Genomic DNA, 57,671 nt, shown 5'->3' on the forward strand with positions numbered 1-57,671 from the left:
GCACCGGGTTGAAGAAGTGGATGCCCAGGACCTGGCCGGGGCGGCGGGTCGCGGCGGCGAGCCGGACGACGGGGATGGAGGAGGTGTTGGTGGCCAGGATCGCGTCCGGGTCCTCGACGGTCTTGTCGAGGGCGGCGAACAGCTCCCGTTTGAGCTGCTCGTCCTCCTTGACCGCCTCGATGACCAGTTGGCGGTCCGCGAGGTCGGCGAGATCGCGGGTGAACGACACCCGGGCCAGCGCCGCGTCGCGTTCGGGCGCGGTCAGTTTGCCCTTGGCGACGCCCCGGTCGAGCGATGCGGCCAGCCGTTGCGGCGCGCCCGCCAGCGAGGCCTCGGAGAACACCGCGACCTTCACGTCCAGTCCGGTCTTGGCGCACAGTTCGGCGATGCCGGTGCCCATGATGCCGCTGCCGGCGACGCCGACCCGCTCGATGCCGGCACCGGCCGTGGGTGTGGAGAAGGTCATGCGGGGGTCCCCCAGTTCAGAAGTGTCGCTCCGATCGACATGCCCCCGCCGAAGCCGGCGAGCAGGACCAGGTCGCCCGCCTGGAGGGCGCCGGTGCGGTGGGCCTCGTCCAGGGCGACCGGTACGGAGGCGCTGCCGACGTTGCCGTAGCGGGTCAGTGTGCGGTGGGTGTGCGCGGCGCCCAGTCCGGTGCGCTCGACGACCTCGCCGAGCATCACGCCGTTGGCCTGGTGCGGTACGAAGTGGTCGACGGCCGCGATGTCGACGCCGGCCCTGCGGGTGAGGGCCAGGAGCGCGGGCGGGACGTGCTCGGCGACGAAGTCCCGTACCCCGCGGCCGTCCATCTTGAAGTAGTGGCCACCCTCGGCGACGGTCGCCGCCGAGGCGGGCCGGCGGCTGCCGCCGGCCTCGACGCGGATCAGGTGGTGGGCGTCGCCGCGGCTGGCCAGGTCGGTGGCGATGATCCCGTGCGGGTCGGGGACCGTGCCGACGACCGCGGCGCCGGCGCCGTCGGCGAACAGGATCGCGGTCCTGCGGTCGGTGAAGTCCAGGATCCGCGAGTAGACGTCCGCGCCGATGACCAGGACGCGGGCGTCCGGGTCCACGGTCACCAGGCTGTGGGCCAGCGCCAGGGCGTAGACGAAGCCGCTGCACACGACGTTGACGTCGAAGCAGGCCGCGCCGTAGGCGCCCAGGCCGTGCTGGACCAGGTAGGAGGTGGGCGGCTGCGGGAAGTCGCCGGTGGAGGTGGAGACGATGATGTGGTCGATCTGCCCGGGACTCAGACCGGCCTGGTCCAGGGCGCGTTCGCCGGCCTTGACGGCCAGGTCGGAGGTCGCCTCGTGCTCGGCGGCGTAGCGGCGGGATCTGATCTGCGTCTTGCGTTCGATCCACTCGGCGGTGACGCCGACGCGTTCGGCGACCTCCTCGTTGCCGACCTCGTGCTTGGGCAGGTAGGAGCCGGTGGAGAGTATGCCGATGCCCATGTCAGGACACCCCGGTGTGGTCGGGTGCGCCCGGGCGCAGCGGGTTGAGGCGCTGGACGCCGATCTTCTCGCGCAGGGCGGGGTCGGTGACGCCGAGTCCTTGTTCGGGGGCGAGGCACAGGACGCCGACCTTGCCGGTGTGCCTGTTCTGCTGGACCAGGCGTGCTGCCTCGCCCACGTCCGCCAGCGGGTAGACCTCGGAGAGGATCGGTGCGAGGTGTCCGAGCCGGAAGAGCCGGTTGCACTCGGCCTGTTCCTGGAGGTTCGCGGCGTGACTGCCGATGATCCGCTTGAGGTTCATCCACAGGTAGCGGTTGTCGAAGTGGTGGTCGTAGCCGGTGCTGGAGCCGCAGGTGACGACGGTGCCGCCCTTGCGCACGACGAACACGGAGATCCCGAAGGTGGCCCGGCCGACGTAGTCGAAGACGACGTGCGGGTCCTCGCCGACCTGCCGGCGGATCTCGCGTCCGAGCCGTTTGCCCAGCTCGATGGTGCGCTCGGGGGTGAGCGCGTCGTCGCCGCCCAGGCCGATGTCGTTGCGGTTGATGATCACGTCGCAGCCCAGGCGGCGCAGTGCCTCGGCCTTGTGTTCGGAGCCGACCACGCCGATGGGGGTGCCGCCCGCGTTCTTGACCATCTGCACCGCGAACGCGCCGAGGCCGCCGGTGGCGCCCCAGATGAGGACGATGTCGCCCTGCTTGATCCGGGCTCCGTTGTCGCCGACCAGCATCCGGTAGGAGGTCGCCGCGGTCAGCAGGACGCCGGCCGACTCCTCCCAGGTCAAGTGGGCGGGCTTGGGCAGGAGTTGGCTGGCGCGGACCACGGCGTAGTGGGCGAGGCCGCCGAAGTTGGTCTCGTAGCCCCAGATCTTCTGTCCCTGTCCGAGCATGGCGTCGGCGTGCGTGGCCGGTTCCTGCTCGTCGACCTGGACACAGCTCACGACGACGTGGTCGCCCGGCTTCCAGTGCCGCACCCCGGCCCCGGCGCGTACGACGACGCCGGAGGCGTCCGAGCCGACCTGGTGATGAGGCAGGTCGTGCCGGGCGGCCCAACCTCCTTGGCGGGCGCCGCGCTTGAGGAACTCGAAGGTGGGGACCGGCTCGAACGTCGCCGACCACACGGTGTTGTAGTTGATGGAGCTCGCCATGACGGCGACGACCACCTCGTCCGGCGCGATGTCCGGCATGGGGACCTGCCCGACGTGCAGCGACTTGCGTACGTCGTTGTCCGCGACGCCGTCGAACATGCCGAGGTCCGCGGTCAGGAGGTGCGCCGCCTCGTAGGTCGAGGGGAGTTCGTGCCGCCCGATCTCGTCGGGGCCGGCCCCGGAGAGCAGGGCCTGTGTCAAAGAGTCCATGGATTCCTTCGCCTTCGCCTTCGCCTTCACCGTGCCGAACCGCGTCGGGGACCTCCGGCGTCAGAGGACCGCGCCCTCCTTCGTCCGCCTGCGCAGGCTCGGCCTGCTGGATCGGCCGAGGTCCTTCCACATGTCCGACAGGCCGGTGATGGTGCGTGCCGCGAACAGGCGGCGGATGGACACCTCCTGCTTGAGCTCGGCCCGGATCAGGCCGACCAGCCGGATCGCGCGCAGCGAGTTGCCGCCGAGGTCGAAGAAGTCCTCGTCGATGCCGACCCGGTCCAGCTCCAGCACCTCGGCGAACGCCTTGGCGAGGATCCGTTCGGTGTCGTTGCGCGGTGCGCGGTGGGTGTCCGGTTCGGTGACGGGCTCGGGCAGGGCCGCCCGGTCGAGGCGGCCGGACGCCGTCACCGGCAGATGGTCCAGCACGGTGAACAGGGCCGGGACCACGGACTCGGGGAGCCGTTTCGCGGCGAAGGCGCGCAGCTCGTCGCCGGACACGGCGCGGCCGTCGACCGGGACGACGTAGGCCACCATGCGCTGCTGCCCGGCCGCGTCCGGTTTGACGGCGACGGCCGCGTGGGCGAGGTGGGGGTGCTCGGCCAGTACCTCCTCGACCTCGGCCGGCTCGACGCCGGCACCGCGTATGTCGGCCTGGGCGCCCGCGTCGGCGACGTGCTCGATCCGGCCGTCGGCGCACCACCGCACCCGGTCGCCGGTGCGGTGCATCAGGGTGCCGGGCGGGCCGAAGGGGCAGGGCACGAAGCGCTCCGCGGTCGGTCCGGGGCGTCCGAGGTATCCGCGCGCCGTGCCGGAGCCGGCCACGTACAGCTCGCCGGTGACGCCGGCGGGGACGGGTGCCAGGCCCGGGCCCAGGACGTGGAGGCGGGTGTGGTCGGCGGGGCGGCCGAGGGTGCCCGGCCGGTGTTCCGGCCGGTCCGCGCTCAGGCGGTCGGTGGCGGCGAACCCGGCGGCTTCCGTGGGGCCGTGGCCGGTGACGATCGTCGTGTCGGGGCAGGCCTCGCGGACACGGCGCAGCGCGGCCGCGGGGACGCGGTCGCCGCCGGTGAACACCTCGCGCAGTGCGGCCAGGGAGGCGGGCCGCTGGGCGGCGATCGCCGTGAACCGGCCGGCGGGCAGCCACACCGCGGTGACGCCGTGCTCGGCGTGGGCCCGGGTCAGTGCGTCCGTGTCGAGTTCGCCGGGGGGAGCCACGACCACGCGGCCGCCGCCCAGCAGGGGCGCCCACAGTTCGAGGGCGAGGGCCTCGGAGGTGGCCGGGGTGTGCCACAGCACGGTGCCCCGTGCGGCGCCGTGCCAGGCGCGGTCCAGGACGAGCCGCACCAGGGCGCGGTGGGTGATGCCGACGGCGGTGGCGGCACCGGTCGTCGAGGTGGGGCTCACGGCCACGAGGTTGTCGGGGTGCGGGAGCCCGGTGGTGGCCGGTGCGGCACCGTCGGCGGCGGCCGGGGCCGTGGCTGTGGCGGCCGGGGCGGCGTCTGTGGCCGGTGCCGCCGTGGCCGGGGCGGTGGCCGACGGGGTGGCGGCCGGTTCGGCGGCGGCTGTGGTGGTGAGGTCGGCCAGTACGAGGGCCGGGAGCTCCAGGCCGGTGGAGAGGGCCTGGGCGGTCGCGGCGTCGGTGAGCAGGGCGTGTGCGGCGGCGTCGCCGGCCACGAGTCGGGCCCGTGCCGCGGGCAGCGCCGGGTCCAGGGGCAGGTAGGCTCCGCCGGCCTTCACCACGCCCAGCAGGGCGACGGCCAGGTCCGCCGACCGCTCCAGCGCGACGGCCACGACCGTGTCGGGCCCGACACCGCGTGTGCGCAGCGCGTCGGCCAGACGGCCGGAGCGCTCGTCCAGTTCACGGTAGGAGAGGGTCAGGTCGCCGGACTGGAGGGCGACGGCGTCGGGGGCCGATGCCGCCTGGCGGGCGAAAAGTTGAGGGACCGTCAGGGCGGGAAGCGGTGCGCCGGTGTCGTCAGACCCGGTCAGCACCCGCTCGCGCCCGGCCCCGGTGAGGACGTCGAGGGCGCCGACCCGCTGGTCCCCGTCGGCCGCCACCGCGCGGATGTGCTCGATCAGCTCCTCGCCGATGAACCGCAGTTCCGCCCGGTGGTAGAGGCGTGCGGGGGCGTCGAGGCGAATGTAGAGGTCGCTGTCGGCGCTGCCGTCGCTGTAGACGCCGATGGACAGTTCGTCGAAGGAGCCGGTGGTTCCGCCGAGGTAGCGGGCCGGGTGGTCGCCGAAGCGGAGCTGGTCGACGAACTCGACGACGTTCATGACGGCGCCGAAGCTGCCGCGGTCGCTCAGGGCGGTCCGGCTCGCGCGCTGGATGTCCGAGTAGTGGCAGGCGGTGTGGCCGGAGATCTCGTACGTCTCGTCGCCGATCGCGTCGGCGAGGTCGGTGAACGTGGTGTCCAGCGGGACCTTCACGCGGACGGGGACGACGTTCACGGCGAGGCCGGGGGTGCGGCTCGCGACGCCGACGCGGTTGCCGACGGCGAGGGAGAGCAGGAACTCGGGGCGGTCGCAGCGGTGGCGGAAGAAGACGGCCGCGGCGGTGGTCAGCAGGGTGGAGGTGAACACGCCCATCGCCTTCGCCGCCCGGGTCCAGGCGTCGGCCTCGGCGCGCGGGACCGTCAGGGTGCGGCTGACCATGCCGATGGGCTCGGTCAACTCGCCCCAGCGGTCGGCGTCGCTCATCGGCTCGGACAGCGCGGCGCGGTCGGCGTCGGACAGGGCGACGCGCGGGATCCGGGCGGGGGCGGGCGCGTCGGTGAGGTAGTCGCGCCAGAACGCGGTGTCCTCGGCGAACTCCTGGGAGGCGAGGTAGCCGGCGGCCTCGGAGGCGAACGGTTCGGCGTCCCAGGGGTGCGGCAGGGCGGGGACCTGCTCGCCGCGGGTCAGTGCCGTGTAGACCTCGGCCAGGCGCCGGGAGAGCAGACCGCCGGTGCCGAACCCGTCCGAGACGAGGTGGTGGTAGGCGATCACCACGAGGGAGCGGTCCGGTGCGAGGGTGATGACGCCCGTCCGGAACAGCAGGTCGTGTCCGAGGTCGAACGGCTTGCGGATCAGGTCGGCCAGCGCCTCGCGGGCCGCCCGCTCGGGGTCCGCCTCGGCACACAGGTCGAGGTGGAAGGGCCGCCAGTCCCCCAGTTCGCGCGGCGAAAGGCGCAGTCCCTCGCCGTCGTCGGCGAAGGTGACGCGCAGGACCTCGGCCTCCTCCAGCACGTGCAGGAACGCGGATTCCATGACGGCCGCGTCGAGTTCACCGGCCACGTCCCACATGGTCAGTGCGTGGTTCAGTGTGTCGGCAGACATTTCCTCCGCCAGCCACAGTCCTTTATGCGCGGACGAAGCAGCGAATGCACGCACACGGATCAACCCCTCAGCAAACAGGTCCGGGAATCGGAGGAATTCGCAGATCACCCCACCTTCACGGAAGGTGAATCGGCAGGTCAAGACAACTTGGTACGGGGGCGGGACAAGCCTGTCGGGGGCTTGCGGTGTCCCGCCGGCGGGACATTCCTGCGGGAGTTTCCGGCGGCGGGACTTTCCCCGGGTGACGCGTTTTCGCGCGGGCGCGGCGGCGCCCGCGACGCGGTCGATCGCCCGGCCGCCCGGCCGCCCGCCCGGCGGACGCCGGCCGGGCGGGCGGTCAGCGTGTGCCGGGTGCGGCCAGCGAGGAGACGATGTGCCGGGCGATCAGCCGCGGTGAGGGATGGCGCAGCACCACGTTCGGGCGCAGCTTCAGGCCGGTGGAGGCGGTCAGGCGTTTGCTCAGGTCCGCCGACAGCATCGAGTCGAAGCCGATCTTCGTGAACTCGCCGTCGGGGTCGATGGATTCGGTGGAGGGGTGGCCGAGGACGACGGCGACCCGTTCGAGGACGTGGTCCAGGACGAGGGCCTGGGCGTCGTCGGGGACGAGCGCCACGAGCCGCTGCGGCAGCGGAACTTGCTGGTCGTCGGCCGCCTGAGGCGGTTCTGTCGGGGAAGCTTGTGCGGCCACGGCGGCGGTGGGTGCGGAGCTGAGCCAGTACCGCTGCCGCTGGAAGGCGTAGGTCGGCAGGTCGATCTGCCGGCGGGTGGTGAACAGGGCGGCCCAGTCGACGTCTCCGCCCCGGACGTGGAGCGCGGCCAGCGAGGACAGGACGGCCTCCGTCTCGCCCCGGCCGCGCCGCGAGGAGGACAGCACGAGTGCGTCGTCCAGGTCCTCGGTCATCTCCTGCACGGGGACGGTCAGCACGGGGTGCGGGCTCATCTCGACGAAGACCCGGAAGCCGTCCGCGGCCATCTGGCGCACGGAGGATTCGAAGCGGACCTTCTCGCGCAGGTTGTTGTACCAGTATTCGGCGTCCAGCCGCGCGGTGTCGATGATTTCGCCGTACAGGGTCGAATAGAAAGGCAGTTCCGACGATTTCGGGCTCACGTCGGACAGGGCGCGGATCACCTCGTCCCGTACCCGGGTCACCTGATGCGAATGCGAGGCGTAATCGACCTTGATGCGCTGGGCCTGGCGGCCGTCGGCCTTCATCTTCTCGATGAATTCGTCGAGCGCGTCGGGTTCTCCGGACACCACGACCGCGCGGGGTCCGTTGACCACGGCGATACCGATGCGGTCGCTCCACGGCGTCAGGTGCTGCTGCACCACCGTCTCGGACTCGGCGACGAAGGCCATGCCACCGTGTCCGATCAGTTCCACCAGGGCCTTGCTGCGCAGCGCCACGATCTTGGTGGCGTCCCGCAGGGACAGCGCGCCGCACACGTGGGCGGCGGCGATCTCGCCCTGGCTGTGGCCCACCACCGCGGACGGCTGGACGCCCCAGGACCGCCACAGGGCGGCCATGGACACCATCACCGAGAACAGCGCGGGCTGCACCACGTCCACCCGGTCCAGTCCCGGCGCGTCCGGCACGCCGCGGATGACGTCGAGCAGGGACCAGTCGGTCCACTCGGCCAGGGCGTCGGCGCAGGCGTCCATGCTCCGCGCGAAGACGGGGAAGGCGGCGTACAGTTCGCGGCCCATGCCGGCCCACTGGGAGCCCTGGCCGGGGAACATGAAGGCGACGGAGCCGAGGGCTCCGGCCGTGCCGTCGACCACCGCGGCGGACTCCGTGCCCTGGCTCAACGCGCCCAGTGCGTCCAGGAGTTCGTCCTTGGTGCGGCCCAGCACGACCGCGCGGTGCTCGAAGCGTGAGCGGTTCGCGAGCAGCGACCAGCCGGCTCCGGCGAGGTCCAGGCCGGTGCCGGCGGCGAAGTCGCGCAGTCGGGCCGCCTGCTGGCGCAGGGCCCCCGCGGTCTTGCCGGACACGGTCCACGGGATCAGGCCGCCGACGACGCCCGCGCCGTCGCGCTCGTCGTGCGGGTCGGGCTGTTCCTGGGGCGGGGCCTCCTCCAGGACGATGTGGGCGTTGGTGCCGCTGACGCCGAAGGAGGACACCCCGGCCCGCCGCGGGCCGTCCGTCTTCGTCCACGCGCGTGCCTCGGTCAGGACGCGGACCGCGCCGGCGGACCAGTCCACGTGGCGCGAGGGTTCGGTCACGTGCAGGGTCTTGGGCAGGTGGCCGTGGCGCAGGGCCATCACGGTCTTGATGACGCCGCCGACTCCGGCGGCGGCCTGGGCGTGTCCGAGGTTCGACTTCAGGGAGCCCAGCCACAGCGGCCGGTCCTGGTCGCGGCCCTGGCCGTAGGTGGCCAGCAGTGCGCCGGCCTCGATGGGGTCGCCGAGCACGGTGCCGGTGCCGTGGGCCTCGACGAGGTCGACCTCGGCGGAGGTGACGCCCGCGTTGGCCAGGGCTTTTCGCATCACCTTCTCCTGGGCGCGGCCGTTGGGGGCGGTGAGGCCGTTGCTGGCGCCGTCCTGGTTGACCGCGCTGCCGCGTACGAGGGCCAGCACCGGGTGGTTGTTGCGGCGGGCGTCGGACAGCCGCTCCAGGAGCAGTACGCCCACGCCCTCGGCCCAGCCGGTGCCGTCGGCGCCGTCCGCGAAGGCCTTGCAGCGGCCGTCGGGCGAGAGGGCGGCCTGGCGGGAGAACTCGACGAACATGGCGGGTGTGGCCATCACCAGTGCCCCGCCGGCCAGCGCCAGGGAGCACTCGCCCGAGCGCAGGGACTGCACCGCCATGTGGAGGGCGACCAGCGAGGACGAGCAGGCCGTGTCGACCGACACGGCGGGTCCGGTCAGGCCCAGTTCGTAGGCGACGCGGCCGGAGGCGACGCTCAGGGCGCTGCCGTAGAGCAGGTAGCCCTCCAGGTCCTTCTGGCCGCCCTCCAGGAAGCGCCAGCCGTACTCGGAGGAGCTGACCCCGGAGAAGACGCCGACCTCGGAGCCGCGGACGTCGGCGGGGACGATGCCGGCGCGTTCGAAGGCCTCCCAGGAGGTCTCCAGCAGCAGGCGGTGGTGCGGGTCGACGGCGAGTGCCTCGCGCGGGCTGGTGCCGAAGAAGTCGGCGTCCCAGCCGGCGACGTCGTCCAGGAAGCCGCCCTGGTCGGTGTAGGCGTGGCCGGTGGCGTCGCGGTCCGGGTCGTACACGTCGCGCCATCCGCGGTCCGTGGGAAAGTCGCCGATGACGTCGCGGCCCTCGCGGACCACGTCCCACAGGTCCTCGGGGCTCCGCACGCCTCCCGGGTAGCGGCAGGCCATGGCGACCACGGCGATGGGCTCGCCGCGGCCGGCCTTGAGGGCGTCGTTCTCCTGGCGGAGGCGGTCGCGTTCCTCCAGGAGCGTGCGCAGCGCCCGCTGGACCCGGTCCGCGCCGTCCGCTGTGCCTACGGCGGAATTGGTCATCAGGTCGTCCCTTCGGGGATGCTCCGGCCGTCAGGCCGGAGAGACAATGCCCCTGCGGGGCAGGGCAGGAAAATGCGCATCGCTGCCACGACGATTCGCCGGTCACCAGTCACCGGCCACCGGCCTTCGCTCTTAATGGAATTGCTATGGTGCGAGGTGTGACGCTTCAGGTCAGGCGGGCTTTCAAGTACCGCTTCTACCCGACGGACCGGCAGGCAGCTGAGCTGTCTCGCACGTTTGGTTGCGTCCGCTTCGTGTACAACCGGGCACTGGAGGAGCGCACACGGGCCTGGAACAGCGAACAGCGCCGGATCTCCTACGCACAGTCGTCCGCGGCGCTGACGCAGTGGAAGAAGACCGAGGAGCTGGCTTTCCTGGCCGAAGTTCCCGCTGTCCCACTCCAACAGGCGTTGCGACATCTGCAAACGGCGTTCACCAACTTCTTCGCCAAGCGGACCAGTTACCCGCGCTACAAGTCGCGTAAGAAGTCCCGTGCATCCGCCTCGTACACTCGCGCCGGCTTCACCTGGCGTGACGGGAAGCTGACGCTGGCCAAGATGGCCGGACCTTTGGACATCCGTTGGTCGCGTCCGCTGCCGCCGGGTGCGGAGCCGACGACGGTGACCGTCTCCCGTGACAGCGCGGGCCGCTGGTTCGTCTCCCTGCTGTGCAAGGACACCGTCGCCCCGGCTCCCGCCGCGACGGCGGCTGTCGGTGTCGACGCAGGCATCTCCTTCTTGGTGACCCTGTCCACCGGGGAGAAGATCTGCAACCCCAGACACGAGCAGCGCGACCGCACCAGGCTGGCCCGTAGGCAGCGGGATCTGTCGCGCAAGGTCAAGGGCTCGAACAATCGGGCCAAGGCCCGCGTGAAGGTCGCTCGCGTCCATGCCCGGATCGCCGACCGGCGTCGGGATTTCCTGCACAAGCTGTCGACTCGTCTCGTCCGTGAGAACCAAACGGTCGTGATCGAGGACCTCGCCGTCCGCAACCTGTTGAGAAACGGCCGTCTCGCGCGCGCCATTTCGGATGCGTCGTGGACGGAACTCCGCTCGATGCTGGAGTACAAGTGCGCCTGGTATGGACGTGAACTTGTCCTGGTAAACCGCTGGTTCCCCAGCAGCAAGCTGTGCGGAATCTGTGGCACGGTTCGCGGGAAACTGCCTCTGCACCTCCGTGACTGGACGTGCGACACCTGTGCATCGGTGCATGACCGCGATGTGAACGCGGCACGCAACATTTTGGCCGCCGGGCTGGCGGCGTCTGCCTGTGGAGACGGTGTAAGACCTCAACGGGAATCCTCCCGGACGGGGCGGTCGTCGGTGAAGCAGGAACCCCAGCGGGCGACCGCTGGCATCTTTCGCCTTTAGGTGGAGGACAAGGTCAATTTTCTTCCAGGGCCAGGTCGACCAGTGCTTCGAGGTCCAGGTCGGACAGTGCGTCCGCGTCGGCGGCCGTCTCGTCGGCGGCCGGGGCGGGGGTGTCCGCCGCGGGGGTGGTGGCGCAGGCCAGGACCTGTTCGAGGACGCCCGCGCTGCGCAGGCTGTCGATGGAGACGGTCCGCAGCAGTTCGCGGATCGCGGCGTCGTCGTCGGCCGGGCCCGGCCCGGTGTCGGTTTCGGGCCGCAGCAAGTCGCTGACGTGGTCGCTCAGTTCGCGTGGTGTCGGGTAACTGAAGACGATGGTGGACGGCAGTCGAAGACCGGTGGAGGCGTTGAGGCGGTTGCAGAGTTCGACGGCGATCAGTGAGTCGGATCCCAGGCGGGTGAAGGCCTCGTCGACGTCGACGCTCGCGCCGGAGGGGTGTCCGAAGACGACGGCGACCTGTTCGCGGACCCATTCCAGGACGGTCGCGCGGGCCTGGTCGGCCGGCAGTCCGGCGAGCCGGGCGCTCCACCGGTCGGGGCCGCTGTCGTGGGCGGTGCTCGCCCGGGTGCGGCGCGGGCGGCCGCCTTCGACGAGGTCGCGCAGCAGTGGTGGCACCTGGTCGGTGTCCTTGGCGCGCAGGGCGGACAGGTCCAGGTGGGCGGGGACGAGGGCCGCCGTGCCGGCGGCGCGGGCGGTGTCGAACAGGGCCAGGGCCTGGGGGGTGGGCATGGCGGTGATGCCGGTGCGGCGCAGCCGGGAGAGGTCGGCGGCGTCGAGTTCGCCGGTCATGCCGCTGCTCTGTTCCCACCAGCCCCAGGCCAGGGAGGTGCCGGGCAGGCCGGCGGCCTTGCGCCGGGTGGCGAGGGCGTCCAGGAAGGCGTTGGCGGCGGCGTAGTTGGCCTGTCCGGCGTTGCCGAGGGTGCCGGCGAGGGCGGAGAAGTGGATGAACGCCGACAGGTGGTGGTCGCGGGTGAGTTCGTGGAGGTTGATGGCGCCGCCGGCCTTGGCGGCGAGGACGTGGTCGACGCTGTGCGCGGTCAGTGTTTCGACGGTGCCGTCCGCGAGGACGCCCGCCGCGTGCACGACGGCGGTCAGCGGGTGGCCGCCGGGCAGGGTGTCGAGCAGGTCCGCCACCGCGGCGCGGTCCGCGATGTCGACGGCGGCGACCTGGACGTGGGCTCCGGCGTCCTGGAGTTCGGCGACCAGGTCGGTGACGCCGTCGGCGGTGGGGCCGCTGCGGCTGGCCAGCAGCAGGCTGCGGACGCCGTGTCGGGTGACGAGGTGGCGGGCCAGGAGCGAGCCCACTCCCCCGGTGCCGCCGGTGATCAGGACGGTGCCGCCGCCGAGGCCGTCGCCGACGTCCAGGACGAGTTTGCCGGTGTGGCGGCCCTGGCTCATCTCGCGGAACACGGCGCGGGCGTCGCGGATGTCGCGCAGGCTGAGCGGGGGCAGGTGCAGCCGGCCGTCGGCGAACAGGTCCATGACGGCCCGGAACATCTCCTGGAGGGCGTCGGGTCCCGCCTCGTAGAGGTCGAAGGGCCGGTAGTGGACTCCGGGGTGGTCGGCCGCGACCTGGTGCGGGTCGCGGATGTCGGTCTTGCCCATCTCGACGAAGTGCCCGCCGTCGGGGAGCAGGGTCAGTGAGGCGTCGACGAAGGTGTGGGCGAGGGAGTTGAGGACGATGTCGACGCCGTGGCCGCCGGAGGTGCGGCGGAACTTCTCGGCGAAGTCCAGGTCGCGGGAGGAGGCCAGGTGTGCCTCGTCGATTCCGAGGGCCTTGAGGGCGGGCCACTTGGCGGGGCTGGCGGTGGCGTAGATCTCGGCGCCCGCGTGGCGGGCCAGTTGGACGGCGGCCATGCCGACGCCGCCGGCCGCGGCGTGGATGAGGACGCGCATGCCCTTGTGGAGGTTCGCGACCTGGAAGAGGCCGTGGTAGGCGGTGAGGAAGGCGCAGGGCACGGACGCGGCCTGGGCGTGGCTCCAGCCGTCGGGGACGGGGTGGAGCATGCGGTGGTCGGCGACGGCGGTGCGGCCGAAGGCGCCGCTGAAGATGCCGGTGACCCGGTCGCCGGGGGTGAACGCGGTGACGTCGTCGGCCACTTCGAGGACGGTGCCGGAGCCCTCGCTGCCCAGTCCGGCGTCGATGGCGGTGCGGTCCACGAGGCCGAGCGCGATGGTGACGTCGCGGAAGTTGAGGCCGGCGGCCTGCACGGCGATACGGACCTGACCCGACGTCAGGGGTGCTTCCACCTCGGGGCAGGGGACCCAGGTCAGGTTCTGCAGGGTGCCCTTGACGGGGATGCCCAGGCGGTGGGCTCCGGCCGGCGGCGCCTCGATGCGGTGTTCGGCCGGCTGGGCGACTGCCAGCCGGGGGATCAGCGGCGTGCCCTCGCGCAGGGCCAGTTGGTCCTCGGCCAGGGCGAGCGCGTCCGGCAGGCGGGTCCAGGAGGTGTCCGTGTCGTCGAGGTCGATCAGTTTGAACCGGCCGGGGTGTTCGGTCAGGGCGGAGCGGACCAGGCCCCACACGGACGCGCCGGGCAGGCTCTCGGTCTCGCCGCGGCCGGTGTCGACGGCCAGGCGGGTGAGGACCACCAGGGTGGAGGCGGCGAGGGCGTCCTCGGTTAGGAAGCGCTGGATGTGTTCCAGTACCCGCTTGCCGGCGTCGGCGACGGTGTCGAGCAGGCCGGTGCCGTCGGCGGTGTCGTCCAGGGTCAGGGCGACGTGGCGAGGGGTCTGGCCCGTGAGGACCTCGTCCAGCGACGTGTGGTGCACGGCGTCGTGCTCGGCGGTGAGGCGGGCGGCCAGGGCGCCGGGTGGGCCGAGGACGGCGATGTGCCCCGGGGAGGTGCTGCGCCCCCTCTCCCGGCCCGTCTCCTTGATTGGGCGCCAGCGCACCTCGTAGAGCGGCTGTGGCCGGCCGTGTGCGGAGTGGACCTGTTCGGCGACGGCGGGGCGGAAGGCGAGGGTGGCGACGGTGGCGACCGGGCGGCCGTGTTCGTCGGCGATCGTCAGTGACACGGCGTCCTCGCCGGTCGGGGTGAGGCGGACCCTGACGGTGGGCGGGCAGGGCCCGGTCAGGTCCACGCCGGACCAGGCGAAGGGCATGCGGCCCTGCTCGCCGGTCACCTCGATGACGCCTCCGGCGATGGAGGCGTGCAGGACGGTGTCGATCAGGGCCGGGTGCAGGGCGAAGGCGCCCGCGGCGGTGGGGTCGGTGGTGTCGGGCAGGGTGGCGAGGGCGAAGAGGTCCTCGCCGTGCCGCCAGACCTCCCGCAGTCCTCGAAAGAGCGGGCCGTAGTCGAATCCGGCGTCCGCGAAGGTGTCGTAGAGGCCGCTGATGTCGAGCTGCTCGGCTCCGGCCGGTGGCCGGGTGGTGGGTGCCGGGGCGGGGGCCGGTGGGGTGCCCGCTGCCAGGCTGCCGCTCGCGTGGCGGGTCCAGGCGCCCGGGTCGGGGGTGTCGTCGCCGCTGTGCGCGTACACGTCCAGGGTGCGGCGTCCCTCGTCGTCGGCGGCGCCGAGGACGATGCGGATCCGTACGTCGCCGCTCTCGGGCAGGATCAGGGGGTGGGCCAGGGTGAGTTCCTCGACCCTGGCGCAGCCGGCGTGGGCGCCGGCCGACAGGGCCAGGTCCAGGTAGGCGGTCGCGGGGACGACGGCGGCGCCGAAGACGGTGTGGTCGGCGAGCCAGCCGTGGGTGCGCAGGGACCACAGGTCGGTGAAGACTAGTTCGTCGGTGCCGGGGTGGTCGACCACGGCGCCGAGCAGGGGGTGTTCGGGGGCGGTGAGGCCGGCGGAGGTGACGTCGGCGGTCCGGGTGCCGGCGCGGAAGTCCATCCAGTAGCGCTGTCGCTGGAAGGCGTAGGTCGGCAGGTCCACGCGGCCGCGGCGGGGGCCGAAGAGGGCTTTGAGGTCGGTGTCGGCGCCGCCGACGTGCAGGTGGGCCAGTGCGCCGAGCAGTGCCTGGGCGGCGGTGCGGTCGCGGCGGGAGGCCGACACGACCAGGGTGTCGTGGAGGCCCTCGCCGGCGAGGGCCTCCTTGGTGATGCTCGTGAGCGTCGCCCCGGGGCCCACCTCGACGAAGACGCCCGCGCCGGCGGCGCGGGCGGTCTCGACCGCGTCCCAGAAGCGGACGGGGTCGCGGACGTGGTCGACCCAGTAGCGGGCGGAGGTCAGTTCCTGGAGCGTGGCCTCGCGGCCCAGCCGGGTGGAGACGAGGGGGATCGTCATCTCCCCGCCGGGCAGCTCGCCCAGCGCTGCCGCGAACTCCTCCAGGACCGGGTCCATGAGCGGGGAGTGGAAGGCGTGGGCGACCGGGAGGAGCTTGGCGGAGACGCCGTCGGCGGCGAGCCGGTCGCGCAGGGCGTGGACCTGTTCGCGCAGGCCGGAGAGGACGACGGAGTCGGGGCCGTTGACGGCGGCGACGCCGACGCGGTCGTAGGCGTCCAGCAGGGTGCGCGCATGGGTGTGGGAGGTGCGCACGGCGAGCATGGCGCCGGGTTCGGTGACGGCCTGCATGGTGCGGCCGCGGGCGGCGACGAGCCGGGTCGCGGTGTCCAGGTCGAGGACGCCGGAGACGTGGGCGGCGGCGATCTCGCCGACGGAGTGGCCGATGAGCCGGGCGGGTGCGGGGGCGTAGCGGGTGAGGAGGCGGTAGAGGCTGACCTGGAGGGTGAACAGGGCCGCCTGGGCGATGTCGGTGCGGTCGCGGCCCTCGGGCTCGTCGGCGAGCAGGAGGGGCTTGAGCGGGTGGGGCAGGTGGGCGTCGAAGCGGGCGCAGATCTCGTCGAGGCTCCGCGCGAAGACGGGCTGGGTGTCGTACAACTGCCGTGCCGCTCCGGCCCAGGGAGAGCCCTGGCCGGGGAACAGGTAGACGAGGGAGGCGGGTTCGGCGGGGGCTGTGCCGCGTACGAGGGCGGCGGAGTCCTCGCCCCGGCTCAGCGCGTCGAGCGCGCCCAGCAGTTCGTCCCGGTCGTGGCCGAGGACCACCGCCCGGTGCTCGAAGGCGGTGCGGCCGGCCACCAGCGCGTGGCCGGTGTCCAGGAGGTCCAGGTCCGGGTGGGCGGCGGCGAAGTCGTGCAGGCCCCGGGCCTGTGCGCGCAGTGCCTGTTCCGAGCGTGCGGACAGCGTCCAGGGCACCGGTCCGCCCTGGCAGTAGGGCTGGTGGTCCTCGTCGTCCTCGTCCTCCTCGGGGGGTGCCTGTTCGAGGATGACGTGCGCGTTGGTGCCGCTGACGCCGAACGCGGAGACGCCCGCGCGCCGGGGCCGGCCGTCCGGGGTGGTCCAGTCCCGGGGTTCGGTGAGCAGTTCCACGGCTCCGGCGGACCAGTCGATGTGGGTCGAGGGGCGGTCGACGTGCAGGGTCGGGGGCAGCAGGCCGTGCCGCATCGCCATGATCATCTTGATGATGCCGCCGACGCCGGCGGCGGCCTGGGTGTGGCCGATGTTCGACTTCAGCGATCCCAGCCACAGGGGCTGCCGGCCGTCGCGGTCCTGGCCGTAGGTGGCGAGCAGGGCGCCCGCCTCGATGGGGTCGCCGAGGGTGGTGCCGGTGCCGTGGGCCTCGACCGCGTCGACGTCGCCGCCGCCCAGGCGGGCGTTGGCCAGCGCGGCGCGGATCACGCGCTGCTGGGCGGGGCCGCTGGGCGCGGTCAGGCCGTTGGAGGCGCCGTCCTGGTTGATGGCCGAGCCGCGGATGACCGCCCAGATCGTGCGGCCGTTGCGGCGCGCGTCGGAGAGCCGTTCCAGGACGAGCATGCCGACGCCCTCGGAGAAGCCGGTGCCGTCGGCGGCGTCCGCGAACGCCTTGCAGCGGCCGTCCACCGCGAGGCCCCGCTGTCTGGACATCTCGCGGAACACCTGCGGCGTTCCCATGACGGTGACGCCGCCGGCCAGGGCCAGGGTGCATTCGCCCTGCCGCAGGGACTGCACCGCCTGGTGCACCGCGACCAGCGAGGAGGAGCAGGCGGTGTCGGTGGAGATGGCCGGGCCCTGCAGGCCCAGCGCGTAGGCGACCCGGCCGGAGGCCACGCTGAGCAGGGAGCCGATCTGGGCGTAGCCGGCGATGGCCTCGGGGGTGGTGAAGTGGTTGCCGTAGCCGAAGTAGGCGAGTCCGGCGAACACGCCGGTGTCGCTGCCGCGCAGCGACTCGGGGTCGATGCCGGCGCGTTCGACGCTCTCCCAGGACGCCTCGAGGAGCAGGCGCTGCTGGGGGTCGGCGGACAGTGCCTCGCGCGGGTTGATGCCGAAGAAGTCGGCGTCGAAGTCGCCGGCGTCGTAGAGGAATCCGCCCTTGCGGGTGTAGCAGGTGCCGGGGTGGTCGGGGTCGGGGTGGTAGAGGGTGTCCAGGTCCCAGTCGCGGTCGTCGGGGAAGTCGTCCACGGCGTCCGCGCCCTGTCGTACCAGCTCCCACAGGTCTTCGGGGGAGGTCACCGCGCCCGGGTAGCGGCAGGCGACGCCGACGACGGCGATGGGTTCGCCGGCGGCGTCGTTCAGTTCCTGCAGGCGCTTGCGTGTCTCGATCAGTTCGATCGAGGTGCGCTTGAGGTAGTCGAGCACCTCGGCGTTGTTGTCGTGTGTCATCGCTTTCCCCTAGCCGAGCTCTTTGTCCAGCAGCGCGAGGAGTTCTCCCGCCGAGGCCGCACCGATCTGGTCGGCGATGGCGGCCGGTGACCCGTCGTCGCCCGCCATCGCCCGGACTCGGCCCTGCAGCGTGCCGAGCAGAGTGGAAATCGTGGTCCGGTCCGGCTCCGCGAGGGTGCGGAACGTGTCCTCCAGGCGGGCGCCCAGGTGCTCGATCTGTGTCACCAGGTGATCGGCCGGGGACTGCTCCGGGGTGGCGGGGGCCGGGGTGATGCGCGTGCCCAGGAACTGGGCGACGGCGGTGGGGGTCGGGTGGTCGAAGACGAGGGTGGCGGGCAGTTTCAGGCCGGTGGCCGCCGCGAGTTTGTTCCGCAGTTCCAGCGCGGTGAGCGAGTCGATGCCGAGGGCCTTGAACGTCACCGCGGGGGCGACGCGCCCGGTGTCGGCGTGCCCGAGGACCAGCGCGGTCTGGGTGCGTACCGCGTCCAGCAGGAGGGTCTGCGCCTCCTGTGCCGGCAGGGACCCCAGCCGCTGTCCGAGTGGTACGTCGGTGCTCTCCGGCCGGGTGGAGGCGCCGGGGTCGGCGGTGGTGTGGGCCAGGGTGCGCAGCAGCGGGGAGGCGGTCGGCGCGGTGCCCTCCGCGGGCGGGTTCAGCAGGGCCGGTACGAGGACCGGTTCGTCGAGGGTGAGGGTCGCGTCGAAGAGGGCGAGTCCCTGCCGCGAGGACAGCGGGCGCACGCCGCGGCGCCGCAGGCGCTGGACGTCGGCCTCGCTGATGTCGGCGCTCATGTCGCTGCGTTCGGCCCAAAAGCCCCAGCACAGTGCGCTCGCGGCCAGTCCGCGGGCGCGGCGGGCCTGGGCGAGGCCGTCGAGGAAGGCGTTGGCCGCCGCGTAGTTGGCCTGTCCGGGTGTGCCGAGCACGCCGGCGATCGAGGAGAACAGCACGAACGCGGACAGGTCGAGGTGTTCGGTCAGTTCGTGCAGGTGCCAGGCGCCGCGTGTCTTCGGTGCGAGGACCGCATCGAGGCGGTCCTCGGTCAGGGCCTCGACGACGCCGTCGTCCAGGACGCCCGCGCAGTGGATCACCGCGGTGAGCGGGTGCTCGGGCGGTACGGCGGCGATCAGTTCGGCGACGGCGTCGCGGCGGGAGACGTCGCAGGCCGCGATGTGGACGTGGGCGCCGGCCGCGGTCAGTTCCTCGCGCAGGGCCGCCGCCGCGGGGGCCGCCGGGCCGCGCCTGCTGGTCAGCACCAGCCGGCGCACCCCGTGCCGTTCGACCAGGTGCCGGGCCAGGATCGCGCCGAGGCCGCTGGTGCCGCCGGTGATCAGCACGGTGCCGGAGCCGAGGGCGGGTGCCTTCGGTGCCGTGTCGCGGGGGGCGGGGGCCGTGCGGGCCAGGTGGGGGGTGCCGGCGCGGCCGGCCCGGATCTTGAGCTGGGGCTCGCCGGTGGCGGCGGCCGCCGGGACCAGGGCGAGGGACTCGGGCCGGCCGTCGGTGTCCACGAGCGTGAAGCGCTGCGGGTTCTCGGTCTGCGCGGTGCGGACGAAGCCCCAGATCGCGGCGGCCGCGGGATCGGGGTGGGTGACGTGGTCGTCGAGGAAGGCGTCCCGGGTCACCAGGACCAGGCGGGAGGCGGAGAACCGGTCGTCGGCCAGCCAGTCCTGGACCCAGCGCAGCACCCGGTGCAGGCGCTGTTCGGCGGCGGCGGGGGTGTCCCCGCCGGCGGGCTCGTCCTGGTCGAGACGGGCGATGACGAAGGGAGGTGTCTCCGCACCGGACGCGGCGAGTTCGGCAAGGCCGGAGGGTCCGGCGAGTTCGGCAGGGCCGACGGGGCCGGCAAAGCCAGCGGGTTCGACAGGGCCGGAGGGTCCGGCAGGGCCGGCGAGTTCGGCAAGGCCGCCGAGTTCGGCAAGGCCGCCGAGTTCGGCAAGGCCAGCGGATCCGGCAAGACCAGCGGGTTCGACAGGGCCGGAGGGTCCGGCAAGGCCTGCGAGTTCGGCAGGGTCGCCGAGTTCGGCAAGGCCGGAGGAACCGTCGGAGCCGGTGGAGCCGTCGGGGCCGGTGGGGGCGTCCGGCTGGGTGCCGGGGGCGGTTTCCGGTGCCGTGCGGCGGTCGGCCGGCGGTCCGGAGGGGACGGCGAGGGGGGCCCAGTCCACCTGGAACAGCGCGTCCTGGTGGTCGAAGCTCAGCGCGGTCAGCTCCTCGGCGTCCACCGGGCGCAGGCTCAGCGAGGCGAGGGAGCCGAGCGGGGTCCCGTCGCCGTCCGCGAGGGTCACCGCCAGCGTGTCCGGCCCCGCCGGGGCGAGCTTCACGCGCAGGGCGGCGGGCCGGCCGGCGTCCAGGCGCAGTCCGGTGCAGCGGAAGGGCAGCCCGCCCTCGGGCCCGAAGGCGCCGGTGAAGGGGGGCAGGCCGGCCGGGAGCAGCGCGGCGGTCAGCAGCGCCGGGTGGATGCGGAAGCGGCCCTGCTCCGGGCCGTCGGCCGGGGGCGGTTCGACCTCGGCGAACAGGGTGTCGCCGGCGCGCCACACCGCGCGGACGCCGCGCGCCAGCGGCCCGGGGCCGGCGGCGGCCGAGCCGGTGTGCGCGGCGTCGAAGGGCACGGGGGTCGCGCCCGGGGGCGGCCATGCGGTGAGGCTCTGTGCGGCCGGTGCGGTGCCGGATCCGGCGGTCCCGGTGGCGTTGCGCGTCCAGGTGTCCTCGCCGTCGGCGCGCGAGTGCACGCCGATGGCGCCGGTGTGGTCGACGACGACGCGGATCTCGCGTTCGGCCGTGCGGGAGAGCACCAGCGGGGTGTGCAGGGTCAGTTCGTCGACGCTGTCGTGGCCCGCCCGGTGCGCGGCCCACAGGGCCAGTTCGGCCAGGGCCGCGAAGGGCACCAGGACGGTGCCGTGGACGAGGTGGCCGGCGAGCCAGGGGTGGCGCTCCAGGCCCAGGCGTCCGCTGCCCGCCACTCCCCCGCGCCCGCCGCCGTCGCCGGGCAGGTCGATCACGGCGTCGAGCAGCGGGTGCTCGCAGGTGTTCGCGGCGGTGGTCTCGGCGGGGGTGTTCAGCCAGTAGCGCCGGCGCTGGAAGGCGTACGTGGGCAGCTCGGCCTCCGCGCCGACCGCACCGGGTGTGCCGTGCGGGCTGTCGAAGGCCGTCTGCCAGGAGACCGTGAGGCCGCGGACGAAGGCTTCGGCGGCCGACCGGTAGAGCCGGGCCGGGCCGCCCTCGTCGCGGCGCAGCGAGCCCACCACGAAGCCGGTGGCGCCGGGGGTGGCCTCGAACATCTCCTGGACGGTCATCACGAGCAGCGGGTGCGGGCTGAGTTCGACGACGGCACTGTCGGGTTCCCGCTCGATGAGGCGGCCCATGGCGGTGGCGAACTGCACGGGCCGGCGCAGGTTCCGGTACCAGTAGCCGGTGTCGAGTTCGAGGGGGTCGATGAGGTCGCCGGTGACGGTGGAGTAGATCGCCACCGGTGTGGGCCGGGGGGTGATGGGGCCGAGTTCCTGCTGGAGGCGGCCGTCGAAGCGGTCCATGAGCGGGGAGTGGCCGGGGACGCTGGACTTGATCAGCCGGGCGCGGGCGCCGTCGGCCTGGCAGGCCGCGACCAGTTTCTCGACCGCCTCGCTCTCGCCGGAGACCGTCGTGGAGCCGGGGCCGTTCACGGCGGCGATGCCGATGCGGGACTCCTGTCCGGCGAGGAGTTCCTGCACGCGCTCCTCGGGCAGCAGGATGCCGGCCATGCTGCCCTGGCCGGTGACGGTGGCCAGCAGGCGCGAGCGCAGGGCGACGATCTTGGCGGCGTCGCGCAGGGTCAGGGCGCCGGCGACGTAGGCGGCGGCGATCTCGCCCTGGGAGTGGCCGATGACCACGTCGGGGGTCACTCCCAGGGCGCGCCACACCTGGGCGAGGGCCACCATGACCGCGAAGAGCACCGGCTGGACGACGTCGATGTCCTCCAGGTCCGCCGCGTCGGGTCCGCCGCACACGGTGTCGATCAGCGACCAGTCCACCCACGGCTCCAGTGCCTGGGCGCAGGCGTGCAGTTCGCGGGCGAAGACCGGGGAGGTGTCCATGAGTTCGCGGCCCATCGCGATCCACTGGGCGCCCTGGCCGGGGAAGACGAAGACGGTCTTGCCGACCGGGCCGGCGGCTCCGCCGACGGTGCCGTCGGGTGCGGGCTCCTGTCCCGCGGCGAGGGCGGCGAGGCGGGCCAGGAGTTCGTCCCGGCCGGCGCCGATGACGACCTGGCGGTGGTCGAACAGCGAGCGGGTGCTCACCAGTGCCCGTCCCACGGCCGCGGCCGTCGTGCCGGGGTTCGCGGTGAGGCTGTCGTGCAGGCGTGCCGCCTGCGCGCGCAGTGCCTGCGGTGAGCGCGCCGACAGCACCCAGGGCAGGGTGCGGGGCGTGCCGGTGGCGGGCTGGGGGTCGTCGGCGGCCGGGGCCGGTCCGGTTTCGGCGGGGGCCTGTTCGAGGATCAGGTGGGCGTTGGTGCCGCTGATGCCGAAGGACGACACGCCCGCGCGCCGGGGCCGGTCCTTCGCCGTGGTCCAGTCCCGGGCCCGGGTGAGCAGTTCCACCGCGCCGCTCGTCCAGTCGACGTGGGCCGAGGGGCGGTCGACGTGCAGGGTGCGGGGCAGCACGCCGTGCCGCATCGCCATGATCATCTTGATGGTGCCGCCGACGCCGGCGGCCGCCTGGGTGTGGCCGATGTTCGACTTCAGCGATCCCAGCCACAGGGGTTCCTGGGCGTCGCGGTCCTGGCCGTAGGTGGCCAGCAGGGCTTCCGCCTCCATGGGGTCGCCGAGCCGGGTGCCGGTGCCGTGCGCCTCCACCGCGTCCACGTCGCCGGTCGAGAGCCCGGCGTCGGCGAGGGCGGAGCGGATGACCCGGCGCTGGGCCAGGGTGTTCGGGGCGGTCAGGCCGTTGGAGGCGCCGTCCTGGTTGACGGCCGAGCCGCGGATGACCGCCCAGATCGTACGGCCGTTGCGGCGCGCGTCGGAGAGCCGTTCCAGGACCAGGACGCCCGCGCCCTCGGAGAAGCCGGTGCCGTCGGCCGCGTCGGCGAACGCCTTGCACCGGCCGTCCGCCGACAGGCCGCGCTGCCGGGCGAGTTCCACGAACATGCCCGGGGTCGGCAGGGTCGAGACCCCGCCGGCCAGTGCCAGCGTGCACTCCCCCGAGCGCAGGGACCGTACGGCCTGGTGGACGGCGACCAGCGAGGCGGAGCAGGCGGTGTCGGTGGACACCGCCGGGCCCTGCAGGCCCAGCACGTAGGCCACGCGGCCGGAGGCCACGCTGAGGTAGGTGCCGGTGATCTGGAAGCCCTCGACCTCGCCGGCGGCGCCGCCGCCGATCCTGGGGCCGTAGTCGACGCCGTACAGGCCGGTGAACACGCCGGTGGCCGAACCCCGCAGGGTCACCGGGTCGATGCCCGCCCGTTCCAGGGCCTCCCACGAGGTCTCCAGCATCAGCCGCTGCTGCGGGTCCATCGCCAGCGCCTCGCGCGGGCTGATGCCGAAGAACTCCGCGTCGAAGTCGGCGAGTCCGGGCAGGAAGCCGCCGGTGCGGGTGTACGTCTTGCCGTGCGCCTCGGGGTCGGGGTCGTAGAGGGCCTCCAGGTCCCAGCCGCGGTCCTGGGGGAAGTCGCCCATGGCGTCGACCTCGCCGGAGACGAGGTCCCAGAGCTGTTCGGGGGATGTCACCCCGCCCGGGAAGCGACACCCCACGCCCACCACGGCGATGGGTTCGCGCGCTGACTCCTCCAGCTCGCGCACCCGCTCGCGCAGTTCCTGCGCGTCACCGACCGCACGTCGCAAGTAGGAGCGGAGCTTGTCGACTTCCTCCACCAGGGGCCTCCCTCAACGGTTGATTGGAAGAACGGGTGCGGCTACAGGTATCCGCGGTCGATCAGGGCGTAGAGATCGTCGTCGCTGCGGTCGTCCGGGCCGGTGTCGTGCGCCGGCCCGGCGGCGACCGGCTCCGCGGCCCGGGGGGCCACCGGCTCCGCGGGCCGGGGGGCCGCCGGCTCCCGGAGGGAGAAGAGGTGGTCGGCGAGCGCCTGCGGGGTGGGGTGGCTGAACGCGACGGTGGCCGCGAGCCGCACCCCGGCCGCCGTGTTGAGCCGGTTGCGCAGTTCCACCGCCGTCGAGGAGTCGAAGCCCAGGGCCTTGAACGTCTCGCCCGCCCGCGTCTGGAGATCGGCGGCCGTCAGCTCCACGCCCTTGGCGGCGAGGAGATCGGCCGTGTGCGCGCACACCAGGGCGCGGGCCTGTGCCGGTGAGGCGAGGGCCGCCGGGCGGGCGCCCGGGCCGTCCGCCGGTGCAGGGGCGCCGGTGGCGTCGGGCGCGGTCAGCCAGTGGCGCCGGCGCTGGAAGGGGTAGGCCGGCAGACCGATCCGGGCGGGCGGGCCGGGGGTGAACACCGCCGTCCAGTCCACCGGTACGCCGCGCACGTGCAGTTCGGCCGCCGACGCCAGGACCTTGCCCGCGCTCCCGTCGTGCCGGCTGAGGGTGCCCACCACCGGGGGCGGGGCGGCCAGCGCGTCGGCGGCCTCCTCCATCGCCACCTGGAGCACCGGGTGCGGGCTGATCTCCACGTACACGCCGCCGCGCTCGCGCATCAGGTTCTCGACGACCTCGCCGAAGCGCACCGTGGAGCGCAGGTTGTCGTACCAGTACGAGGCGTCGAGCCCGCGGGTGTCGAGGGGGGCGGCGGTGACGGTGGAGTGGAACTCCACCGCGGTCCGCAGCGGGGTGACGCCGGCGGCCGCTTCGAGGACCTGGTCGCGGATGCGTTCGACGTGGTGGGAGTGGGAGGCGTACCTGACCTTGATGGCGCGGACCCGGACGCCGTCCTGGCCGGCCAGGACGGTGAACTCCTCCAGGGCCGGGAGGTCTCCGGCGATCACCACGGAGGCCGGTCCGTTGACGGCGGCCACCGACAGCCGTCCGGGCCAGCGCTCCAGCCGTTCCTCGACCCAGGCCAGGGGCGCGGCGACCGCGTTGAGGCCGCCCAGGCCGGCCAGCGCGGCCAGCGCCTGGCTGCGCAGGGCGACGATCCGGGCCCCGTCCTCCAGGCAGAGCGCGCCGGCCGCGCAGGCGGCGGCGATCTCGCCCTGGGAGTGCCCCACCACCACGTCGGGGGTCACGCCCAGCGAGCGCCACAGGGCGGCGAGGGAGACCATCATCGCCCACAGTGCGGGCTGGACGACGGCGTCGACGGCGTCCCCGTGCTCCAGTGACGGGGCCGATTCGGCGCCGGTGACCAGGTCCAGCAGGGACCAGTCGAGCCATGGCTCCAGTGCCTTGGCGCAGGCGTCGATGGAGCGGGCGAAGACCTCGGACTCGGCGTAGAGCCGGCGGCCCATGCCCAGCCACTGCGAGCCCTGGCCGGGGAAGACGAAGACGACCGGGCCCGCGGCCGGGCCGGCGGTGCCGCGCACGGTCCGCGCGCCGGCGGTGCCGGCCGCCACCGCCTCCAGGCCGGCCAGCGTCTCGTCGCGGTTCTGGGCCAGGACGACGGCGCGGTGCTCGAAGAGCGAGCGGGTCGTGATCAGGGAGTGCCCGATCCCGGCGGCCGGCAGTGAGGGGTCGGCGCTCAGCAGGTCGCGCAGCCGTGCGGCCTGCTGCTCCAGGGCCTGCTGCGAGCGGGCCGACAGCACGAGGGGGACCGTGTCGGTGACGATCGCCGTCGTCGTCCCGCCGGTGTCGGCGGGGGGCCGGGTCCGGGGCGCGGGGGGCTGTTCGAGGACGATGTGGGCGTTGGTGCCGCCCATCCCGATCGAGGACACCCCGGCCCGGCGCGGCCGGCCGTCCTCGCCCGGCCAGGGCCGCGCGGCGCGCGGCACCTCGAAGGCGTCGTGGAAGGCGGGGACGGCGGGGTTGGGGGTGGTGAAGTCCGGGGTGGGGACCAGGTGGGCGTGTTCCAGGCACAGCACGGTCTTGACGAAGCCGACGATGCCCGCGGCCGGCTCCAGGTGGCCGACGTTGGCCTTCACCGAGCCGACGGCGAGCCGGCGGCTGCGGCCGCTTTCGCGGAACACCTCCCGCAGGCCCGCCAGTTCGGCCGGGTCGCCGAGCCGGGTGCCGGTGCCGTGGGCCTCGACGTAGTCGACGTCCTCGAAGGAGAGGTCCGCGCGGCGCACGGCGGACAGCACGGCCGAGGCCTGCCCGCCGGGGCTGGGGTCCGGCATCCGGGAGGAGGCGCCGCCGCTGTTCACGCCCCAGCCGCGCACCACCGCGCGGACAGGGTCGCCGTCGGCGAGGGCGCGGTCCAGCCGTTTCAGGACGACGAAGGCGCCGCCTTCGCCGCGGATGAAGCCGTTGGCGCGGGCGTCGAAGGGGTGGCAGCGGCCGTCGGGTGAGAGCGCGCCCAGGTTCGCCAGGCCCGCTCCGGCCTCGGGGTCGACGATCAGGTGCACGCCGCCGGCGATCGCCGTGTCGACCGCGCCGCCGCGGATCCGCTCGCAGGTCAGCGCCAGCGACACCAGGGAGGAGGACTGGCCCGAGTCCGCGCACAGGCTCAGGCCGCGCACGTCGAACAGGTGCGAGATCCGGTTGGCGATCAGCGCGCCGCTGGAGCCGAGCGCGGCGTAGCGGTCGTCGCGGTCGCTGCCGGTCAGCTTGCGCAGCAGTTCGTAGCCGGAGGGGGCGGCGCCGACCACGACGTCGACCTCGCGGCCGGCCAGCGCTGCGGCCGGCAGGCGGGCGTCCTCGACGGCCTCCCAGGCGAGTTCCAGGCCCAGGCGCTGCACGGGGTCCATGGCGGCGGCTTCCCCGGGCGGGATGTCGAAGAAGGCGGCGTCGAAGCCGTCGACGGACTCCAGGAACGAGCCGGTGTGCAGGGTGGCGGCGTCCGGGTGGGAGCGGTAGGAGGACCGGGCGTCGGCGGCCCGCGGTGCGGGGAACGTGCCGATGGTCGACCGTCCCTCGCGCAGCAGGTCCCAGAACTCGGCCACGCCGTGCACACCGGGGAAGCGGCACGACATCCCGATCACGGCAATATCGGTGGCTGCGCCACGCATGAGTGTTCCTTCCGGTTCCTTCGGTGTACGGCGGTCACGCGCCGGCGGTCACGCGCGCCGGCAGGGCGCTCACCGCCGCGGGCGGGGCGGGCGCCCGGTGCCGGGGCGGGGTGCTCACCGCCGGGGCGGCGGGGTGCTCAGAGCCAGCGGGTCAGCAGCTTCGACAGTTCGTCGGGGGCGTCCATGAAGTCGTAGTGGCCGCCGCCCAGCACCCGGAACTCGACGGAGTCGGCGTAGTGGCGCCAGCCCTGCAGGTCGGCCAGGGTCACGTCCTGGTCGTCGCGCCAGTGCAGGACGACGACGGGGCAGTCGACCGCGACGGGCGTCTCGCGCCGGTATTCCTTGGCGGCGGCGTGGTCGCGGGCCAGGACCATGAGGCCCAGGTCGAGCATGTCGGGGCGCGGTTCGATGCCCCGGCCGCGGACGAACGCCTCGACCTCGTCGCGCAGTTCGGACTCGGTCATGGTGAGCATCGGGTCGCGGGAGGCGTCGTGCGGGGCGGGCTGGCCGGAGACGAACAGGCAGTCGGGTGTGGGCAGTTGGGCCTCGGCGAGCCTGAGCACGGTCTCGTAGGCGGGCAGGGCGCCCGCGCAGTGCGCGAAGAACGCGAACGGCCGGTCGAGCAGCGGGGTGAGGGGTTCGACCAGGTCGGCGGCGAGGTTCTCGTAGGTGCCGTAGTGGGGGTGGCCGAGCCGGTTCTCGCGGCCGGGGAACTGCACCGGGCAGACCTCGATGTCCTCCAGCGCGGCGGGCCAGGCGCTGAAGGCGGAGGCGCCCGATCCGGAGAAGGGGAAGCAGAAGAGCCGGGCCGGGTGGTCGGCGGGCGGCCGGACGAACCACGGCGACGGGGCGATGGCGGAGCCGGTTGTCATGGCGTCTTTCGTTTCTGCGCGACGATGGGGAGGTGGGTCATCCCGGCGATGAAGTACGACCGCAGGTGCTGCGGTTCACCGGCGAGCTCGATCGGTCCGAACCGCTCCAGCAGTTCCTCGAAGAAGATCCGCAGGGTCAGCCGGGCCAGCGGCGCGCCGATGCAGAAGTGCGGTCCGAACCCGAACGCGACCTGCCGCTTGGCGTTGGGGCGGGTGATGTCGAAGGTGTGCGGGTCGGGGAAGAGGGACGCGTCGCGGTTGGCCGAGCCGATCCACGCGACGACCGCCGCGCGGGCCGGGATCGTGCCCCCGGCGATGTGGACGTCGTCGACGGCGTAGCGCATGAAGTTGCAGGCGGCCGAGGTCCAGCGCAGTCCTTCCTCGACCAGGTTGGGGATCAGCGTCGGGTCCGCCTGCGCCTTGTCGAACTGTTCGGGCCGCTCGATGAGGGCCTGCACGGTGCCCGAGACGGTGTGCGGTGTGGTGACGTTGGCGCCCAGCAGGATGCTGTAGCCGTCGAGGGCGATCTCCTCGTCGCTCAGCGGTGCGCCGCCCGCGCTGACGCTCATGAGGTGGGCGAGCAGGGTGTCGTCCTCGCCGCCGGTGGTGCGGCGCCGCTTGACCCACTCGGTGACGTAGTTGACCAGCTCGTGGTGGGAGATGGCCAGGGTGGCGGCCTCGTGGCCGACCATGAAGTGCGGGTCCGAGGGAGCGGTCACCATCGCGGTGAGCTGGACGAGCTCTTCCCAGTCCGCGGCGGGGATGCCCAGGAGCGGGCCGGTGACCATCGCCGGCAGGAGCAGCGCCCGTTCGGCGAGGTCGAAGGGCTCGCCGTCGAGGGCCGGCCGCAGGAAGCGCTCGATGGTGCCGCGGATCGAGTCCTCCCAGGACTTCACCGCCCGGGCGGTGAGCTTGGAGCCCAGCGGGCGGCGGACCTCGGTGTGCCGGGGCGGGTCGGTGGAGGTCAGCAGCTTGCCCGCCGCGGGGTCGTCGATCCCGACGTGGGTGGGTGTCGTGCCGCGTTCGGAGGTGAACTCGCGGTGGTCGCCGAGCACGCGGCATACGTCCTCGTGGCGGGTCACCGACCAGAACTCCCGCCCGTCGGGCAGGACTTGGTGGTGCAGCGGCGCCTTCGCCCGCATGACGTCCCAGACCGGGTGCGGATCGCCCGAGGTGTACAGGTCCAGGTCGAACAGGTCGAGGGTGTCGAGGTCGACGTCGCGTGCGGGACCGGGCGTCAGCCTCACGTCCTGGTCCTCCCCTGCTCGATCAGTTCGGCGACCCGGGTGGGGGTCTGCGCCAGGTAGAAGTCGCGCACGGAGAGCTGGACGCCGTAGTCCTTGGCCACCTGCTCGATGATTTTGATTCCGGTGAGCGAATTGCCGCCGAGCACGAAGAAGTCGTCCTGCGGGCCGACTTCACGGTCGCCGAAGTGTTTCGCCCACAGTTCCGAGACTTCCCTCACGAGCGCCGCCGGCGCACCGGGAGACGCGGTTTCCTTTTCCGGTGTCCCGTTCTGTCCGCTCTGCTGGTTGATCACCTTCGGCGAAGATTCCATTTCCAGCCTTTTCCTTCCTCTGTCGGACGGGAAGGCCCGTCCATGCCGCTGCCGGAAGGTCGACGCAGCGACCCGACAGACCCGAAAGTGATGGATCGCCTGTGCGACAGGCGTGCCCGAAGTCACCGCGCTGCCACGGTAGATGGCCGGGGAAACGCCGGGCAAGAGATGACCGCGCGGACCGCCGCGACGGGCGGTGCGCCGTCCTGTCGACAGGACGGCGCGGCGCTCTTTTCCGGTGGTGTCCGGAACGTGTGACGGGTGCTGTTCACGGTGTCGCCGGGAGCGTATGCCGGCGGCGGCCAAACCCGGCCGGTTCGGTCAAGTCGGGTTCCGCGCAGCTTCGTTGCCTTGCCCGGCAGGGAAGAATTATGGTGACGATCGGGTGGAAGGCCCAGCGGTTTTTCGGGCGCCTCGGACCATCATGTGCTGGAGGAGATTTCCTTGCTGAAGTCGGAACGGCTTGCGGTACTGCCCATCGATTCGTACGACCTGGGCCCGGAATTGTCCATCGTGGACGGGCACGAGTACGGCGGCGAATACGACACGTTCACCTTCGGGTCCTGGTCGTCCCATGTGCTGGCCAACGGCAGCGGCGCCGATTCCGACGTCGCCTTCCGCCCCCACGAGGGCAGTCTTTCCCTGACCGAACTGGGCAAGAAGCTGCCGACCATCATGTCCCTGGTGACCGGGCATTTCCCGCTGGACCGTCTGCAGTGGGTGCGCGTCTTCGCCCTGCGCGAGGGGATCATCGCCCCGCACGTGGACTTCCTGGAGTGGGCGAAGCCGGGCACGCGGCTGCAGATCCCGCTGCGGACCAGCGAGGAGTCGCTGCACTCCGAGAACGACATCCTGTACCACATCCGCCGCGGCGAGGTGTGGAAGATCCACTCGACCGACCCGCACTCGGCGCGCAGCACCTCCGCCACCGCCCGGCTCTCGCTGTGCCTGGACTTCGCGGACGCCGAGGAGCCCATCGCGATCCGCGGCACCGTCCCCGCCACCGAGCCGATCCGGGTCGTCGAGCGCCCCGAGCCGACCGGGGCGGAGATCGAGGAACTCATCGCCTCCGCCGCCGCCGGTCTCACCGCCGCGACGATGCGGTCGGGGTTCCGTCCGTTCGCCGAGCTGCACTTCGAGCGGCACGCGCACGCCACCGCGGCGTTCGACTGGTACCTGGAGGCCGCGCGGCGCACCGGGGACGAGGACATCGCCGCCAAGGCGCAGGCGTTTCGCACGTACTGCATCGAGAAGCGCGGTGACGGCGAGGCGTTCGACTGGTGAGGACGCCCGCGGCCGGCGGCGGGCCGGGTCCCGGGGCGGGTGCCCCCGGGCCCGGCCCGCCGTCGTGTGTACGCGACGGCAGGGGCTCGGGGGTGCGCCGTCCGGACGGGACGGCGTGCCCCCGAGCCCCTGCCGTGTGCCGGTGGCCGACGGTCCGCCGCGCCGGGCGGCGCACCGTCGGCCGGTGCGGAGCCTCACCCCTTGGTGGTGCCCGCGCGCAGACGCTCGATCATGTGCCGGGTCGTCTCGATGGGGCTCTCCTCGGGCAGGTCCCGGGTGCGCGAGGGCAGGGCCGCGTTGAGCTTGGCGACCGTGTCGTTCCAGTCCTCCTGGCCGGCGAAGGGGATCGTCTCGCCCTCCTGGTAGGTGGGGAAGGGCCGGTAGTTGTTCAGGCCGGCCGCGTCGGTTCCGCGGACCAGCAGCGGGTCGAGGTAGATCCCCTCGCTGTGGATGCGCGTGGTCGTGGCGATGTAGCCGATGTCCAGGCCGCAGCGCCGCTTGGCGGAGGTGTTGGCCTCCGAGTAGTGCAGCAGGTGGGGGTGGTGGATGGAGACGTCGCCCGGCTTGAGCTCGATGTCGACGACACCGGCCTTGTCGATCCACTCCTGCACGATGTCCTCGTCGGAGGCGGAGAAGAGCATGTTGTCGGTGTCCGTGCGCCGCGAGGGCTTGTGCAGCGGCAGTTCGTGGCTGCCGGGGATCATGCGCAGGCAGCCGTTCTCGGTGCTGCTCTCGTCGACGGCGAGCCACACCGTCAGCGCCTCCATGGGGCTCAGCGTCCAGTAGGCGCCGTCCTGGTGCCACAGCACGGGCTGCCCGTTGTAGGGGGGCTTGCAGATGTAGTGGGCGGTGAAGCAGGCGAGGTCGGGGCCGAGGAAGAACTCGGCGATGTCGACCAGGCGGGGGTCGGAGACCAGGCGGGCCCAGAAGGCGTCGTTGCGGATCAGGGGGTGGTGGAAGTGCTCGGGACGCAGGTCCGGGTACTTCCTGGTGAGCCAGTCGACGTGTGCGGCCGCCTCCTTGAGGAGCTCTTGGGGAATGACGTCGCGGATGATGGAGAAGCCCTGTTCGGCGTATTCCTTCGCCGCCTTCTCCAGCACGCCTTCGTCGAGTGTGGTCATGCGTCAACTCCTTCTCGGGTGTCAGGTGCCGCTTGCCGCGTGAAAGAAAGGGGGGTGCGAGAAGCCGTGTCGGCGTATCGTCCGCCGGCTCCGGTGAAATGCGGCGCGGGCCGTGTGCGGGGTGATGGGGAGAATCGACGCGGCATCGCCCGATATGCGGCCGCTCATCGGCCGGACGGCCGGCGGCCCGGCTCACGGCCCGGCCGTTCGCCGGGTGACGCCGGCCGATCGCGGCGGAAATACCCGTGTCTTCTCGCGGTTCGCCCGGCAGTTCCCTACTCTCTCGGCCGCCCAGGAGGGTGTCAACGTCTCAGGGAACTCAAGGCTTTCTCGAAAGCGCGCCCGCTCTTCGGGTATTGCGCACCCGGCGGTCCGGATGCCGATCCGCGCTGTCCCGCTGACGGGACAGGATGCACGAAATCCGCTGTACGGAAAGGGTTCGGCAGCGGGAATCGACTCCTTCTCCAGTGATTTTCTTTCGCCGTTCGAGGGGAGCCACATATGTTCTTGAGCACCCCGACGAGACGGCGTTCAACCGACACCAGCTCAAGGCTGAGTTGTCCGGCGGATGAGGATGACGTGCTATGACTGAAAAAGCAGGCCCGATCCGGCTGAGTGTCACCGATCTGCACGCGTCGGTCGATGATCCCGCGCTCACGTCCATGACGTTGCTCAACGAACTCGCCGGACGGTATCCGCAGGCGGTGTCGTTCTCCGCGGGCCGCCCGTTCGAGGGCTTCTACGACGTCGACGACCTCTCCCGTCACCTGGGCACGTTCCGGGACTATCTGGAGGGCGAGAAGGGCCTTTCCGCGGAGCAGGTGCGGCGCACGTTCTTCCAGTACGGGCGGACCAAGGGGTTCATCCACGAACTCATAGCGCGCCAGCTGGAGGTCGACGAGGGGCTGACGGTCGACCCGGAGAGCATCGTGGTGACCACCGGCTGCCAGGAGGCGATGGTGCTGCTGCTGCGCACCCTGGTCCGTGACACCCGCGATGTCGTCCTGGCCGCCACCCCCAACTACGTCGGGTTCATCGGCGCGGCCCGGGTGGCCGGCGCGCCGGTGCGCTCGGTACGGGAACACGACGGGGGCATCGACCTGGAGGACCTGGAGCGGCAGATACGGGCGGCGCGGCGCGAGGGTCTGCGGCCGCGTGCCTGTTACGTCGTCCCCGACTTCGCCAACCCCAGCGGCGCGAGCATGTCCTTGGCGGACCGTATCGCCCTGCTGGAGCTGGCGGGGCGCGAGGAGATCCTCGTCGTCGAGGACAACCCGTACTCCCTCTTCCGTGCCGGCGGTGCCGCGCTGCCGATGCTCAAGGCCCTGGACGAGCACCACCGGGTGATCCACCTCGGGTCGTTCGCCAAGTCCGCGTTCGCCGGCGCCCGGGTGGGCTACGTCATCGCCGACCAGGCGGTGACGGCGACGGGCGCCGCGCACGAGGAGCCGGTGCTGCTCGCCGACCATCTCGCGAAGGTGAAGAGCATGGTCACGCTCAACACCTCGACCGTCGCGCAGGCGGTGATCGGCGGATACCTGCTGGAGAACGGCTGCAGTCTCAAGCGTGCCACCGCCCGCGAGGCCGCGGTCTACCGCCGCAACCTGGCGGCCCTGCTGGAGTCCCTGCATTCGGTGTTCGCCCCCGGGCCGGGCGCCGGGCGGGACGTCACGTGGAACACGCCCGAGGGCGGCATGTTCGTCGTCCTCACGCTGCCGTTCCGGGCGGACGACGCCATGCTGGAGTACTCGGCCTCCCGGTTCGGTGTGCTGTGGACGCCCATGGACCACTTCTACGGCGGCGCCTCCGGGTTCCGCCAGGCCCGGCTCTCCTTCAGCGTGCTCACCCCCGAGCAGATCGCCCTGGGTGTCGGGCGGCTGGGCGAACTCGTCCAGGACCAGCGCGCCCGCCACGGTGCCGGCGCCGCGCAGGCGCTGGGGGGCGGCCGGCTGCTGGAGCCGCAGGCGGTGTGAGGCGCGACCGACGGGGCGGCCCCCGGAGCGCGGTGCGTTCCGGGGGCCGCCCTGTCGGTCGCCGCATTGTTCAGGCGGTCACAGCCGCACCGGGAGGGCGTTGAGGAGCCGGGCGCCGCCGGGGGTGGCTTCGGTGTAGCGCAACTGGTCGCGGCCGACGGTGACTTCGAGGGTGTCGCGCTGGATGAGCAGGTGGTCGAGGGCGATCTCGGCCTCGAGCTGGGCCAGTGCGGCGCCGGGGCAGTAGTGCGGGCCCGCCCCGTAGGAGAGGTGGCTCTGCCCGCGCTCCAGGACCCGTTCCACGTCGCAGCGCTCGGGGTCGGCGAAGACCCGCGGGTCGTAGTTGGCCGACAGGTAGGAGCCGGTCAGGGCGTCGCCCTTGGAGATCGGGACGCCGGCGAACTCCATGTCCTCGGTGGCGTAGCGGGGTCCGGCGGTCGGGACGGGGTTCGCGATCCGCATCAGTTCGCCGATGGCGTGCGGCAGCGCCTCGGGCCTGGCGCGCAGCAGGGCGAGCTGGTCGGGGTTGTCGAAGAGGGCGAGGACGGCGTTGGGGATGAAGTGGGAGGTGGAGTGGTGGCCGTTGTTGACGACGGTGAGGACCACCGAGACGATCTCCTCCTCGCTGAGCCGGTCGCCGTCGGTGTCCCGCGCCTCCACCAGGGCGGAGACCATGTCCTGTGCGGGCTCGGCCCGGCGGCGCGCGATGAGGTCCTTGACGTGCTCGACCATGGACCGGCCGCTGGCGGCGATGTCGGCGTCGGGGGCGGTGTACTCGTTCATCCACTGGCGTACCTGCGGCTGGTCGGCCTTGTCGATGCCGATGAGCTCGCAGATGACGGTGCCGGTCAGCGGTGAGGAGTAGTCCTCGATGAGGTCGCCGGAGCCCTTGAGGGCGAGGGCGTCGAGGAATTCCGCGGAGATCTCCTCGACGCGGGTCCGCAGGGCCTTCATGCGCCGGACGGTGAACGCCGGTGTCACCAGGCGGCGCTGGCGGGCGTGGTCCTTGCCGTCCTTGAGCATCATGTTGGCGGCGACGTAGGGCACGAACTCGTCGGGCAGGTCGAGGGCGGCGACCATCTGGTCCGCCACGCTGGGTCCCTGGTGGCCGGGCACGTTGCTGTAGTCCACCACCAGGCGCGGGTCGCTCAGCGCCGCCTTGACGTCTTCGTTCCGTGTGATCAGCCAGACCCGCGGGCCGCCGGGGAACCCGATCCGCACGAGCGGGGCCTCTTCCCGCAGGCGCGCGTAGGCGCAGACGGGGTTCTCCGTGAACTCGGGGTTCGTGAGGCTGACGATCGGCTCGGACATGGTTGCCGTCTCCTTGGGATGTCGTCGGACGGGTGGCAAGCCCAGTGGTCGTGCGGGGTGCCGCAGCAACGGCACCGCCGCCCCGGCGAGGCGTGTCCCGCGGGAGCGGCTCGGGCCTGTCCGGCCGTCGCCTCCCCGCCCGGGCGGGCGGTGGGCGACGGCCGGACAGGCCCGTCAGGGGGCGGTGGCCGGGTGGATTCCGGCCGGTGGGTCGGGCGCGCGGATTCCGGCCGGTGGGTCAGGCGCGCTTCTTGAAGGTGGACAGGGCCCACACGTAGCCCAGGACGGCGAAGCCGAGGCACCAGGCGACCGCGGCGATGGCGTCGCCGCCGGAGACGTGGCCGGCCAGCAGTCCGCGCAGGGTCTCGATGATCGGGGTGAAGGGCTGGTACTCGGCGAACTGCTTCACGCCGGCGCCCATGGTGTCCGCGGGCACGAAGGCGCTGCTGAGGAACGGCAGCATGATCAGTGGCACGGTGGCCAGGCCGGCCGACTCGGTGGTCTTGGCGGCCAGGCCCATGGCGACGGTGAGCCAGCTCGCGCCGACGGCGAGCAGGACGAACAGGCCGAGCACGCCGAGCCAGTCCAGGGCGCTCGCGGCGGGGTCGAAGCCCATCGCGAAGGCCACGCCGACGATGGCGGCGCAGGCCACCAGGCAGCGCACGGTGGTGACGACGACGTGGCCGGTGAGCATGGCGCCGCGGGAGACGTCCATGGTCTTGAACCGGTTGATGATGCCCTTGGTCATGTCGTCGTTGACGGCCGTCGCGGTGGCGCCGAGGCCGTAGCTGACGGCCATCACGAGCAGGCCCGGCGTCGCGTAGTCGATGTAGTGCTCGCCGACGCTGAAGGCGCCGCCGAACACCTTGACGAACATCAGCATGATGACGATCGGGAACAGGACCGCGTTGAACACCGTGGTGGGGTTGCGCAGGGTGTGCTTGACGTTGCGGCGCAGCATGATGCCCGAGTCGGTGAACGCCGTCGCGACCGTGCTCATCGCGCGATCGCCTCCTTCTTCTCGCTGGTGTCCTGGGCGTCCTCGGCGTCCTTGGCGGTGTGCTCGGTCAGGGCGAGGAAGACGTCGTCGAGGTCGGGGGTGTGCACGGAGAATTCCTGTGCGTCGAGGGTGTGTTCGTCGAGGCGGTCCAGCAGGGCCCGCAGTGACCGTGAGCGGCCGTCGCTGGGCACCCGCAGGATCAGCTCCTCCTCGTCGCGGGTGGAGTCGGTGAAGATCCGTGCGGCGGCGTCGAGCTGGAAGGCGTCGGTGAACCGCAGCCGTACGTGGGTGCCGGGGATCTGCCGCTTGAGCTCCTCGGCGGTGCCCTGGGCGACCAGGCGGCCCTGGTTGAGGACGGCGATGCGGTCGGCGAGCTGGTCGGCCTCCTCGAGGTACTGGGTGGTGAGGAAGATGGTGGTGCCCTCGGCCACCAGCTCGCGGACGATCCCCCACAGCGTGCGCCGGCTGCGCGGGTCGAGACCCGTCGTCGGCTCGTCGAGGAAGATGATCTGCGGGCTGCCGACCAGGGTCATCGCCAGGTCGAGCTTGCGGCGCATGCCGCCGGAGTAGGACGCCGCGTGCTTGTCGGCCGACTCTCCCAGGTCGAAGCGTTCCAGCAGCCCGTCGACGAGCGGGCCGCTGGAGCGCACGCGCTTGAGGTCCGCCATCAGCTGCAGGTTCTCGCGGCCCGTCAGCAGGTCGTCCACCGCGGCGAACTGGCCGGTCACGCCGATGGCGGCGCGTACCTGCTTGGTCGCGTTCGCCACGTCGTGGCCGGCTACGTACGCGGTGCCGGCGTCGGCGGTGAGCAGCGTCGTGAGGACGTTCACCGTGGTCGTCTTGCCCGCTCCGTTCGGACCGAGCAGGGAGAAGACCGATCCCGCGGCGACTTCGAAGTCGATGCCGTCGAGCACGACCTTGTCGCCGTATGCCTTGCGCAGCCCTGTCACTGCGATAGCGGAACTCTTCATGTCTCCACTGTCGGGCCGGGCATCGGCATCACCCTGTCACAGCCCTGTCATGGCCCTCGAGCCTTCCTCGACACCGTGGGCGGCGGGGCGGGAAAGCGGAATCGGGGGCCGGCCGGAGGCGTCGGGGGCGGGGCGCACGGGCAAGGGCGTCCGCTGCGGCGGACGCCCTTGGCTCTGGCCGTGGCGCGGTGGCGGGCCGGATCGTGCCGTCACCCGCGCCGTCGTCGTGTCAGCGCTCCCGGGCGCACTCCGCCTCGATCACGTCCAGGATCTCGCGGCCCCGGTCGACCAGGTACATGTGATCGCCCGGGAATTCGGTGTAGCGGAACGCGGCCGTGGTGGCGTCGCGCCACTGGCGGCCCTCCTCCGCGGTGACCAGGCCGTCGCTGTCGCCGCGCAGCGAGGTGATCGGCACCGTGACCGGGTCGTCGGTGCTGGGGACGTAGGCCTCGTGCATCTCGCAGTCGGCCTGCAGGGTGGGCAGGATCAGCTCCCGCATCTCGGGGTGGTCCAGGGCCTCGTGCCGGAAGCCGGCGAACTCCTCGACGCGGGCGAGGAATTCGTCGCCCTGAAGGCCTGCCGCGCGGCGTTCGCGCTGGGTCCAGGGTCCGGGCGAGCCGCTGACGACCAGCCGTTCGACGTGCACGCCGCGTCCGGTCAGCAGGTGCACCAGTTCGTAGGCGAGGACCGCGCCCAGGCTGTGTCCGAACAGGACGGCCCGGCTGCCCTCGCCGAGGTCGGCGGCGATGGCGTCGATCTCGGTCTTGGCGGCCTCGACGACGTTGCGGTAGGGCTCGTCGAGGATCCGGCGTTCCCTGCCGGGCAGTTCGACCGAGGTCACCCGCCAGCGGCCGGCGGCCAGGTCCTGCCAGGGGTGGAAGAAGGAGGGGCCCGCTCCGGCGAACGGCACGCACAGCAGGGTGGTCCGCTCCCCCGTTCCCGCCGATGTGCCCGGTCCTGTCACCGCGGCCAACTCCTCTCGTCGTGTTCCCGGTTCGCGCGGCCCGCTCACCGCTGCGCCAGCTTGCGGGCGATGACCCGCATGATCTGGCCCGCGGGCTTGGGCATGTGCAGGTCGTGGTGGGTGGCGTCCACGTCGTACTCCTCGATGGTGCCAAGGACGTGCGGGCGCCAGTCGGGGCCGTAGGAGGTCACTCCGTCGACCTTGTCCAGGCGGGCGTTGAAATACAGCACGTCGCCGCGGTAGACCGGCGACTCGAACACGCCCATCTTCTGCAGGTTGTTGGCGCCGACCTGCGACATGGTGTCGAGGAAGGCGTCCATGTTGACGGTGTTCATGAACTTGCCGAAGACCTCCTCGATGTCGGCGCGGTAGAGCTCCTTGGTCCGGCCGGCGACCTCGCGGAAGCCGTTGTTCGTGGCGGAGTTGGCGGGCTGGGAGTCCAGGACGGCGATGAGGGCGACCTCCAGGCCGCGGCGGTCCATCGCCTCGGCGACGGCGTGCGCGATGGGGCCGCCGAAGGACCAGCCGATCAGGTGGTAGGGGCCCTGCGGCTGGACGGCGAGGATCTGCTCCAGGTAGTCCTCGACCATCTCCTCCACCGAACGGGCCATCGGCTCCTTGCCGTTGGAGCCGCGGGACTGCAGGGAGTAGGCCGGCCGGTCGGGCACGTGGGGGGCGAAGGTGAAGAACGCCCAGCCCAGGCCGCCGCCGCCGTGGAAGAACCACACCGGCTCCTTGCCGGTGCCGGGGTCCCGGTTCAGCGGCAGCACGACGTCGAAGGAGTCCTCGTGGTCGCCGGGGATGCTGCCGATGAGCAGCAGCGCGGCGAGTTCGGCGACCGTGGGGTACTGGATGATCGTGCGCAGCGGCATGTCGACGCCGAACCGCTTGCGGATGCGGGCGCTGAGCCGGGTGGCGAGCAGGGAGTGCCCGCCGAGCGCGAAGAAGTCGTCGTCGATGCCGACCCGCTCCAGCTTGAGCAGTTCGCTGAAGAAGGAGCACAGCGCCTCCTCGTGGGAGTTGCGCGGCTCGCCCTTGCTGACGGTGGTGGTGTGCTCGGCGGGCAGCGCGCTGCGGTCGATCTTGCCGGCCGGGTTGAGCGGGAGGCGTGAGAGCGGCACCATCGCGGCCGGGACCATGTAGTCGGGCAGCCGGGCGCCCAGGTAGGCGGGCAGTTCGGCGAGCAGCGGGCCGATCGCCCGGGCCAGCGCGGGTGCGGATGCGCGGATGCGGCCGGCCACCCCGCTGGGTACGAAGGTGCCGGTGACGGTCCGTCCCTGGGGCAGCAGGACGGCCTCGAAGCCGTGGCTGCTCTCGCCCGACCAGGTGAGGACGGCGTCCAGGCCCTGCCGGTGCGCCCAGGCCGTGACGTCCTCGGGGTCGAGCGGCCGGCCGGTGGGGGCGTCCTCGGTGACGACTCCGGCGAAGGTGGCCGCGGCGGCCTCCTCCACCAGGCGTGCGTTGGGTATCCCGGTGACCCGCAGTGTGCCGCCGGCCCGCTCGGCCTGTGCGGCCAGGTGGGTGAGGTCGGACACCTCGGCGCCCCAGGCGAGGGCGGGCACGCCGCTCAGGTCGAGTGCGCCGCTCTGCCCGGTGTGCAGGACGACTTCGTAGCGGTGGCGGGTGAGCGCGTTGTGCGCGGCTCCGGCCTTGAGGCGGATGTCGGCGCCCAGGCCGTGGCGGTCGGCCCATTCGGCGAACCATTCGGGGGCCAGGAGCAGTTCCCGTTCGGTGAGCAGGGCCTGTTCCACGGCCGCGCGGATCTCGTCGTGGGAGGCGTAGGGCTGCTGGGCGCGCTGTTCGGCGGTCGCCAGGATCCGCTGGGTGGCGGCGTTGCGGACGTCGCCGACGATGATCCGGCCGCCGGGTGCGAGCAGGCCGAGGATCCGGGTGAGGACCTGGTCGAGGTGGGCGGCGCTGGGGAAGTACTGGACGACGGAGTCGAGGACGACGGTGTCGAAGGCGGCGTGGGGCAGGCCGGTGAGGTCGTCGGCGGCCTGGACGGAGAGGTGGACCCGCTCGCCGAGGCCGGCCGCCCGGGCCTGGGTGCGCAGCCGGTCGATCGCGGCGGCGGCCAGGTCGGTGCCCCAGTACTCCTCGACCTGGCCGGCGATCTTCGCCAGGAGCAGGCCGGAGCCTGCGCCGATCTCCAGGATCCGGCGCGGGGCGTGCCGCAGCACCTGGGCGGCGGCCGCGTCCTGCCACTGGCGGAGCTGCTCGTGCGGGATCGGCTCGCCCGTGTAGACGTTCTTCCAGGGCTGGAAGTCCTCGCCCCAGGTCTCGTCGGCGGCGTCCGCGTGGGCGTCGTCGTGGAGTTGGCGCCATTCCTCGATCTGGGCGGTGGTGTCGGTGACGGCGGCGTCGGGGTCGGGTTCGATGTAGGCGACCAGACGCTGGTCGCCCTTCTGGTCCTCGCGGACCACGACCGCGGCCTGCGCCACCGAGGGATGCCCGGACAGGACGTGGTCGATCTCGCCGAGTTCGATGCGGAAACCGCGGACCTTGACCTGGGAGTCGGTGCGCCCGAGGTATTCGACCTGCCCGTCCTTGTTCCACTTCACCAGGTCACCGGTGCGGTACATCCGGGTGCCGGCCGCGCCGAAGGGGCAGGCCACGAAGCGTTCCGAGGTCAGTCCGCTCTGGCCCAGATAGCCGCGGGCCAGGCAGGTCCCGGCCAGGTAGAGCTCGCCGGCCACGCCGGGGGCGACCGGACGCAGCGAGGCGTCGAGGATGTAGACCTGGTTGTTCCAGATCGGGGTGCCGATCGGGACGCGGTCGGCGCCGGGGACGTGCTGCCAGCCGGTGACCTCCACGGTGGCCTCGGTCGGCCCGTACAGGTTGTGGGCGGCGCAGGAAGGGAGCAGTTCGGTGAAGCGGTTGGCCAGGGCTGCGGGGAAGGCCTCGGCGGCCACCTCGATCCAGCGCAGGCTGCCGCAGTGCGCGGCGGCGGGCTCGGTGACGAACGCGGAGAGCAGCGAGGGCACGAAGAACGCGGCGCTGACCTGCTCGCGCCGGATCAGTTCGGCGAGGTAGGCGGGGTCGCGGCGGCCCTCGGCCCCGGCCACGACGACGGAGGCGCCCATCTGCAGGTTGGAGAACATCTCCGGCACCGAGGCGTCGAAGCTGGCCGAGGTGCTCATCAGCATCCGGTCCTCGGGCGTGACCTGGAAGTGCTCCAGGCCCCACTCGATCCGGTTGGTGATGGAGCGGTGGGCCACGGGGACGCCCTTGGGGCCGCCGGTGGAGCCGGAGGTGAAGATGACGTAGGCGGCGTTGTCCGGGGACAGGGTGCGCTCGGGGTCGGACTCCGGGTGGCCCGCCACGTCCGGCAGGGTGTCTTCGAGGAGCAGCAGGGGGTTGGCGGCGGCCAGGATGTGGCGTACGCGTTCGGCGGGCAGTTCGGTGTCCAGCGGTACGTAGGCGGCACCGGCCTTGACCACGCCGTAGACGGCGACGAGCAGGTCCACGGAGCGGGGGATCTTGACCGCGACGAGCTGTTCGGGTCCTGCGCCCTGTTCGATGAGCCAGTGGGCGAGGCGGTTGGCGCGGGCGTTGAACTCGGCGTAGGTCAGGGTCTCGTGCTCGCCGATGACCGCGACCGCGTCCGGGGTGCGGCGCACCTGTGCCTCGAAGGCGTCGGGCAGGGTGGTCGCGGCGACCGGGCGGGCGGTGTCGTTGACCTGCCGTACCAGGCGGTCGTGTTCGTCCTCGCCGAGCACGTCGATGGCGCTGAGCGGGGCCCTGGGTGCGGCGGCGACCTGCTCCAGCACGCGTACGAACCGGTCGGCGAGGGCTTCGGCGGTGTCGCGGTCGAAGAGCTGGGTGGCGTACATGAGGTCGCCGCGCAGGGCGCCGGTGGTGTCGTAGGCGAGGCTGAAGAACAGGTCGGCCAGGGAGGTGTTGGTGAGGTACTGCTCGAACTCGACCTTGAGTCCGGGCAGTTCGAAGTCGGCCTTCTCGAAGCTCTGCCAGGCGAACATGACCTGGAACAGGGGCTGGTAGGCGGTGGAGCGCTCGGGGTTGATCAGTTCGACCAGGGTCTCGAAGGGCACGTCCTGGTGTTCGTAGGCGGCCAGCGCCTTGTCGCGGACCTGCGGGAGCAGGTCGGTGAAGGAGGGGTTGCCGGAGAGGTCGACGCGCAGGACCTGGGTGTTGACGAACAGGCCGACCAGGTCGGCCAGGCCCTCGTCGGTGCGTCCGGCGATCGGGTTGCCGATGGTGACGTCCTCGCCGCCGCTGAGCTTGCCCAGCAGGACCCCGAGCGCGGCCTGTACGACCATGGACATGGTCATGCCGCGCTCGTCGGCGAGGCGCTGCAGGGCGGCCGCCGTCTCGGGCCGCACCGCGAGCGGCAGCGAGTCGCCCTTGGAGTCGCGGGTGGCGGGCCGGGGGCGGTCCAGCGGCAGGCCGAGCGGCTGCGGGACCCCGGTCAGTTCCTTGCGCCAGTAGGTGGCCTGCGCCGCGGCCAGCGAGCCGGGGTCGGTGACGTCGCCGAGGAGTTCGCGCTGCCACAGCGCGTAGTCCTTGTAGGTGACGGCGAGCGGCTCGTAGCGGGGTGCCCGGCCGGCCAGGCGTGCGGTGTAGGCGGTGGTCAGGTCGCGGGCCAGGGGGCCGCCGGAGACGCCGTCGGAGGCGATGTGGTGGATGAGCAGGACCAGGACGTGTTCCTCGGGCGAGCAGCGGAACAGGCGTGCCTGGAAGGGGATGTCGGCCATCAGGTCGAAGCGGTGCGCGATGAACGCGTCGACCGCCTCGTCCAGGGCGGCGGGTGTCACCTCGACGAGCGGCACCTGGACGGGGGCCTGCGCGGCGGGCACGATCCGCTGGTGGGGCTCGTCGTTGTCGTCGAGCACGTAGGTGGTGCGCAGTGTCTCGTGCCGGGCGACCACGTCGCCGATCGCGGCGACGAGGGCGGCCTGGTCCAGGGGGCCCTTGAGCCGGAAGGCCGGGGAGATGTTGTAGGTCTCCGCCCCGCCCTCGAGCTGGTGTGTGAGCCACATGCGGCGCTGTGCGAACGAAAGCGGAATCACGAGTTCTGCTCCTCTGGGATCATCCTGCGGAGAGCGGGGCGAAGGGGGACAGCCGATTCCTCCGACCAGGCGGCGAGCGCCGCGACCGTCGGCAGGTCGAAGATCTTGCGGATGGGTATCTCCATCCCGATCTCGGCGCGGGCCCGGGTGATCAGCCGGGTGGCGAGCAGGGAGTGCCCGCCGAGTTCGAAGAAGCCGTCGTCGGCTCCGACCTTCTCCACGCCCAGCACCTCGGCGAACAGGCGGGCCAGCGCCTGTTCGCGGGGGGTGGCGGGCGCCCGGAAGGGGGTGGCGGAGGTGAGGTCGGGTGCGGGCAGGGCCTTGAGGTCGAGCTTGCCGTTGGGTGAGAGCGGCAGCCGCTCCAGCGGCACGTAGGCGGCGGGCACCATGTACTCGGGCAGCCGGTCGGCCAGGTGTTCCTGGATCCCGGCCGCGTCCGGCAGGCTCGCGCCGTCGGCGGGGACGAGGTAGGCGGCCAGGTAGGGGGTGGTGTCGCCGGGCTGCTGGGTGACGACGGCGACCTGCGCGATGCCGGGGTGGGTGGTCAGCGCGGCCTCGACCTCGGCGGGTTCCACGCGGTAGCCGCGGATCTTGACCTGGGTGTCGATGCGGCCCAGGTGCTGGAGCTGTCCGTCGGCGGTGAAGCGGGCCAGGTCGCCGGTGCGGTACATGCGCGAGCCGGCGGGCCCGTAGGGGTCGGGGACGAACCGGTCGGCGGTCAGGGCCGGCTGGCGGTGGTAGCCGCGGCCGGCTCCGGCCAGGTAGAGCTCGCCGGGGGTGCCGGGGGGCAGCAGGCCCAGGCCCGGGCCCAGGATGTAGGCCCGCACGCCGGGGAAGGGCCGGCCGATGGGCACGCCCGTGGGGTAGGGCTCGTCGGGGTCGAGGAGGAAGCCGGTGGCGTAGAACGTCTCGCTGGGGCCGTAGCTGTTGATGACGCGGGCCTTGGGCCAGCGGGTGCGTACCCGCTGGGCCAGGACCGGGGTGAGCACCTCGCCGGAGATGTTCAGGGCGGTGGGGTCGATGCGGTCGGCGAGCTGGTCGACGAGCTCGGCGAAGGCCGAGGGCACCGAGCAGATGACGTCGACGTCCCAGGCGTCGCGTTCGGCCAGTTCCAGCACGTCGCGGACGATCTCGGCGGTGCCGCCGGTGGTGAGGGCGGCGAACGTCTCGAAGGTGGCGACGTCGAAGCCGAAGGAGGCGGCGACCAGGACGCGCCGGCCGGACTCGGCGCCGGCCTGCGCGACCAGCGTGTCCACGGCGTTGACGACGGTGGACTGGGTGACGCCCACGCCCTTGGGCACGCCGGTGGAGCCGGAGGTGTAGATGACGTAGGCGAGGCTGTCGGGTCCGGCCTGCGGCCGTGCCGGGGCGGGCGCGGGCGGGGCCTTGAGGTCGATGTCGTCCAGGACGAGGACGGGGATGCCGGTGGCGGGGACGAGGGGGCGGGTGCCGGCGTCGGTCAGGACCAGGTGGGGCCGGGCGGTGGGCAGGACGTGCGGGAGACGGGCGGCGGCGTAGGCGGGGTCGACGGGCAGATAGGCGCCGCCCGCCTTGAGCACGCCCAGCAGGGCCACGACCACGTTCACGGTGCGCGGCAGGACCAGGGCGACCACGGTCTCCGGGCCCACGCCGTGCCGGACCAGCTCGGCGGCCAGCACCTCGGCGCGGGCGTCCAGTTCGGCGTACGTCAGCGACTCGCCCGCGGCGACCACGGCGGTCTTGTCGGGGATGCGGGCCACCTGCGCCTGGACCAGTTCGGTGAGCGTGACGTGGCGGGCCCGGGCGGCGTCCTCGTCGAAGGGGGCCAGCATCCGCTCGCGTTCGCCCTCCTGGAGCGCGTCGACCTGGGCGATCTTCAGCGCGGGGTCGGCCGCGAGCTGCCGCAGGAAGCGCACCAGGCGGGCCGCGTACGTCTGGACGGTGTCCCGGTCGAAGACGCCCGGCGCGTACTGGATGACGAGCTGCAGGTGCGGGTCGGCCGCCGCCGTCAGGCACAGCGCGTAGTGGTTGCCGGCAAAGGGGCGCAGGCCGGTGAAGGTGATGCCGTCGGCGGCGTCGCTGGCGTCCTCCAGGCCCTCCCGGTCGACCGGGTAGGACTCGAAGACGACCAGGCTGTCGAACAGGGACCGCACCCCGGCGGCCTGCTGGATCTCCGCGAGCCCGTGGTGGTGGTGCTCGGCCAGGGCGGCCTGGCGGCGCTGGAGCCGGTCCAGGACCTCGCCGACGGTGTCGCCGGGCGTGTGGGTGACGCGTACGGGAAGGGTGTTGATGAACATGCCGACCATCGACTCCACGTCCGTCACCGCGGGCGGGCGCCCGGAGACGGTCGCGCCGAACACCACGTCCTGGCGGCCGGTGAGCTGGCCGAGCAGCAGCGCCCAGGCGCCCTGCACCAGGGTGTTGACGGTGATGCCCATCGCGGAGGCGCGGCGCACGAGTTCGTGGGCCTCCTCTACCGGCAGCGCGACCTCGACCTGGTCGCGGACGCCGTCGTCGCTGTCCGCGGAGTCGGGGGCGAGCAGGGCCGGCTCGTCGATCCCCTCCAGCTCGCCCGCCCACGCCCGCGCCGCCTCGTTCGGGTCCTGGCGGGTGAGCCAGGACAGGAAGGCGCCGTAGTCGCGGGGGGCGGGCAGCGCGCTCGCGTCGCCGTCGGCGGCGTACAGCAGCAGCAGGTCCTGCATCAGCAGCGGTGTGGACCAGCCGTCGTACAGGGCGTGGTGGGCGGTCAGGACGAGTTCGGGCCGCTCGGGGTCCAGGACGGCGAGGGCCAGGCGCAGCAGCGGCGGGGTGTCCGCGTCGAAGTAGGCCTTCTGGTCCGCGGTGAGGAACTCCTCGAACCTCTCGATGCGTCGCGGCTCGTCGAGGGCGGTCAGATCCAGGTGCTGCCAGGGCAGCGTCACCGACCGCGGGATCACCTGGACGAGGCCGCCGTCGGCGCGGTCGACGAACGCGGCGCGCAGGACGGGGTGGCGGTCCAGGAGGGCCTGTCCGGCGCGGTGCATCCGTTCGGGGTCGACCGTGCCGGACAGGTGGAAGACGAGCTGGATGTGGTACGGGTCGAAGGAGGCGCCGGCGAGCTTGGCCTGGAAGAGGATCCCGGACTGGGCGGGGGTGGTGGGCCAGATGGTGGCGAGCTTGCCGAAGCGGGCCTCCCAGGCGTCGATCTCCGTCTGGCCCACGGTGACCAGGGGGGCGTCGCTGGGGGTGAGGCCGCCCGCGGCGGGGTCGGTGGCGTGGCGGGCCAGCGCGGTCAGGGCCTGCGTCCACAGTGCGGCCAGTTCGGTGACGTCCTCGCGGGACAGGACGCCGGTGGGGAAGCCGAAGTAGGCGCTCAGTTCGTCGCCGTCGCCGGTGTCGGTGGCCACCGCGTTGATCTCCAGCGCCGAGAGGACCGGCATGTCCGCGTCCGGTGCGGCGATCAGGTCGCGGTGGGTGGTGTCGGGTGCCCAGCCCAGGCCGCGCAGTTCCTCGGGGATGTCGGCGCCGGAGGCCTTGCCGAGGTAGTTGAAGCCGATCTGCGGGCGGCGCAGGCGGGCCAGCTCGGGCGTGGTCCTGGCGTTGAGGTGGCGCAGCAGGCCGTAGCCCATGCCGTGGTCGGGGACGGCCCGGAGCTGTTCCTTGACGGCCTTGACGGCCCGGCCGGCGGCGGGGCCGCCGGCGAAGGCGTCGGCCAGGTCGATGCCGGCCAGGTCGAGACCGACCGGGTACATGGCGGTGAACCAGCCGAGGGTGGAGGACAGGTCGGCGCCGGGCACCAGGTGCTCCTCGCGGCCGTGGCCCTCGAGCCGGACCAGCGTGGCGGCGGCGGGCAGGCCCCGGGTGCGGCGCCAGCGGGCCAGGGCCAGGGCCAGGCCCGCGAGCAGGCCGTCGTCGGCGCCGCCGCCGAAGACGGCGGGCACGGTGTTCAGGAGGGTGGCGGTGACGTCGGCCGGGAGCTGGACGCGGACGGTGTCCACGGTGGAGGTGACATCGCGTGCCGGGTCCAGCGGGCGGGTGCCCAGGACCGGTTCGTCACCGGCCAGCATCTTCTGCCAGAAGGGCAGTTCGGCGACCCGCCCGGCGGTGGCCGCCTCCTCGGCGAGCGCGTGCGTCCAGCGGCGCAGCGAGGTGCCGGTGCCGGCCGGCCGGGGTTCCAGGCCGCTCTTGACCCGCTGCCAGGCGGCGACCAGGTCGGGCAGCAGGATCCGCCAGGACACGCCGTCGACGACCAGGTGGTGCAGCACGATCAGCAGCCGGTCGGCGTCGGTGGTGGAGGTGAGCCGCACGAACTGGGCCATCACGCCCGCGTCCGGGTCCAGCCGGTCCGCGGCCGCGTCCAGCTCGGCCTGTACGGTCGCGGCGTCGTAGGGGACCTCGCGGATCAGGGCGGCGGCCGCCACGGTGCCGGCCTCCCGCATGCGCAGGCCCTTCTCGGCCCGGTCCAGGCGGGAGCGCAGCACGTCGTGCCGGTCCAGGACGGCCTGCAGGGTCGCGGCGAGTGCGGTGCGGTCGATGTCCTGGGGCAGGGTCAGCAGCGCGGACATGCAGAACCGGCCGATGGGGCCGCCGAGTGCCAGGACGTGGGCGGCGGTGGGGGGCAGCGGGGCCCAGCCCGTGCCGCCGCCCGGCAGTTCGGCCAGCGTCACGCGTTCTTCCCCGGCCCGCTCCTCGACCAGTTCCGCGAGCCGGGCGACGGTGCGGTGCTCGAAGATCTCCCGGGTGGTGACGAGGACGCCGCGGGTCTTGGCGCGGGCCACGACCTGGATGGAGCGGATGCTGTCGCCGCCGCCGGTGAAGAAGTCGTCGTCGACGCCGATCTGTCCGGCGCCCAGCACGTCGGCGTACACCTCGGCCAGGATCCGCTCGGCCTCGGTGCGCGGTGCGCGGTAGCGGGCGCCGGTGAACTCCGGCTCGGGCAGCGCGGCGCGGTCGAGTTTGCCGTTCGCGGTCAGCGGCAGCCGCTCGAGGACCACGAGCTGGGCGGGCACCATGTAGTCGGGCAGCCGCCTGGCCGCGAACCGGCGCAGGTCGGCCGCCGACACGGTGGCGTTGATGTCCGCGTCGCCGCCCGGGGCGCCGGCGCTGTCGTGTGCCACGTAGCCGACCAGGCGCCGGGTGCCGGTGTGGTCCGCGCACACGGTCACGACGGCCTGGGCGACGGCGGGGTGCTGGGCCAGGACGGTCTCGATCTCGGTGGGCTCGACGCGGATGCCGTTGACCTTGACCTGGTCGTCGGCGCGTCCGGCGTAGCGCAGCCGGCCCTCGGCGTCCCACCGGGCCAAATCGCCGGTGCGGTACATGCGGGCGCCGGGCGGGCCGAAGGGGCAGGCGACGAAGCGCTCGGCGGTGGCGGTGGGGTTTCGGTGGTAGCCGCGGGCGACCGGGCCGGCGACGTACAGCTCGCCGGTCACGCCCTGCGGGGCCGGGGCGAGTTCGGGTCCCAGGACGTAGGCGCGCATGTTGGCCAGCGGGGTGCCCACCGGTACCGCGCCGAGGTCGCCGCCGTCCTGCTCGGGGACGGTGAAGGTGGAGGTGTAGAAGCTCTCGGTCTGGCCGTAGGCGTTGACGACGCGGGTGCCGGGCAGGACGCGGCGCACGGTGCGGACCAGGTCCGCGGAGAGCGCCTCGCCGGCGAGGATCACCGTGTCGACGTCGAGGCGGAATCCGGCCGTGCCGTCGGCGGCGAGCTGGTCGAGCAGTGCGGAGAACACGGTGGGCACGGCGCTGATCGTGGTGCCCGACCAGGCCTCGCGTTCGCCGAGTTCGAGGACGTCACGGACGATCTCGACGCTCGCTCCGCAGGTCAGCGCGGTGAAGATCTCGAACACGGAGACGTCGAAGTTGACCGAGGTCGCGGCCAGCATCCGGGAGCCCGCCGTGACGTGGGTGCGCCGGGCCAGGTCCTGTACGCCGTTGACGACGGCGGCGTGGGTGACGCAGACGCCCTTGGGGGTGCCGGTCGACCCGGAGGTGAACATCACGTAGGCGAGGTGGTCCGGCCGCACGCCGGTGTCCGGGGTGGCGACGGCGGGTCCCTGAAGGCTCAGGTCCTCCAGGTGCAGGAGGCGCTGCGGGCATGCGGCCACCGTGCCGGCCGTCGCGTAGTCGGTCAGCACCAGGGCCGGGTCGGCGGTGGTGAGCAGCAGCTCGACGCGGGCGGCCGGGTAGCCGGGGTCGATGGGCAGGTAGGCGCCGCCGGCCTTGAGGACGGCCAGCAGGGCCACGACCAGGTCCGCGGAGCGGGGCAGGGCCACGGCGACCAGGACGTCCGGGCCGACCCCGCGGTCGCGCAGGACGGCGGCCAGCCGGCCGGAGCGGGCCTCCAGTTCGCGGTACGACAGCTCGGTGCCCCCGCACAGGACCGCGGTCGCGTCCGGGGTCCGGGCCGCCTGGGCGGCGACCCGTTCCGGCACCGTCGTGCCCTCGACGGGCGCGGCCGTGTCGTTCAGCGCGGTCAGCGCCCGCTGTTCGGCGGGGGTGAGGATCTCCACCCGGCCCAGGCGTGTGCCGGGGTCGGTGACGACCTGGCGCAGCACGCGCACGTAGCGCTCGACGAGGCTCTGGGCGGTGGTGTGGTCGAACAGTTCGGTGGCGTACTCCAGGCGTCCGTAGGCGCGGCCCGAGGGGTCGGGGACGATGTTGAAGAACAGGTCGAACTTCGCGGTGTCGGTGCCCAGCGGGAGCGGGGTGACCTTCAGGCCGGGCACCTGGAGCGGGGACCAGGCGAACTGCCAGGCCAGCATGACCTGGAAGAGCGGCTGGTAGGCGGTGGTGCGGTCGGGGTCGAGGAGTTCCACCAGGTGCTCGAAGGGGACGTCCTGGTGGTCGTAGGCGCCCAGCGCCCGCTCGCGGACCTGGTCCAGCAGGTCGCCGAAGGTCGGGTTGCGGGAGAGGTCGACGCGCAGCACCCAGGTGTTGGCGAAGAACCCGATCAGGTCCTCGAGCTGTTCGTCGGGGCGGCCTTCGATGGGGCTGCCGATGGTGAGGTCGTTGCCGGCGCCGAGGTGGTGCAGCAGGACCGCGAGGGCGGCCTGGGCGACCATGGGCGCGGTGGCGCCGTGCTCGGCGGCCAGCCGGCCGATCCCGGCGACCACGTCGGGTTCCAGTTCGAGGTCGACGTGGCCGCCGTGGTGGCCGGCCGCCGTCGGCCGCGGCCGGTCCAGGGGAAGCTGCACCGGCTGCGGCACCCCGGACAGCTCGCCGCGCCAGTAGTCGAGTTGTTCGCGGGCGACGCTGTCGGGGTCGTCCTCCTCGCCCAGCATCCGCCGCTGCCAGAGGGTGTAGTCCTTGTACTGCACGGCGAGCGGCTGCCAGTCGGGTGCCTGGCCGCGGCCGCGGGCGGCGTAGGCCTCCAGCAGGTCCCGCAGGAACGGGGCCATCGAGGCGCCGTCCGCGGCGACGTGGTGGAAGACGAACACCAGCACGTGCTCGTGCGCGGCCAGGCGGAAGACGCGGGTGCGCAGCGGCAGGTCCGTGTCCAGCTCGAAGCCCTCGCCCACGAAGGCGCGCATCGCCTCGTCCAGCGCGCCGGCGCTCACGTCGGCCACCTGGAAGGCGAGGTCGGCCTCCTGGGGCGGCAGGATGCGCTGCTGCGGTGTGCCGTCCTCGTTCTCGACGAGCAGGGTGCGCAGGCTCTCGTGCCGGGTGGCGACGTCGCGTACCGCCGCGGCCAGGGCGGCGGTGTCCAGCGGCCCCTCCAGGCGCAGCACGAAGGGGATGTTGTACGTCGCGGACGGCCCTTCGAGACGGTGGAGGAACCACAGCCGGCGCTGGGCGAAGGACAACGGGATCATCGAGCTACTCCTCAACGTTCATCTGTCGGAGCTGGAGGCGGTTCGACCGGCCCGACGTCTCGATCCGGGCCGCCAGTTCGGCGACGGTGGGGCTGCGGAAGACGGTCGTGACCTTCACGTCGACGCCGAGCTCGTTGCGTATGCGGCCGACCAGCCGGGTGGCCAGCAGCGAATGCCCGCCGTTGTCGAAGAAGTCGACGTCGATGCCGACCTCGTCGGTGTCGAGCAGCTCGGCGAACAGCCGGCACAGGACTTCCTCGTTGTGGTTGCGCGGCCCCCGCCCGGTGGCGGTCTCGGCGCGGTCCGGTGCGGGCAGGGCGCCGCGGTCGAGTTTCCCGCTGGGGGTGGTGGGCAGTGCGGCCAGCGTCACGAGCGCGGTGGGCACCATGTACTCGGGCAGCCGTTGCCTGGCCAGGGCGGTCAGGGCCGCGAGGTCCGGGCCGTCCGCCGCGACGCCGGGGGCGGGGACCAGGTAGGCGACCAGGCGCTGGTCGCCGGGGTGGTCCTCGCGCACCAGGGCGACCGCGGTGTCGATGTCGGGGTGTGCGGTGAGGGCCTGCTCGATCTCCCCGAGTTCGATGCGAAAGCCGCGGAGCTTGACCTGGAAGTCGGAGCGGCCGATGTACTCGACCTGGCCGTCCCGGCTCCAGCGCACGACGTCGCCGGTGCGGTACATGCGGGTGCCGGGTGCGCCGAAGGGGCAGGCCACGAAGCGGCCCGCGGTCAGGGCGCTCTGTCCGAGGTAGCCGCGGGCGAGCTGGTCGCCGGCGAGGTAGAGCTCGCCGGTGACCCCGGCCGGCACCGGGCGCAGGGCCGCGTCCAGGACATAGACCTGGGTGTTCCACACCGGTGTGCCGATCGGAAGGCGGCCGCTGCCGGGCACGTACTGGTGGGCGGTGACCTCGACGGCCGCCTCGGTGGGCCCGTAGAGGTTGTTGGCGGTGCAGTTGGGCAGCAGTTCGGTGACCCGCTGGGCCAGCGCGGGTGGGAACGCCTCGCCGGCGACCTCGATCCAGCGCAGGCTGGTGCAGTTCCCGGCGGCGGGTTCGGCGATGAACGCCTCCAGCAGGGAGGGCACGAAGTCGGCGCCGGTGACGTGTTCGCGGTGGATCAGTTCCGCCAGGTAGGCGGGGTCGCGGCGGCCGTCGGGGCGGGCGATGACGACGGCGGCGCCGGCCTGCAGCGGGGCGAACAGCTCCGGCACCGACACGTCGAAGCTGGCGGTGGTGCTCAGCAGGACGCGGTCCTCGGGTGTGACGTCGAAGTGCGCCAGTCCCCAGCGGAGCCGGTTCATGATGGCGTGGTGGGCCACGGGGACGCCCTTGGGGCCGCCGGTGGAGCCGGAGGTGAAGATGGCGTAGGCGGCGTTGTCCGGCGACAGGGTGCGCTCGGGGTTCGTGTCGGGGTGGGCGCAGACGTCGGGGAGTGTCCCGTCGAGGACCAGCAGGGGGCGTGCGCTGTCCAGGACGTGCCGTACCCGGTCCTCGGGCAGTTCGGTGTCGACGGGCAGGTAGGCGGCGCCGGCCTTGACGACGGCGTAGATCGCCACCAGCAGGTCCACCGAGCGGGGGATCCTGACCGCGACGAGCTGTTCGGGTCCTGCGCCCTGTTCGATGAGCCAGTGCGCGAGGCGGTTGGCGCGGGCGTTGAACTCGGCGTAGGTGAGCCGCTCGTGCTCGCCGATCAGGGCGAGGCGGTCGGGGGTGCGGGCGGCCTGGGCCTCGAACGCGTCGGGCAGGGTGTCGGGGGTGAGGGGGTGGGCGGTGTCGTTGATCTGCCGTACCAGCAGGTCGTGTTCCTCCTGGCCCAGCACCTCCACGGCGGCCAGGGGCACCGAGGGGTCCTCGAGTACCTGTTCCAGTACGCGCACGAGCCGGGCGGCGATGGTCTCGGCCGCCTGGTGGTCGTAGAGGTTCTTCTGGTAGTCGAGGGACAGGCGCAGGTAGGGGTCGGAGGAGTTGAGGGTCAGGGGGTAGTGCGAGCCGGCGAAGGGGCGGATGGCGTCGATCGTGAAGCCGGCGGAGGTGTTCGCCTCGACGATGCCCTCGCGGTCGACGGGGTAGTTCTCGAACACCACGATCGTGTCGAACAGGGCGGGCAGGCCGGTGCCGCGCTGGATGTCGGCCAGGCCGTAGTAGTGGTGGTCGAGGAGGGTGACCTGCCGGTTCTGCAGGTCGGTGATGACCTCGCCCAGGCTGGTGGCGGGCGTGCACCGGGCCCGGGTGGGCAGGGAGTTGATGAACAGGCCGACCATCTCGTCGCTGCCGGTCACATCGCCGGGGCGGCCGTTGACGGCGGCGCCGAACACCACGTCGTGCTGCCCGGTCAGTTTCGAGATCAGCACCGCCCACGCGCCCTGCAGCAGGGTGTTGAGGGTGACGCCGAGCTGGGCTGCGCGCCGGGCCAGTTCGCGGCCCTTGTCGATGGACAGCGGCACCTCGACCCGTCCCAGCGAGGACGCCTGGCCCCGGGAGGTCAGGCCCGCGGCCACCAGGGTCGGCTCGTCGAATCCGTCGAGCTCGGCCTTCCAGCGGGCGGCGGAGGCCTCCTTGTCCTGGCGGGTCAGCCAGGCCAGGTAGTCGCCGTAGGAGCGGACCGGGGGCAGGGGTGCGGTGCCGGCGTACAGCCGCACCAGGTCGGTGATGACCATCGGTGAGGACCAGCCGTCGAACAGGGTGTGGTGCGCGGTCAGGACGACCTTGGACCGGTGGGGTCCGCAGGTGAGCTGGGCCAGGCGCAGCAGCGGCGGCCGGGTGGGGTCGAGCTGTTCGGCGCGGTCGGCGGCCAGGGCCGCGTCCAGGGCCGCGTTCTGCTCGGCCTCGCTGCGGCCGGTGAGGTCCAGGTGCCGCCAGGGCAGTGTGACGTGCTCGGGGACGACCTGGACGGGCTCGCCGTCGGCGGTGGCCAGGAACGCGGAGCGCAGGTTGGGGTGGCGTTCGAGCAGGGCCTGTCCGGCGGCCCGCATGCGGTCGGGGTCGACGTGTCCGGACAGGTGCAGCACGAACTGCATGTGGTAGACGTCGAAGGCGCCGTCGGCGAGCGCGGCCTGGAACTGGATGCCGGACTGTCCCGGGGCCTGCGGCCACACCTCGGTGAGCGGGCCGTAGCGCTGTTCCCAGGTCTCCAGGTCGCCCTGGCCGACGGTGACCAGCGGGGCGTCGCCGGGGGTGAGGCCGCCGGCCCGGCCGCCGGCGGCGTAGGCGGCCATGCCGTGCAGGATCCGTACCCACAGGTCGGCCAGTTCGCGGGTCTGTTCGCGGGAGAGCACCCCGGTGGGGAACATGAACGCGGCCTGCAGGCGGGTGCCCTCGTCCGTGTCGGTGGCGACGGAGTTGACCTCGAGTGCGGACAGGGCGGGCAGGTCCGGGTCGGGTTCGGCGATCAGTTCGGCGGACCAGGACGCCGGTCCCCATCCGTGCTCGCGCAGGTGCTCGGGCACGTCCGTCTCGGAGATCCGGCCGAGGTAGTTGAACCCGATCTGGGGGACGGCCAGGCCGGTGAGCTGTTCGGCGGTCTCGGGGTTGAGATGGCGCAGCAGTCCGTAGCCCAGGCCCTTGTCGGGGGCCTGGCGCACCTGTTCCTTGACCAGTTTGATCGCCTGGCCGGCGGCGGGGCCGCCGGCCAGCACGGCGTCCAGGTCCACCGCGCCGACGTCGACGCGGGCGGGGTACATGGTGGTGAACCAGCCGACGGTGCGGGAGAGGTCGGCGCCGGGGACGGCGTCCTCCTGGCGGCCGTGTCCCTCCAGGCGGACCAGGGTCGGGCCGGCGGCGGTGCGCCACTGGTCCACGGCCAGGGCGAGGGCGGCGAGCAGTACGTCGGTGCCGGTGCCCTTGAACGCGGCGGGCAGTGTGGTCAGTACGGCGTCGGTGATGTCGGCGGGAAGCTGGACCCGCACGGTGTCGACGGTGGACCACACGTCCAGGGCGGGGTCGAACGCCCGTGTGCCCAAGGGGGGGTTGGGTGATTCGAGGAGGTCGCGCCAGTACGGCAGTTCGGCTTCCCGCCGCTCACTCAGGGCCTCGTCGGCCAGCGCGGCCGCCCAGCGGCGGGCGGAGGTGGCGACCGCGGGCAGTTCGGGCGTGGTGCCGGAGCTGACCTGCTGCCAGGCCTCGGCGAGGTCGGACATGAGGATGCGCCAGGAGACGCCGTCGACCACGAGGTGGTGCAGCACCACCAGCAGCCTGCCCTCGCCCGACGCGGCGGCGAACCAGACGAAGTCCGCCATGGTCCCGGCCTCGGGGTCGAGGCGGCCGAGGGCCTCGTGCAGTTCCGCCTTCGCCGCCGCCAGCGCGGACGGCTCGTCCCAGCGGCCGGCGCAGTCGACCCGGCGGATCACGTCCGCGGCCCGTACGCTGCCCGCCGCCCGGGCCACGAGCAGCGGTTCGTCGCCGGGGACCAGGCGGGCGCGCAGCAGGTCGTGCCGGTCCAGGACGGCATCCAGGGTCGCGGCCAGGTGGTCCGCGGTGATGCCCGCGGGCAGTTCGAGGACCATCGACATGGCGAACCGCCCGGTGCCGCCGCCGTGTTCGAACACGTGCCGGGCCACCGGCTGCAGCGGCATCGGGCCCACCCCGCCGCTCTCGTCCTCCTGCAGGACGGGCGTTCGGCCCTGGCGGGCGGAGGCGACCTCGGCGAGGCGGGCCGCGGTGCGGCACTCGAAGATCTCCCGCGTGGACAGCTCCAGGCCGCGGGCGCGGGCGCGGGCGACGACCTGGATGGAGCGCAGGCTGTCGCCGCCGACGGCGAAGAAGTCGTCGTCGGCGCCGACGCGTTCCACGCCCAGGACGTCGGCGTAGGCGGCGGTGATGACCGCCTCGGCCTCGGTGCGCGGTTCGCGGTAGGCCTCGCCGAGGAACTCCGGTTCGGGCAGGGCGGCGCGGTCCAGTTTGCCGGTCGGGCCGAGCGGGAGGCGGCCCAGGGCGACGAAGGCGGCGGGCACCATGTAGTCGGGCAGGCGGGCGGCGGTGAACTTGCGCAGTTCGGCGGAGGAGGCTCCGGCCAGGACGTCCACGTCGCCGATGCCGCCGGCGCCGTCGTCGCCGACGGCGCCTTCGCCGGTGTGCACGACGTAGGCGACGAGGCGTTTGCCGCCCGAGGGGACCTCCCGGCTGATCACCACCGCCTCGCTGATCCCGGGGTGCTGGGTGATGGCCGCCTCGACCTCGGCGGTCTCGATGCGAAAGCCGCGCACCTTGACCTGGCCGTCGCCGCGGCCCACGCATTCGAGCTGTCCGCGGGCGTTGGTGCGGGCCAGGTCGCCGGTGCGGTACATCCGCTCGCCGGCCGGCCCGTAGGGGTCGGCGACGTAGCGTTCGGCGGTCAGGGCGGCGCGGCCGTGGTAGCCGCGGCCCAGGCAGGTCCCGGCGACGTACAGCTCGCCGATGACGCCCTGGGGCACCGGGGCGAGGCCGGGGCCCAGGACGTAGGCGCGCATGTTGCCCAGCGGGGTGCCGATGGGCACGACGTCGCCGTCCGGCCATTCCTGGGCGGGGTCCAGGGCGAAGGCGGTGGCGTAGAAACTCTCGCTCTGGCCGTAGGAGTTGACGATCCGGGCGGCGGGCAGGGCCTGGCGGACCTGGCGGACCAGCCGGCCCGGGAGCACGTCGCCGGCGAGGACGACGGTGTGCACGTCGGGGGCGTTGCCGAGGTGGCCGGCGAGTTCGCCCAGCACCGAGGGGACGCCGGAGACGATGTGCCCGTCCCACCTGTCCCGTTCCGCGAGCGCCAGCGCGTTGGCGACGATCTCGGCGGTGCCGCCGGTGCTCAGGGTGGTCAGCAGCTCGAAGAGGGAGACGTCGAAGTTGACGGAGGTGCCGGCCAGCATCCGCCACCCGGGCGGCGCGTCGAGGACGCCGATGAGTTCGCGTACGCCGTCGACGACGCCCCGGTGGGTGAGGGCGGCGCCCTTGGGCTTCCCGGTGGAGCCGGAGGTGTACATCACGTACGCCAGGTTGTCCGGGGCCGGCGGCGTGCGGCGCACCGTGTCGTCGGCGGCGTCGGCGGCGTCGGGGGCCGGTTGCCAGTCGGCGCGTTCGTCGAGGCGGACGACGGCGGCGATGTCGTTGGCGGGGATCTCGCGCCAGGTCGCGGTGTCGGTGACCGCGTAGCGCGGGGCCGCCTGGCCGAGCACGCTGTGGGCCCGTCCCTGGGCGTACTGCGGGTCCAGCGGCACGTAGCCGGCCCCGGACTTGAGGATGCCCAGCAGGCCGATCACCAGGTCCTCGGTGCGGGGCAGCGCGAGGGCCACCAGGTCCTCGGGGCCGGCGCCGCGGCGGATGAGCTCGTGGGCGACCGCGTTCGCCCGCTGGTCCAGTTCCCGGTAGGTCAGCGTCCGCTCGCCGCACACGAGGGCCGGGGCGTCGGGGGTGCGGGCCACCTGGCTCTCGAACAGGTGCGGGATCGTCTCCCCCGGCCCGGTCGCGGCGGTGCGGGCGGGCCGGCCGAGCAGCAGGTCGCGTTCGGCCGTGTCGAGGACGTCGAGGGTGGCGATCGCGCGGGCGGGGTCGGCCACGAGCCGGCCCAGCACGCGCACGAAGCGCTGGGCGATGGCCTCGGCGGTGTCCTGGTCGAAGAGGCTGGTGGCGTACTCCAGCCGGCAGGTGGCGCCGCCGGCGCTGTCCGGGAGCAGGTCGAAGAACAGGTCGAACTTGGCGGTGTCGGTCTCCAGGCGTTCGACCTGCACGTCCAGGCCGGGCAGTTCGAGCGGCGGCACGGGCGGCTGCCAGGAGAGCATGACCTGGAAGAAGGGGTTGTAGGCGGTGGAGCGGTCGGGGTTGAGGAGTTCCACCAGCCGCTCGAAGGGCATGTCCTGGTTGTCGTAGGCGGCCAGCGAGCGGTCGCGGACCTGGTCGAGGAGGTCGTGGAAGGTGGGGGTGCCGGAGAGGTCGACGCGCAGCACCCAGGTGTTGACGAAGAAGCCGACGAGGTCGCGCAGTTCCTCGTCGGTGCGGTCGGTGATCGGCGCGCCGATGGACAGGTCGTCGCCGCAGCCGAGGTGGTGCAGGAGCACCGCCAGCGCGGCGTGCATGACCATGGAGACCGTGGTGTCGGCCGCGGTGGCCAGTTTCTCCACCGCGCCCAGCAGGTCGGGGTCGATGGTGAAGGGGATCCGGTCGCCGGCGGGGCTCATCACCCGCGGGCGCGGGCGGTCCGCGGGCAGGGCCAGCGGCTGCGGCAGGTCGGCCAGCGTCTGTGCCCAGTAGGCGAGTTGGCGGGCGGAGACGCTGTCCGGGTCGGATTCGTCGCCGAGCACCTCGCGCTG

At 72.9% G+C, this 57,671-nt stretch carries 22 protein-coding genes (2 of these 22 only partly in view); 3 read left to right on the forward strand and 19 right to left on the reverse strand.

All coding sequences use genetic code 11. The features are described 5' to 3' along the window. The 5 genes from ACFRIC_RS00280 to ACFRIC_RS00300 form a co-directional block, all read right to left on the reverse strand. Positions 1-466, reverse strand: the 5' portion of a protein-coding gene (locus ACFRIC_RS00280) for a 3-hydroxybutyryl-CoA dehydrogenase (RefSeq protein WP_382778213.1). The gene continues 419 nt to the left of window position 1, outside the view; 466 of the gene's 885 nt are visible here — the first part of the coding sequence; it begins with the start codon at positions 464-466; its stop codon lies off the left edge, out of view. After that, the gene (locus ACFRIC_RS00285) at positions 463-1,452 is read right to left on the reverse strand and encodes a 3-oxoacyl-ACP synthase III family protein (protein ID WP_382778214.1); all 990 of its coding nucleotides are present in this window, start codon (positions 1,450-1,452) and stop codon (positions 463-465) included. The genes ACFRIC_RS00280 and ACFRIC_RS00285 overlap by 4 nt, the downstream gene beginning before the upstream one ends. Position 1,453: 1 nt before the next feature. After that, complete coding sequence (gene ccrA / locus ACFRIC_RS00290) at positions 1,454-2,809, reverse strand: crotonyl-CoA carboxylase/reductase (RefSeq protein ID WP_382778215.1); 1,356 nt, start codon at positions 2,807-2,809, stop codon at positions 1,454-1,456. A gap of 60 nt (positions 2,810-2,869) precedes the next feature. Next, positions 2,870-6,235, reverse strand: a complete 3,366-nt coding sequence (locus ACFRIC_RS00295) for an AMP-binding protein (protein WP_382778855.1) — start codon at positions 6,233-6,235, stop codon at positions 2,870-2,872. A 229-nt stretch (positions 6,236-6,464) separates the two neighbouring features. After that, on the reverse strand, positions 6,465-9,593 hold the full coding sequence (locus tag ACFRIC_RS00300) for a type I polyketide synthase (protein ID WP_382778216.1): 3,129 nt from the start codon (positions 9,591-9,593) through the stop codon (positions 6,465-6,467). 158 nt (positions 9,594-9,751) lie between these two features. On the opposite strand from ACFRIC_RS00300, the gene ACFRIC_RS00305 reads away from it, so the two are divergent. Then, the gene (locus tag ACFRIC_RS00305) at positions 9,752-10,963 is read left to right on the forward strand and encodes an RNA-guided endonuclease InsQ/TnpB family protein (protein ID WP_382778217.1); all 1,212 of its coding nucleotides are present in this window, start codon (positions 9,752-9,754) and stop codon (positions 10,961-10,963) included. Between the two features lie 13 nt (positions 10,964-10,976). Here ACFRIC_RS00305 and ACFRIC_RS00310 read toward each other — a convergent pair whose 3' ends face one another. From ACFRIC_RS00310 to ACFRIC_RS00335, 6 genes are all read right to left on the reverse strand, one after another. Then, positions 10,977-17,540, reverse strand: a complete 6,564-nt coding sequence (locus ACFRIC_RS00310; RefSeq protein WP_382778218.1) for a type I polyketide synthase — start codon at positions 17,538-17,540, stop codon at positions 10,977-10,979. A 9-nt stretch (positions 17,541-17,549) separates the two neighbouring features. Further along, positions 17,550-23,375: an SDR family NAD(P)-dependent oxidoreductase gene (locus ACFRIC_RS00315; RefSeq protein WP_382778219.1), complete on the reverse strand. Its 5,826-nt coding sequence runs from the start codon at positions 23,373-23,375 to the stop codon at positions 17,550-17,552. A gap of 41 nt (positions 23,376-23,416) precedes the next feature. Further along, complete coding sequence (locus ACFRIC_RS00320) at positions 23,417-26,551, reverse strand: type I polyketide synthase (protein WP_382778220.1); 3,135 nt, start codon at positions 26,549-26,551, stop codon at positions 23,417-23,419. A gap of 137 nt (positions 26,552-26,688) precedes the next feature. Next, positions 26,689-27,423, reverse strand: coding sequence for a thioesterase II family protein (locus ACFRIC_RS00325; RefSeq protein ID WP_382778221.1), 735 nt, complete (start codon positions 27,421-27,423; stop codon positions 26,689-26,691). Next, positions 27,420-28,670 carry a cytochrome P450 gene (locus ACFRIC_RS00330; RefSeq protein ID WP_382778222.1) on the reverse strand — a complete coding sequence of 417 codons (1,251 nt, stop codon included), beginning with the start codon at positions 28,668-28,670 and terminating at the stop codon, positions 27,420-27,422. The genes ACFRIC_RS00325 and ACFRIC_RS00330 overlap by 4 nt, the downstream gene beginning before the upstream one ends. Continuing rightward, complete coding sequence (locus ACFRIC_RS00335; RefSeq protein ID WP_382778223.1) at positions 28,667-28,963, reverse strand: acyl carrier protein; 297 nt, start codon at positions 28,961-28,963, stop codon at positions 28,667-28,669. The genes ACFRIC_RS00330 and ACFRIC_RS00335 overlap by 4 nt, the downstream gene beginning before the upstream one ends. A 462-nt stretch (positions 28,964-29,425) precedes the next feature. Here ACFRIC_RS00335 and ACFRIC_RS00340 point away from each other — a divergent pair, with 462 nt between their 5' ends. Further along, on the forward strand, positions 29,426-30,265 hold the full coding sequence (locus tag ACFRIC_RS00340; protein ID WP_382778224.1) for a putative nonproteinogenic amino acid hydroxylase: 840 nt from the start codon (positions 29,426-29,428) through the stop codon (positions 30,263-30,265). Between the two features lie 194 nt (positions 30,266-30,459). Here the strand turns inward: ACFRIC_RS00340 and ACFRIC_RS00345 are convergent, their stop codons facing one another. Continuing rightward, positions 30,460-31,386 carry a phytanoyl-CoA dioxygenase family protein gene (locus ACFRIC_RS00345; RefSeq protein WP_382778225.1) on the reverse strand — a complete coding sequence of 309 codons (927 nt, stop codon included), beginning with the start codon at positions 31,384-31,386 and terminating at the stop codon, positions 30,460-30,462. Between the two features lie 584 nt (positions 31,387-31,970). On the opposite strand from ACFRIC_RS00345, the gene ACFRIC_RS00350 reads away from it, so the two are divergent. After that, complete coding sequence (locus ACFRIC_RS00350; RefSeq protein WP_382778226.1) at positions 31,971-33,359, forward strand: PLP-dependent aminotransferase family protein; 1,389 nt, start codon at positions 31,971-31,973, stop codon at positions 33,357-33,359. Between the two features lie 78 nt (positions 33,360-33,437). Here ACFRIC_RS00350 and ACFRIC_RS00355 read toward each other — a convergent pair whose 3' ends face one another. The 7 genes from ACFRIC_RS00355 to ACFRIC_RS00385 all read right to left on the reverse strand — a co-directional run. After that, positions 33,438-34,670 carry a cytochrome P450 gene (locus ACFRIC_RS00355; protein WP_382778227.1) on the reverse strand — a complete coding sequence of 411 codons (1,233 nt, stop codon included), beginning with the start codon at positions 34,668-34,670 and terminating at the stop codon, positions 33,438-33,440. 238 nt (positions 34,671-34,908) lie between these two features. Beyond that, complete coding sequence (locus tag ACFRIC_RS00360; protein ID WP_382778228.1) at positions 34,909-35,670, reverse strand: ABC transporter permease; 762 nt, start codon at positions 35,668-35,670, stop codon at positions 34,909-34,911. Beyond that, a complete protein-coding gene (locus ACFRIC_RS00365; protein ID WP_382778229.1) occupies positions 35,667-36,641 on the reverse strand; it encodes an ATP-binding cassette domain-containing protein in 975 nt (324 codons plus the stop codon). The genes ACFRIC_RS00360 and ACFRIC_RS00365 overlap by 4 nt, the downstream gene beginning before the upstream one ends. Before the next feature lie 229 nt (positions 36,642-36,870). Further along, positions 36,871-37,605, reverse strand: coding sequence for a thioesterase II family protein (locus tag ACFRIC_RS00370; protein WP_382778230.1), 735 nt, complete (start codon positions 37,603-37,605; stop codon positions 36,871-36,873). A gap of 44 nt (positions 37,606-37,649) precedes the next feature. After that, complete coding sequence (locus tag ACFRIC_RS00375; protein ID WP_382778231.1) at positions 37,650-42,635, reverse strand: amino acid adenylation domain-containing protein; 4,986 nt, start codon at positions 42,633-42,635, stop codon at positions 37,650-37,652. Then, positions 42,632-50,407: an amino acid adenylation domain-containing protein gene (locus ACFRIC_RS00380; RefSeq protein WP_382778232.1), complete on the reverse strand. Its 7,776-nt coding sequence runs from the start codon at positions 50,405-50,407 to the stop codon at positions 42,632-42,634. The genes ACFRIC_RS00375 and ACFRIC_RS00380 overlap by 4 nt, the downstream gene beginning before the upstream one ends. A gap of 4 nt (positions 50,408-50,411) precedes the next feature. Next, positions 50,412-57,671, reverse strand: the 3' portion of a protein-coding gene (locus ACFRIC_RS00385) for an amino acid adenylation domain-containing protein (protein WP_382778233.1). It continues 522 nt past the right edge of the window; only the last 7,260 of its 7,782 coding nucleotides appear in the window; its start codon lies off the right edge, out of view; its stop codon occupies positions 50,412-50,414.

The organism is Streptomyces sp. NPDC056738 (assembly GCF_042790435.1).
Taxonomy (GTDB): Bacteria; Actinomycetota; Actinomycetes; order Streptomycetales; family Streptomycetaceae; genus Streptomyces.

Bases quoted from the DNA above. Each gene is read 5' to 3' on its own strand.
- ACFRIC_RS00360 (WP_382778228.1), bottom strand. From the start codon at position 35,670: ATGAGCACGGTCGCGACGGCGTTCACCGACTCGGGCATCATGCTGCGC.
- ACFRIC_RS00350 (WP_382778226.1), top strand. From the start codon at position 31,971: ATGACTGAAAAAGCAGGCCCGATCCGGCTGAGTGTCACCGATCTGCAC.
- ccrA (WP_382778215.1), bottom strand. From the start codon at position 2,809: ATGGACTCTTTGACACAGGCCCTGCTCTCCGGGGCCGGCCCCGACGAG.
- ACFRIC_RS00365 (WP_382778229.1), bottom strand. From the start codon at position 36,641: ATGAAGAGTTCCGCTATCGCAGTGACAGGGCTGCGCAAGGCATACGGC.
- ACFRIC_RS00345 (WP_382778225.1), bottom strand. From the start codon at position 31,386: ATGACCACACTCGACGAAGGCGTGCTGGAGAAGGCGGCGAAGGAATAC.
- ACFRIC_RS00285 (WP_382778214.1), bottom strand. From the start codon at position 1,452: ATGGGCATCGGCATACTCTCCACCGGCTCCTACCTGCCCAAGCACGAG.
- ACFRIC_RS00300 (WP_382778216.1), bottom strand. From the start codon at position 9,593: ATGACCAATTCCGCCGTAGGCACAGCGGACGGCGCGGACCGGGTCCAG.
- ACFRIC_RS00355 (WP_382778227.1), bottom strand. From the start codon at position 34,670: ATGTCCGAGCCGATCGTCAGCCTCACGAACCCCGAGTTCACGGAGAAC.
- ACFRIC_RS00320 (WP_382778220.1), bottom strand. From the start codon at position 26,551: ATGCGTGGCGCAGCCACCGATATTGCCGTGATCGGGATGTCGTGCCGC.
- ACFRIC_RS00325 (WP_382778221.1), bottom strand. From the start codon at position 27,423: ATGACAACCGGCTCCGCCATCGCCCCGTCGCCGTGGTTCGTCCGGCCG.
- ACFRIC_RS00310 (WP_382778218.1), bottom strand. From the start codon at position 17,540: ATGACACACGACAACAACGCCGAGGTGCTCGACTACCTCAAGCGCACC.
- ACFRIC_RS00380 (WP_382778232.1), bottom strand. From the start codon at position 50,407: ATGATCCCGTTGTCCTTCGCCCAGCGCCGGCTGTGGTTCCTCCACCGT.